This window comes from Rhodoferax sp. (genome assembly GCF_028715765.1).
In the GTDB taxonomy this organism is placed as follows: domain Bacteria; phylum Pseudomonadota; class Gammaproteobacteria; order Burkholderiales; family Burkholderiaceae_C; genus Rhodoferax.
In genome coordinates, this window is the sequence record NZ_JAQURE010000010.1 from 1 (window position 1) to 57,671 (window position 57,671).

A 57,671-nucleotide genomic window follows, 5' to 3' on the forward strand; every position below is an offset into this window, starting at 1 on the left:
CACATGGATGTCTGCGAAATGCCGCGACAGTAAAACCTTGGAGGCGGATGTAGATGAAATACTTGACAACTTCGGCTCAAAATATAAATTCGCGTTTTAACGTATCTAACTTATGCTTAATGGCTTATTCTATAAGCGCTAGAGGGGTATTTTTCTAACAAAGAATGGCATTTCACCAGATGCTAAAACCATTGAATCAAGGTATTTTTTAACTTCACAAAGGCAGCATCTGTGCAGGTTTTTGTTGTCACTTTCATTGCAATATTTTTATACAGTGCAGATGAACGTGGGATTCTATTTTTCTTCAAAACATACTCAACAGCTTCTTTGGGCTGATTTGGTTTTGATTGTTCACTCAACCAAAATTTATGCGTTACAAGTTCGGCTTTCAGTATTTCATAAGAATCCATTGAACCTAATTCTTTGCACACATTGATATTATTTTGCCAAATCCAGTTCTCCAATTCCGGGTCAATCACAATGACACAATGGTTATCATCATTCCAACCCGCGTTACGGCAATGGTTTTCAACCTGATTATTTATTTTTATTGCACCTGGTGAACCATTCCAAGCGGCATCCAATATAACAATCACTCGTCGATGTGTTTTGCAATAAGGCTTTAGCAATTCATTGGCCATGGTGTAGATGCCAGGATCATTTTTACCATGCGCCACTCGCAAATCATGTTTTTGTTCAAAGTTGAAATGATTGCAACCCAGTTTCAAATGAAAACTATCGGTTGATAGAAAACCGACAACCATTGCCTCGATATTTTTATCCGCAACCAGAAATAAGCAGTCTCTCATTTTTTACCCCAAAATTCCGGCTGCAAACAAATCACCCAAATTCAACGCTGATTTCCAGTCCCTCAGCTGCGGATGTTCATTTCCTCGCACAATATCTATGGCACCATCATCGTTCTTGCCAAAACACATGATTTGATTGGATTCGAGCTGACTCAATACGATGGGGGAATGTGTGGCACAAAGTATCTGGGAATCATAAACCGAGCTCAAAGACTGCATGACTGTTTCCATGGCTTTGGGGTGAATGCCATTTTCTGGTTCTTCAATCAGCATCAAGGCTGGCGGTTTGGGTGCGTAGGCAAGCAGGGTCAAAGCCAATAGCCGTAAAGTGCCATCTGATAATACCCATGACGGGGCACGCAAACCACTGCTGTAATGCAGTTCAATATACATTGAACGGTTTTCTGGTTTTTCAACAGTAGTCACATCGACTAAATCGGTTAATGAAGTGGCAATATGCTCAACCCAGCGCCGCTTTAATTCAGGTGTGCTTTCAAGTGCGTGTACCACCCACGGTAAATTTGAACCATCAGCCAAAAAATCAATGGGTGAGCCCGCAGGGGAGGGTAGTCGCATTTTCTCGGCATTCAGTGACAAACGATGAATACCTTCAAGCAATATCCGTTTGACCCATGTGGAGGCCGGAAAACGTTCCTCGTCTTCTGGCAGATTTGATAATGCACTTTTGCTCGGGCCAAGTCTGAAAGTATTGTTCCAATCAGTGGTTTCTGATCTGAAATAATCATTACTGGCTTCTGCCTTGCCTACGACCTTACTGACCACCTTGCGCCATTTTTTATTATTATTTCTGAGGGTAATAATTTGCCCGGGCTCCTGCATTGAATCGGGGAATACCAATCGTAATTGTGGGTCTTGGGGTTTCCCGTCTCCAGCTTCTGTATCTTTGCAAAGCCACAGGGTCTCGTGTGCAAAACCCAGCCGGTCTTTGGCTTCAAGTGCCAATTCGTAGCGGGCAAAGTGGTACCTGTCATCAAGCTTGCGCACAATCGCATCAGGCAATTTCAGGGTAACGGCAATTTCAATATCGCCGCCTTGGCGCATCCAGGTCAGATCCAGTGCATCTGGCGCGCGCGGCGCAATACTCATGCGTGTATTGCCGTAAACAGCCGCATCCAGGCCACTGGTCAACACATCACGCACCATCAGCAAAGCATCAAACAGTGTGCTTTTACCGCTGGCGTTCGGCCCGACCATGACCAGAAAGGGGTCAAGAACGACGGACACGTAGCGCAAGGCGCGCAGGCCTTTGACTTCAATTTTGTGAATCATGGATTAACTTTCTTTACCGCATGGGAAATTGTAGACATGCGATACGGACGATTGCGGTTAAATAAGGTATTCATCACTATGTATTAAATAGCTGCTAACACTTGTTATTAAAGGGCTAGAGGCTTATTTGGCTTATAAATAATGGCCACATGGCGATCAGGCAGCGACTTCAATCAGGCGCACTGCAGGCGGTGTTTGCAGGCAGTTTTGCCCGCGTTGGGCGCTTGGGTTTGGCGTTCTGCACTGGCGATGTTGATTGTGGTTCGCCAAGCAAATCCGGTGTGGCTGGCGTAGCCAGGTAGTTGGATTTGCTCACTACGCTCTTGCCCGTTTTGGCTTCTAGCGCTTTGCGGGCATTGCCGGCAATCTTTCCGCCCTGTTTGGCTGATGTGCGGTTGTCAGCAAAGCCCTGGGCATCGGCACGCCGGGCAATCTCGGTGGTGCTGGCTTCGCCCAGCATGGTGAAGATCAGCTCCAGGTCGGTCATGTGGTCGCGCAGGTTGTTGCCAGTTTTGACCTGATCAAGACTTTTGAGCTGGCTATGCTCGCTGGGTGTTACGCCAAAGGTGGCCTTGGCTATTTCGGCGGTCAAGATGGAATACTCTTTGCCCTCAGCCACGCCGCGCGCTTTCCATTCATCGGTCAACTCACCACGCACGCTGATGGAGCGCAGCCGCTTTTCAATCCACGCTGGCGGGTAGCCCTTGGCCTGGTACAGCTCGCGGGCACGGGCGCTGGCAAGTTCGGGGTTTTCGATTTCTTTGACCCGCTCGTAGCCCACCTGGGCCAGCCAGCGTTTGAACGGCTCGGCTTTGGGGGATGGGATGGATTGGATGATGCGGAACAGGCCTTCGGTGTTGGCGCAGTTCACCCGCTGCGCACCGCCCGCCGTTTCGACCCGAAGGGGGGTGGCAATTTGCCCCCACCCTTTGGCCAGCTCTGGGTCACGACGGCGCAAGTCCTTGACATAGCCGTCTGGTTGAACCGAGTCGGTGAGCACCCCCACCACATCAACGATGGCAAACCACCATTCTTCGTTATGCCAGGTGCGCCGGATGGTGGTTTCCTGAAATACGGCGATGTGGTTGGCGGGCTCGGTGGCCGTTTTGGCTTTCTTGTTCATGATGCTCCCTATTCAATTACTATGCAATCGATAGCTGTTTACGCCTATTCCACTTGGGCTAAAGGCTTATTTAGTATGAAATATTTTCCCTCGACGGCGCTACGCAAGACATTTCTCCAGCTTCTTGACGAGCTCAAGCGCCCGGCGAACTTCCTCTTTGTAGAGCGGCACTTCTCCGCCATGGGAGCCCGGATTGAGGACGCGCTCAGTCGTCGCGAGCACGTCGTCAATCACTTCGGCGTTTTCAATCATCACCCAATGTTCACTGGTGACCAGCGTACGCAACTGCTTTCGCAATCGGCTGAGAGCGGTAAGTTCATCTGGGGTGATTGCAGGTATGGCCGAAAGGTCGACATCCGAAGCTGGGACAAGGTACTGCCGATGCTTTTCCGGCACGCCCTTCAACACTTTCTCGTAGAGCTTTGTAGGAAGCTTCTCCAACAGCTTGTTTCGTGCCCAACGCAACTGTTCGGTCAAAGTCAAAAAATCCTTGGTGGGTACAACTGTGAGCTCACGAAAACGTCGGGCAGTATCTTCGGCTGCCTTTCGGATGCAATTGGCCGCTTCGTCCAGACTCTCGCCGTGCAGATATTCTTCTGCTTTTTGAAGTTGGCTTTTGTCCACTTGCAACCGGATTTCTGTATCGGCGCTTCCAACGAAGCGCTGAAATGACCACTCGGTGTGTCGGCCACCAATGCGTCGCCTGAACTCATTAAAGAACCCCAGGTCGTGCGTCAGGATGATTTTCTGGTGCTCGGCAAACGTTTCGCTCAAGATGATGTTCACCACCTTCATGCGATTGTTCATGTCCAGGCTGATCAATAAATCATCCAGCACCAGCAGCTTCAGGGGCGAGTCATGCAGGTGAGCCAGCGTTGCGCCAAAGCGCACAGACAGAGCCAATTGGGTCAGCTTGGCCTCATTCAAGAATGATTGAGGTTTAGGGATGCGATCGTTGTTGAGTTTGACTTCAAAGCCAATGCGTGGCATGGCAATACGGTGTTCATGGCGGTCATAGCTGCATGCGGAAGATACGCTAACAGCTAACTCGACTTGGGTGCCCGGATCGGAAAAGTGCTCACCGTAAAACTGTTGCGCCTCGGTCGTTATTTTTGCAAGAACCTCTTTCAGCGCCTGATTGAACCGGGCAATGTCAGCTTCATAGCGCTCATAGCGCGCCTTGCGATACCAGGTTGCTTCTCCGCTGGCCTTCGACTGGATAAATGGATCAGCGGTCTTCAGTTTGTGCCAGAGGGTGGCAATGTTCTTGGTGGACGTGCCCTGCGCAAACGGCAAAATTTCCTGCTCAAACACCGGCCAGAGATCAATGGCCTGCGAGTTGCGAAACTGGTAGAAGCTGGACAACACCCGGTAGGTAATGAAGTCACTGGCCAGACTGGCTTTCAGTACATCGGGGTTCGCCTTAGTGTCATGCTGCTCGTTTGACAGCGAGTACACGCTGGCCGTCGTGTGGCTGTCGTCTTTGATCGACACGACCACGGCTGCGGTTGCGCGCTCCGCCGGTGTGGCGTGGACGTTCAGCAGGCTTTGCGGCCCGGAATCATCAAAATACTTAGCAACGTTGGGCGTGTCTTTGGCGGCACTTTGCAGAAACGTGTACAGCGTCCAGTACAGCGAAGACTTGCCTGCCCCATTGCCACCATAGGCCAGCAAGTGGCGACCATCCAGCTTGAAATCGAGGTGTTTGAACGCCTTGAAGGCGCGAACCTCAATGCGTTCAACGCGCTGCGTACTCATACCGCGCCTTCACGCTGAATCACCGCCAGCAAATCCGGGCTGTCCACGGGGATGCGGATGAGGATGTTGCGAATGGGGTGCTTGCTGTCGTTGGCCTGGGCGTAGAACTGCTGGGCTGCCGCCACCTGTTTTGCCGGCGGCGCAGCAGCATCGACGTCTTGCAGCAGTGGCGTGACGTGCGCCATGATGCCAAGGTGGTGCTCGGCCATGTGGTCTGCGAAATAGACCTCCATCACGCAGGCATCAATCACCTCCTCCAGAAACACCGCGACGCTTTTCAGGTCGGATCCATCGGATTTTTGTGATTCAAGCTTGGAGGCTTGCACCATGGGGATCAAGGCCTCGAACAAGGAGGCTTGCTGCGCGGATGGCTTCTTGATGGGGATTTTGTCCATGAAGATTTTGCGCAATTCCCGGCGGTCCTCGCCGAGATTGGGGAAGTTGTCCATGAAGCAGCAGCGGAACACTGTTGAGTTCAATGCCGCTGTCAAATAGGTCAACGATTCGGCTTCGCTCGTCAGGATGAATGCCTTGTCGTTGATGAAAAAATGCTCTGTCGTATCAAGGTAGAACGGCAGATACTTCGTCATGTTCGGATAAACAATCTTCGGCTTTTGAAAGTCATGGATATATGCGCAATTGCGTAGATTCGACCAGTGATCACCCTTGTCAAGCCTGACCGCTAGCTTCTCTTCATGCGCAACCAGGTGATTCCACAGCACAGGGTATTCAGCCTCCAATTTCACTGGCGGAATTCCCAATTCCTTGACACCGTTGTGCGAGTTGATCATCCATTGCTCATCTTCTGCCATTGCCCACTGCGTCGCGTACCGTTCCACGTACCGCCCACGCAGCAAGGGCACAATCAAATCAGCGCAACGCGGGTCTTCAGCAATGAATGCATCCCGCTGCGCCGTACTGATGTAAAACGCCTCGTTGTAGCCGGTCTTGATACCGTAGTTAATTTGAATCTGCCACTTCTCAAGCGGTACGCCTTGCGCCTCCACCGCGCACTTAATGCGGAAGCGCTCAGGCGACATGATGACCCAGGACGCTGCACCGTCGGCCGGGCATACAAACGGTACTGCGTTGTCTTGCACGTAGTCAGGTAGTGAATCCTGAATCGAAAAATTTCGCGTCAGCACGCTGGACGGAAAGCTCTTTTTGGGCGCGGATTTGGCCAATCGGACGATGGCCGTATCTACCATGGCTGCGTTGAAGACGGGTACGCCACCAAAATCTATGACTTCTTCCACTGCCACGTCTTTGCAGAAAAAGCCGCGCAACTTCTCCCCATAACCAGCGCGCATCCATTTGTTGGACGTGATGTAGCTCAATTGGCCGCCATCTTTCAAGAGTCGGACGCCGCGCTCATAGAACAGGCAATAGATGTCAGCCGTGGCCGCATAGGTTTTGAACTTTTGTTCTACCCAGGCAGCCTTGTGTGCCGCGCTGAACTTTTGAATCTGCACATAAGGCGGGTTGCCAATGACGACATCAAAACCATCGTCCAATGCGGGGCCAAACATCTTGCCGGGATCAAAGAAGTCGGCCACGCTGTGGTGGTCGTAGGGGTTCCAGGCAATGCGGCGGTACACGTCTTCGTTGCCAAAAGAGTCATGTTTCAGTTCGTCAATGATCTTCTTGGTGAGGTCACGATCTTTCTTTTGCAGTGCTAGCTTGGCTTTGCGCGTTTGGGCTGAAAAGTAACTGTGGCGGACTTTCTCAAGCTCTTTTTCTAGCCGGATGGCGGTTTCGTTTTCAAACAGACTGCGGTTTTTGGGCAGGTTCAGACCCAGCAGCGTGTTGGCAGCGACAAACTTGGTTTCAAGATTGGGAAGAGGACGCACGCCCAGATTGCGCGCCTTGTCGTTGTGGGTGCGCTGGTCACAGATCAGCGAGATAAAAAAACGCAGCTTTGAAATCTGAATGGCAATGGGCTGGATGTCTGCACCGTAAATGCAGTTTTCTATCAGGTAAAGCTTGCGGCCATAGTCCAGCGCGTTGTTGGCAAAGTCATTGTTGATGGCTTGTACCGAAGTCTCGCGTGCTTGCACGTCTTCAATTTCTTCAGCCTTGGCCACCTGGCGCTGGTGCCACTTTTCATTGTGCGGGTCCAGCTTGCCCAAGATGAACACCAGTTTGTGCAAGATACCCATGGGGTAGGCACCAGACCCACAGGCGGGGTCGAGGATGTTGCAGGCGTTGATGGCAGTGATGAGTGCGTCAATCTCGGCCTCTGAAAAAGCGTGCTCTTTCTCGGTGTAGGCAAACAAAATATCTAACCCAGCTTTGGCATCCGCCCTGGTGGTGGCGGGCAAGGCTTTGACCAGGGCATCTGTAAGGTAGGCTTTGAGGGACTCGTCGACCATGTAATCCACAATGGGGCGCGGGGTGTAAAACGAGCCGGTCTGGCGGCGTGCGTTGGTGCCGGTTTCAGGGTTGTAGCTGGCCAGCAGGTTTTCAAACACATTGCCCAGCAGTTCGGGGTCAAGGGCGATTTCTTGCTCTACTGGTGTGCTCTCGGCAATGGTGAACTTGTAGCCGTGCAGGATGTGCAGCAAGCCGCGCACGCTGGCCTTTTTCTTTTTGGCATCGCCAAAGTCATCGCTCAGGTCAACGACGTGGGGCGCAGAAAAAAACAGGCGGTTGGGGACGATAGGCTGCTTTTTGGGGTTGCGTGAGAAGCCGTCGGCATATTGCACCTTGCCGGTGTCATCCTCCGTGTCAAGGCAGGCGAACAAGCCGCCGTTCAGGAAAGGAATGTCCTCGAACAAGCTAAGCGCGTTATCTGGCACACGGAAAGACTTCTTGTACCTGTACAGCGTTTTCACACCATGCTGGTTGCGATTTTCCTGAAAATCGCCATCCGCTGCAAACTGCCTAATGGGCTCACCATCGGCATTCATAGGCTGGTTGAGCGTGGCAAAAAACAGGTTTTGCAAAATGGCGTGGTAGTAGGTGCTTTCATCATCTCCGACAGAAATCAATGCCTCGCTGATAGCATCTGGCTCAAACAAATGGTTGGGAATGAGGTCTTTTTCTTTCAGGAACCAGCAAAAGATCAACCGCGTGAGCAACCGAATAACGCTGGTGGCGTTGCGGGTGTCTTCGTCGGGCTCCAGATCGGACGGAAAGCTGACTTGCTTTCGTGCCCAGAAATACCAATTGGACAGTTCTTCGTAAAAACGCTTGTTGAGCAGTTCAACGTTGAATACGTCTTCCCACGCGGCGTGAAGTTGGTCGAAGTTGCCGATGGGCTTTTTGCGGGCAAGCAGTTCCGTGGTCGAGAACGAAGCCAGAATGTCCAGGTGGCCCGGATGCGGCTTGACCGTTGAGATGTTTTGGATCAGCGTGACCTTGCCCAAAACGTCTTTGCTTTCATCCCGCTTGTTTTGCCTGCGATTGATGACTGCAATGGACAAATTACCCGCCACCTTGAACAGCACCATGACCGGCATGGGAAAGATACGGTTGATCTGGCGGGTGATGGCGGCCAGTTTGCCCCGTGCGTAATCACCCGGCTGGAGCTCCACTGCGAAGAACACATAGGACTGGAGCAGGGATGCCCTAATGGTGGTGTCTTTGAACAGGGTGGCGTTGTGCGACAGTTCTTCGTCGGTGAGCTGGAACAGCAGGTGGATGGATTTCCAATTTGATTTTTGCGCGCGGGGATGCGCAAGCACGCCGCTGGGATCAAACTGCTGGCAAAAAACTTCTACTGAATCAAGGGCAATGGTGCGGTCTGACTTGTAGCCAAGGCAGGCAAAAAACGCTGTAGCGGCATCTTGCAGGGGGCTGAATGAAAAGGATTGAATGGCGTTTTGAATCGCTATTTTTTGATAGATGTCAGCCATCTTCAAACCATCCAGTCTTCAAGTTTCAAGTGCGGCACATTTTCAAAATGGCGGGTGTTGTGGGTGACCAGAATCAGCTTTTCGGCCAGGGCGTGGGCGGCGATCAGCGTGTCCATGTCGCCGATGGGTTTGCCCTGGGTCTTGAGAGCGTGTTTGAGCACACCATATTGGTCTGCCGCTTCATTACTCCAGTCCACGCTCGGCAGTCGCAAGAAAAATCCATCAATCAGAGGGCGGCGGCGGTCTTCAGGTGTCATACCCATTTGCCCGTAGCGCAGTTCAGCGCGGGTGATGACCGAAATAACAATGGTGCGATGTTTGAGTGCGTCGTTAACGCGTTCTTCCAACGCAGGCAACGATCGTCGCAAGTAATAGCTGACGATATTGGTATCGAGCATGTAGCGCATCACGCATCCCACCCTTCAAAAGGACTGGGTCGGGGTGCATCATCACGGGGTTGTAAAAACTCTTCCGAGGGTGGCAGTGCCCGCAATTCAGCCAAAAAAGCTTCCAATTCGTCTTTTTGGGGCTTAGGCTGAATGGTGATGATGCCGTCTCTAGATTTGCTGATCCAGACTTCTTCGCTGTTCAGCCGAAACGCCTTGGGCAAGCGAATGGCTTGGCTATTGCCTGTGGTAAAAACTTTGGCGGTGGCAATCATGGTGTATATCCTTGAAAGTAGATATGAAAACGTATCTACTTTATCACCAACCAAGTGACCAGCTCAAAGTCTTGCTGCCCTTGCACCGCCTGCGCAGCATCCATCAATTTGCCGCCGCGCCCACTGAACAGGTTGGCAGCGTTTTTCTGGCCGAATTGCGCCACGATGGCTTTGACAGCTTTGTCCAGCAGGGCGGAATAGGCGTGCATGTCTTGGCCGTGTTGCGTCTCGGTGTCAAACAGTTGGCACAGTTCGGCATAGGGCGTGGTTTGGCCCTGGCACAGGGCGCGAAAGATGTCGAGCACTTGTTTGGGCGCGGTGAAGTTGTAGCGCAGCGTGCCGTCGGCCTGGATGTAGACCAGAAAGAAGGGGCTCAAGGGGTTGACGGTTTCAAGGGGTTTACCGGATTGTGGTTCACTGGCCACACGGGTTTGCCGCAGGCAGTAAATCACTCCTGATTGAATAGCTGCTTGCGCTTTATTTATAAGCTCTACAGCCGTTTTTGGCACAGGAACCACAGCATACAAGCCAAGTGGTGCGTCGTGCAGCAGGCGTTGGTTGGCGGTGATAAAGTTGCTCAGGTCTAGCCGAAAATCGTCCAGCGTGAATTGGTTCAAAGCCACGGATTCGTTAAAGTCTTCCAGGTCCAGCACTTCGTCACGCAGGCGCATGAGCTGGATGTCGCGGTATTTCAGGTCTTGGGTGATCAGGTCTTCAATCTCTGAGCTGGTCAGGATGTTGTCTTCGTTGGTGGCGGCAATGTCTACCAGCGCCATGCGGGCTTCAACCCGGTTTTTCAGGTTGATGTACTTGTTGAGGTCAGGTGTCGGCCAGAAGTTGATGAGCTGGATGCTGGCGTTGGGGCTGCCAATGCGGTCAATGCGGCCAAAGCGCTGGATGATGCGCACCGGGTTCCAGTGGATGTCGTAGTTGACCAGCAGGTCGCAGTCTTGCAGGTTTTGGCCTTCGCTGATGCAGTCAGTGGCAATCAGGATGTCAATTTCAGCGTTTTGTGCCAAGGCAGACATTTTGTGGCGCTGCTTGGCGCGTGGGGCAAAGTGGGTCAGGATGTGGTTGTACTCTGGCTTGCCAAAAGTGCAGCGGTTGGGGCGCGCACCGCCTGACACCAGACCGATATGAACTTTGAGGGTGTCAGTGGCCCAGCCCTCAAGCTGTTCATACAGGTAGGCGGCCGTGTCAGCAAAGGCGCAAAACACGATGACCTTGCGGTTGGGCTCACCGTGCGTGTTGGTGGTGGGCTGGGTGGTTTTGCTGTGAATGATTTTTTTCAGCTCGGCCAACTTGGCATCGCGCTCAGGGGTCACGCCTCCGGCGCTCTCGGCCAGCATGGCGAGCTGGCGCTTGTCGGCGGCCAGGTCGGCCAGCCAGCGGTCAATGTCCATGTGTTGCATGGCGTATTTCAGGCTACCCACTTCAAAGGCTTCACGCAGTTCGTCGTCTTCTTCGGCATCCAATATGAACAAATTGGCCTGTAAATTTTGTGGCTGGCTGTCACGCAGGTTTTTAAAGGCTTGCAGGCGCTCTTCAAGGGCTTCAATCTTGTCCACCGTGCGGTTCATTGTGATGGCAAACGATTTGACAGAGCTTTCCAGCCGCTTCAAAAAGTTCACCTTCATCATGCCAATCAAAAACTCTTCACGTTTTTGCTGGCTGAAGTTGCGCACATCGGCATCGCTTTTGTAGTGGTCTTTGAACTGGGGCAGCACGTAGATGGAGGGCTTGAAGAGTGAGAGCTGGTATTTTTCAATCTCATCGTTGAGCTTGTCGTAGGTGGGAAAGCGGTGTTTGCTGTCAATGTCTGCATACACTGACACCGGCTTGGCGCGTGTGGGGAACTGGCCAATGCGCGCCATGCTGGCTTTGTAATATTTTTGAATGTGGCGGCGCGAGCGGGCAATGGTCAGCTCGTCGAGCAGGGTGAAAAAGCCCGCAGGCAGCTTGTCCATCAGGTCTTTGGTGCTGCGCTCGCCGGTGACTGGGCGTTTAGCCCACTGTCCAAAGGTTTTTTGCGCGGCGTCAAGGGTTTGCTTGATGCTGGCAATGCCGGTGCTGGGCTGCAGTGCGTGGTCTTGCCCCTCAGATACCAAATAAAGCTGGTTGCGCAGGTCTTTCAGGTCGTTGTTGACCGGGGTGGCCGAGAGCAGCATCACCTTGGTTTTGACACCAGCTTGGATGATGTCTTGCATCAGCCGCTCATAGCGGCTGAGCCGCACTACGTTGCCATCAGCATCAGTTCGGCCTTTGACGTTGTTGCGAAAGTTGTGCGACTCGTCAATCACCACCAGGTCAAAGTGGCCCCAGTTCAGGGTGCTCAAGTTCACATCACCGGCTTGGCCACTGTCACGCGACAGGTCGGTGTGTGAGAGCACGGTGTAGGCAAATTTGTCGTTTACAAACGGGTTGAGCGCACTGGCGTTTTGCGCCAGATACACGGTCCAGTTGTCACGCAGTTTTTTGGGGCACAGCACCAATACGCGGCGGTCGCGCTGCTCAAAGTATTTGATGACCGCCAACGCGGTGTAGGTTTTGCCCAGGCCCACACTGTCGGCCAGGATACAGCCGTTGTGCCGGTTGATTTTTTGAATGGCGGCTTTGGCTCCGTCTTTTTGAAATTCAAACAGGGTTTGCCAGATGTCGGTGGCGGTGATGGCGGTGTTGTCAAAAAATTGGGCTTGCTCTTTTTGCCCGGCCAAATACGCCTCAAACACATGAAACAGAGTTTTGAAGTAAATGAACTCGGGTGAGTGGTCTACATAGAGCTGCGCCAGGTAGTCAAGCACCTGTGTTTTAACGTCTTGTACCAGTGTGGTGTCTTGCCAAAGTTCGTCAAACCAGGCTTTGAGATCGGTGCGGTCGCGGTCGCTGTCAATCACCATGTTGAGCTCAATGTTGGGCACATCAGACAGGCCCAACCCACGCTGGGTAAAGTTGGAACTGCCCATGAGGGCGTATTCACGGTGGCCATCAAAGATGTGGTACAGCTTGCCGTGCAGCAGGTTGGACTCGACCACAGAGCGAATCTCGACCTTGGTTTCAATCCACTGGGCGCAGCGCCGGGCAACGTTTTTTTGCTGCAGGCGGTTTGCAAGCGTCAGCCCTTCGTCTTCCATCTTGAACGCTTTTTTATCGGTTTTCTCGGGATCCAAGGATTGGATGAAGCGGGGTTCGCCAAAAAGAAATTGCAAAGAATCTATGCCGTCAAGCTGCTTGCTTAACGCTTCATAGGCGTAAATGGTGAAGTAGGCTGAGACGATGGACAGGGCGCTGCCCGAGCTGACCCTGGCGTTTAAAAAATCGACCACGCGGCCACGTTGGCGGTTGTCTTTGATGCCTTGTGGCAAGGTTTGGGATGCTGGTGTCATGTTTGCCTCTCTGTAAGGCACATGATAAAGCGCCAGTCGCTCAGCTATTTGGGTAGCATGGCGCTTGCCGGGCAGGTGCCGCTGCACCTTCGGCTAATTTTTGGCCAACCGGGTTGGCTTTTTGCCTTTTGCCAGCTGCTGGCGCGCTACAGGGTTGCGCCGGGCCTTGGCTTTTCTGACGGTGGCGCGAGCTGGCAAGTACAGCACCACGGCTTGACCTGTTTTGAACGATGCACTGGTGCTGACCTTGTTCCACTGGGCGACCGAGGCTGCACTCACCGCAAAGCGCTTGGCCAGGCTGGCCACGGTGTCTTTGCGTCCGGCTTTCACCGTGGTTCTACGCAGCACCACCTCAGGCGCCAGCGACAACTGGCCGTTGTCGGCAATGTGTTCTGCCACATCCACGTTCAACCCCGCCGCACGTCGCACCAATAGGGTAGAACCAGCTTTGATCAACATGCGCGGCGGGATGTTGTTGACGGCGCGCAATTCGGCTTCGGTCATGCCAACCCGCTTGGCTGCCGCTGCCAGGTTCAGGGTGGCGGGTGCGACCCAAGCCGTCCAGCTGGCCAGTTGGCCACCGGTATAAGCTTCCAAGTTAGCTTGATAGCGCTCAGCGTTGTCCCACGGCAGCAGCATCTGCGCTGTGCCCGAGGCCAGCAACACCGGCTTGTTGAATGACGGGTTGAGCGCTTTGAAATCTTCTAGCGGGACTTCGGCCAATTGGGCGGCCAAGGCCACATCAATGTCACGATCCACCTCAACGCTTTGAAAGTAGGGGTGGTTGTTGATGACGGGCAGCGTGACACGAAAAGCTTCGGGATTGGCCACCAAATTTTTCACCGCTTGCAGCTTGGGCACATACATGCGGGTTTCCATCGGCATGGGCAAGTCTGTGTAGGCGGTGCTTTGCCCGCTGCGGGCAGCTTTGTCCATGGCGCGTTTGACGCTGCCTTCGCCCCAGTTGTAAGCGGCCAGCGCCAAATGCCAGTCGCCAAACATGCCGTAGAGTTTTTGCATGTAGTCCAGCGCCGCCCGGGTGGACTCGATCACGTCGCGGCGGTCGTCTCGAAACAGGTTTTGCTTCAACTCAAATTGCCGCCCTGTGGCTGGCATGAATTGCCACATGCCGGCCGCCTTGGCAGTGGACACCGCTTGCGGGTTAAAGGCGCTTTCAATAAAAGGCAACAACGCCAACTCTGAGGGCATGCCGCGCCGCTCCAACTCTTCAACAATGTAAAACAGGTATTTGTTGCCACGCTCGGTCATGCGCGCCACGTAATCTGGGCGGCTGCTGTACCACAGCTCGCGCTCGCGCACCAAGTTGTTGTCCAAGTCAGGCATGGCAAAGCCGCGGCGAATGCGCTCCCACAAATCCACCGGGGGCTGCAGCGCTTGCACGTATTGAGAGCCCAGTTGGGTGTTGGCCAAGGGTTTCAAACCACCTGAGGGGTAAATCAAATCACCAGCTTGGACATTGGGCGTGGCATCTGCTTGGGCAGCAGGGTCTATCGCACCCTCAAGCGGCGATGGGGTCAAGCCAGGCGCAGCGCAGCCCACCAGCCAGACGCAGGCTGCCAGAGCGGCAGCACGAAAAAAGGTTTTCAAAATTGATCTTTCCAGGCACGCAAAGCCGCAAACACATCGACAGGGCTGTGTGCGTGGTTGTTGCGCTGTTGCACCGCATGCGCCACGGCGGGCAGATGGGTGCGTAAAAAAGGGTTCACCAGCCGCTCAAGCGCCAAGGTGGACGGCAAGGTGGGCTGGTGGGCTTGGCGCAGTGCCTGTGCGCGCTGTTGGTAGGCCGCGGTGTCGGCATTGTCAGGCTCCACTGCCAAAGCAAATTGCAAGCTGCCCAAGGTGTACTCATGGGCGCAGCACACTCGGGTGGCAGCGGGCAGGGCGGCCAGCCGCGTCAATGACTGAAGCATCTGCGCGGGCGTGCCTTCAAACAAGCGACCGCAGCCCGCGCTAAACAGCGTGTCGCCACAAAACAGCACCGGGCTCTGGTTGGGTACATGGGCAAAGTAAGCCACATGGCCAGCGGTGTGACCTGGCACATGCAGCACCTCAAACGTCAGCCCAAGCGCGCACAGGGTTTGCCCGTCGGCCATGCGTTGCAGCGGCTCGGGCATGCGCTCCATGCTAGGGCCAAACACCTGCGCACCAGTGGCCTGGCGCAACGCAGCCACGCCGCCAGTGTGATCTTGGTGATGGTGCGTGACTAGAATCGCCTCCAGCGTCAAGCCCAGTGACTGCAAAGCCTTGAAAACTGGCTGGGCATCACCCGGGTCGACCACCACCGCCCGCTGGTAGTGATGCAACATCCAGATGTAGTTGTCGTTGAAAGCAGGGATTGGAATTAACTTCATGGGCAATCAAATTATAGGTTTGCATGACTGGCTGGCGACCCCACCCGGGGCTTACCTGCTGGACTGGGAGCGCCGTCAAATGGCCGCTTCGGTGGCCGATGTGTTTGGTTTTCACGCCCTGCAACTGGGCTTGCCAGAGCTAGATGCGCTGGCCGCCAACCGCATGCCGCACCGCTGGCTGGCCACCGAAACTGCACATGACAATGCGGTGTTTCTGACCGAGTTTTCGGCACTGCCGTTCCCCGCCAACAGCCTGGATTTGGTGGTGCTGCCACACACCCTGGAGCTTACTGCCGACCCCCACGCCGCTTTGCGTGAGGTCTACCGGGTGCTGGTACCAGAAGGGCGGGTAGTCATCACCGGCTTTAACCCCATGAGCTTGTGGGGGTTTCGCCAGTACCGTGCCCACCTGTACAAACGGCTTGGTTGGCAGCATCTGTTTTTGCCCGACACGGGTGAATTTTTGGGCTATTTACGCATTCGCGACTGGTTGCGTTTGCTGGGTTTTGAACTTGATTCCGGGCATTTTGGTTGCTACCGGCCCGCACTGGCCAACCCCCAGTGGCTGGAGCGGTTTGCCTGGATGGACAGCTTTGGCGCGCGCTGGTGGCCGATACTCGGCGCGGTTTACGCTGTGGTGGCGGTCAAGCGGGTGCGCGGCATGACGCTGCTCAACCCCACTTGGAAGCCCGCTTTGCGGCTAGCAAATGCTCCTGTTTCAGTAGCTGGTCGCGCAGGTAAATCAAGCGCTACAGGCCAATAATGCATATCAACATTGATTTGAGGTGATTTTTTGAATCCGATTGACATTTACACCGATGGCGCCTGCAAGGGCAACCCCGGCCCAGGTGGCTGGGGCGCCTGGCTGAAGTCTGCAGACGCCCAAAAAGAACTTTTTGGTGGCGAGCTGGGCACCACCAACAACCGCATGGAAATGACGGCGGTGATTGAGGCGCTGGCGGCTTTGAAGCGCCCATGCAAGGTCACGCTGCATGTGGACAGCCAATACGTGCTCAAAGGCATGACCGAATGGTTGCCCGGCTGGAAAGCCCGGGGTTGGAAAACCGCCACCAAAGCCCCGGTGAAAAATGTCGACCTGTGGCAGCGGCTGGATGCGCTGGTCAATAGCGGCACACACCAGATTGAATGGCGCTGGGTGCGTGGCCACAACGGCAACCCAGGCAACGAACGTGCCGACCAGTTGGCCAACCAAGGCGTCGAGCTGGCTTTGGGTAAGCGCTGAGTGCAAAGTTAACCTCATCATCGAAAAATTTCATGGCAAGCAAATTCAAATTTTGGTCAGTGGCGGTGGTGGGCATGGGCTTGGCGACTGGCGGTGCCTGGTGGCTGCAAGCCCAGCCGATGACGGCCAAAGAAATCACATCAAAGGCTGGCAAGTCGGCCAAAACGGTGGCAGCACCCAGGGTCGCCGGGGTGGAGGTGACCCAGGTGGTGGCCATGCCATTGCGTGACGACGCGCAAGCCGTGGGCAGCTTGCGCGCACGGCAAAGCGTGATGTTGCGCCCGGAGCTGGTGGGGCGCATCACCGCGCTGCATTTCAAAGACGGTGGCACGGTGCGCAAAGGGCAAGTGCTGGTGCAGTTTGACGACTTGCTGCAACAAGCCGATGTGCAGCAAATGCAAGCCCAGCTGGCCATTGCGCAGGCCAATTACAACCGCACCCAAGAGCTGGTGGCCGCCAACTTTATGGCCAAACAAACCCTTGACACCAGTGCCGCCGCACTGCAAGTGGCGCAAGCCCAATTGGTCTTGGCGCAGGCGCGGCTGAGCCGCATGGCGGTGCGCTCACCATTGGATGGCACCGCCGGGATTCGGCTGGTGAATGTGGGCGACTATGTGAAAGATGGCACAGACTTGGTGGCGCTGGAAGACACCCGCCAGATGATGGTGGACTTTCGTCTGCCGGAGCGACTGGGCGGCAAACTGCGTACCGGTCAAACAGTCGAGGTGGTGCTGGATGCCGTGCCTGGGCGCACGTTCAGCGCGGTGGTGGAGGCCATCGACCCGCTGCTGGATGCCAACGGCCGCTCGATTGGGGTGCGCGCGGTGTTGCCCCAAGCCGCCCAAGCCAGTGACAAGCAGCCACTGCGTTCAGGCATGTTTGCCCGTGTGACCACGGTGTTTTCAGTCAATGACGCGGCGCTGGTGGTGCCTGAAGAAGCCATCGTGCCGCAAGGCAACCGCCAGCTGGTCTACAAGTTGGTCAAACCTGAGCCAGGGGCGCAACTGCCGCCCGACACGCTTTGGGTGTCGCAACGCCAAGAGGTCACGCTGGGGGTACGAAGCCAAGGCAAGGTCGAAATTGTGCAAGGCTTGCGCTTGGGTGACACGGTGGTGGTGGCGGGTCAGCAGCGCTTGCAAAAAGACGGCACACCGGTGAAAGTGGTGCAGCTGGGTAAGCCGTCAAGCCCCAAGAATGCCGCAAAAAAAGAAGCATCTGGTGCAGGTGCAGCAAGCCCTGCAAGCCCTTCAAGTTCTGAAATCAAAGCAAGCGCTCATTGAGCATTGGCCAGGGAAAATTTCATGCAGCTGGCTGAAACCTCTATCCGTCGCCCGGTCTTTGCCACCGTGCTGTCGTTGTTGATTGTGCTGATTGGCGCCGTCTCATTCAACCGCTTGTCGGTGCGCGAGTACCCCAAAATTGACGAGCCGGTGGTCTCGGTCACCACCACTTTTGCTGGCGCCTCAAGCGAGGTCATGGAAAGCCAGGTGAGCAAGGTGCTGGAAGACTCGCTCTCGGGCATAGAAGGGGTGGACGTGATCACCTCCACCAGCCGCCAGGAGCGCAGCCAGATCAGTGTGCGCTTTGTGCTCAGTCGCGACGCCGATGCCGCCGCTGCCGACGTGCGCGACAAGGTCACCCGGGTGCGCCAGCGCTTGCCACAAGGCATAGACGAGCCGGTGATTGCCAAGGTGGAGGCCGAGTCGTTCCCTGTGATTTTTTTGGCGCTCAGCTCTGACACACATACCGCGCTGCAACTCTCTGAAATTGCCAACACGCTGGTCAAGCCAGTGCTGCAAACCGCCCCAGGTGCGGCCGAGGTCAACATTTATGGCGAGCGCAAGTTTGCCATGCGCATCTCAGTTGACCCCGACAAACTGGCGGCTTACAAGCTCACCGTGCAAGACCTGGAAGACGCCTTGCGCCGTGCCAACCTGGAAGTGCCGGCGGGTCGCATTGAGAGCGCCCAGCGCGAATTCAACGTGACCACCGCCACCGACTTGCAAACTGCGCCGGAGTTTGCCCAGGTGGTGATTCGCAGTGTGGCGGGGCAGCCCATTCGAATTGCTGACGTGGCGCAGGTGCAGGAAGCGCCGGTGGATGAGCGCTCTTTTGTGCGCCTGAACGGGCGCGACTCGGTCGGTGTGGGGGTGGTCAAGCAGTCCACCGCCAACCCGCTGGAGCTATCCAAGGGTGTCACGGGATTGCTAGACAAGCTGCGCCGCGATTTGCCGCCGGGGGTGACGATTGCGGTGGCCAATGACAACTCGGTGTTCATTAATGAGTCGATCAAAGCGGTGTTCAAAACCATTGTGGAGGCCGCCGTGTTGGTGGCACTGGTGATTTTTGTGTTTTTGCGCACGCTGCGCGCCTCGTTGATTCCGCTAGTGACGATTCCGGTGGCGTTGATTGGCACGTTTGCCATGATGTCGCTGGCCGGTTTCAGCATCAACACCCTGACGCTGCTGGCGCTGGTGCTGGCCATTGGCCTGGTGGTGGACGATGCCATCGTGATGTTGGAGAACATTTACCGCCACATTGAAGAAGGTTTGCCGCCATTTCAGGCTGCCCTCAAAGGTGCGCGGGAGGTTGGCTTTGCCATTGTGGCCATGACCATGACACTGGTGGCGGTGTACGCGCCGCTGGCGTTTTCGCCCGGGCGCACTGGGCGGCTGTTCACCGAATTTGCCCTGGCGCTGGCCGGGGCGGTGGTGATCTCGGGGCTGGTGGCGCTGACGCTGTCGCCCATGATGAGTTCGCTGCTGCTGCGCCACAACCCGCATCCCACCTGGTTTGACGCGCACATGGAAAACCTGCTGACACGCGCGACCCGCACCTACAGCTTGGGACTGGGCTGGGTGTTGCGCAGGCGCGTTTTGGTGTTGCTGGTGATGCTGGCCAGCGGTGGGGTGACCTGGTGGACTTTGGGTGACTTGAAGCGCGAGCTCTCGCCGCTGGAAGACCGCGGTGTGGTGTTGGCGCGGGTCAATGCCCCAGACGGCGCCACCTTGGCTTACACCGACCGTTATGCCCGTGGCATTGAACGCATTGCCGAGGATTACCCTGAGTTTGACCGGATATTTGCCACGGTGGGCAACCCCACGGTGTCGCAGGGCAACATCTTTTTCAGAGCCAAACCGTGGCAAGAACGCCAGCGCAGCACGCTGGAGATGGCTCGCGCCATGACGCCGCGGTTTTCAGGGCTGGCGGGGGTGAGCGCCACGCCTATCACGCCGCCTTCGCTCGGGCAGGGCTTTCGCAGCCAGCCCATTGAGTTTGTCATCATCACCTCTGAGAGTTACCAGGAGCTGGCCAAAACGGTGCGGGCTTTTCAGGACGAAATGGCCAAGAACCCCGGCTTTGTGCAGGTCGATACCGACCTGCGTTTGAACAAGCCTGAGATCAAGCTAGAAGTTGACCGTGAACGCGCTGCAGACTTGGGGGTGAGCGTGGATCTGATTGCCCGTGCCATTGAATCCATGCTGGGCGGACGCAAGGTCACGAGGTACAAGCGCGGTGGCGAGCAATACGACGTGATTGTGCAAACCGCTCCCTCGGGGCGAGACACGCCTGACGACATTGAAAAAATCTTTGTCCGTGGCAAAGGGGTCGAGCTGATTCCGCTGTCCGCACTGGTCAAGATTCGCGAGGTGGTGGTGCCACGTGAGCTGATTCACTTTGGCCAGCGCCGCTCGGCCACCATCACTTCCAACCTGAGTGCCACTTATTCGGTGGGCGAGGCGCTCAATTTCATGGATGCCACGGCGCAAAAAGTGCTCAAACCCGGTTATGCCACTGACTTGAACGGCATCAGCCGCGAGTTCAAAAAATCGTCTGACGCTTTGACCTTGGTGTTTGCGTTGGCGCTGCTGTTCATCTTTTTGGTGCTGGCGGCGCAGTTTGAGAGTTTCATTGACCCGCTGGTCATCATGTTGAGCGTGCCTTTGTCGATGGCGGGTGCGCTGCTGGCGCTGAAATGGTCGGGCGGCACGTTCAATGTGTTCAGCCAAATTGGCTTGATCACGCTGGTCGGGCTGATCACCAAGCACGGCATTTTGATTGTGGAGTTTGCCAACCAGCTGCGCGAGCAGGGCATGGACATGATGTCGGCGGTGCAGCAGTCAGCCGCCCAGCGCCTGCGCCCGATCATGATGACCACCGGCGCCATGGTGCTGGGCGCGGTGCCGCTGGCGCTGGCCACCGGCGCAGGGGCTGAAAGTCGCCATCAAATTGGCTGGGTGATTGTGGGCGGCATGAGCTTGGGCACACTGCTGACGGTGTTTGTGGTGCCAACCATGTACACCTTGCTGGCACGCCAGCATGCGCCCGGCCCCCGCAAAGAGCAGGTTTCATTGGGGTAATATCAGATCAATTCAAACGGTGTCACAGTGTTGCATAAATGATACGAATTGAAAAATGATGGTGTCTTTGATGATTGTTGTTTTTTGAGAATATTTTTTTATTGAATTAAATCAAACACTTAGAGGCTAGATTCGGTTCTGGCCTCAGCACCAAAATCAACACACAACATGCCTCGATACAACGCTCCTTTAGAAATTCATGTGCACGGCCAAGTTGCCCTGCAGGAAAACGTCACTTTTCAGCAGCTACAAGACGTTTTAAAGCCCTTATGGAAATACGTGGGCGCTCGTTCACTCAACGATGCCAAGGGTAGTTTTTATGAAGATGAGCCAGGCATCAAATTTGATGCCCAAGAACACCTTCTGCAAATGTGCTGGACAGTGGAGGGCGATGATGACTTTCGTCAAACACTCGATGAAATGTGCATGAACCTCAACGATGTGGCTCAAACCGGCGCCGCCATTGAGGTCACTTTTTACGATGCTGAATTTGATGATGAAGACGAAGATGACAACCCAGACGCTGAATCGCGTGATGACTTTGTGATTCTTTTCGTTGGGCCTGATCCGGCGTCCATCATGCAGGTGCAGCGCGACCTTCTTGTACAAGACGTGGTGAGTCTGATGGAGCGGCATTTTGATGGCGCTGAACTCGGCGGTGTGGTTGCAGCTGTGGACAGCCTGTTTAGCCAGCGCTTTGATGACTTGGTGAATTCTTTGCAGTTGGGTAAACCGCCGCGCGGAACCGGGGGTGGCAGTCTTGGCCATGGGGGCGGGCGCAAACCACGCCATTTGCACTGACTGACTGTTGAAGTCTTGATTCATCAACTCGTCTGGGTTCATTTCAAGGTCAGCGGCTCTGTTTCAGACCTGAAGACGGTACAAATTTCAGACATCACCCACCTTTATGCTGAAAAAAATAACAGTTGAGCAGTTGCAACTGGGCATGCATCTGAAAGAGTTTTGCGGCTCTTGGATGGATCATCCCTTTTGGCGAACGGGGTTTGTGCTGAAAGAGGCCAACGATTTGGCTTTGATTTTGAACAGCCCGATCAAAGAAGTTTGGATTGATGTCAGTTTGGGCGCAGACGTGCCTTCCGGTGAAGCGGTTGAAAGCGTTGCTGAAATCATCGTTGCCCCGGTCGTGTCGCTCAACTTGCCCGTGACACCGCATTTGCTGCGAGACAAGACGCCGGTCAGTGCATCTCAAGAAATTGAACGCGCCGCACGCATTTGTCTGGAGTCGAAAGCGGCGGTGGTTTCCATGTTTGAAGAAGTGCGCATGGGCAACGCTGTGGACGTGGGGGGCGCGCGGCAATTGGTTGAAGACATTTCAGACTCTATCGCCCGCAACCCGGGTGCCATCATCAGCCTGGCACGCCTGAAAACCGCCGATGACTACACCTACATGCATTCTGTCGCGGTGTGCGCCATGATGGTGGCCTTGGCCAAACAGCTGGGTCTGGATGAAGCCATCACGCGTTCATGCGGCATGGCTGGGCTGTTGCATGACTTGGGCAAAGTGGCCATGCCCACAGAGGTGCTCAACAAGCCCGGTAAATTGACTGAAGCTGAATTCGCCATCATGCGGACACATCCTGAAGAGGGTTTTCGCATGCTCAAAGCCAGCCCCGATGTAGATCCGATTGCGCTGGATGTGGTCTTGCATCACCACGAAAAGACCGATGGCACCGGCTACCCAGAGCGTTTGAAAAGCGACCAAATCAGTCTGTATTCCAAAATGGGGGCGGTGTGCGATGTTTACGATGCCATCACCTCTAACCGCCCCTACAAGGCGGGCTGGGATCCAGCTGAATCTTTGCGTCAAATGGCCGACTGGGCCAAGGGGCATTTCGACCCCAAAGTGTTTCAGGCCTTTGTGAAAAGCATGGGTATCTACCCGGTGGGTTCATTGGTGCGGCTCAGTTCTGGCCGGATTGGGGTGGTCACAGAGCAGTCCACGGGCTCGCTCACCACGCCCATTGTGAAAGTGTTTTTTTCAGCCAAATCCAACTTGCGCATCTCGCCCTACGTGGTGGATTTGTCAGCCAAGGGATGCACCGAGAAAATTTTTCAACGTGAAGACCCTGACAAATGGCAGTTTCCAGACTTGAATGAAATGTGGTCTGGTCTGCCGCTGAAAACTTGATTCTGCCCCCTACGGCTGCACGCCTCAGTTGTCAGTTTTCTGCTGGTTTGGGCTTGTTAAATCGTTCCTTTTTAAGGGAAAACCCGCATGTCCGTTCAAGTTGAATATGCCCAAAAACTCAGATCCGCTGCCGATGCCATGGCACTGGTGCAAGATGGTGATTTGATCGTGGTGCCCACTGGGGTGGGCGAGCCGCCTGCGCTGCTGACTGCGTTGTCAGAGCAGCGCAGACGCTGGCACGATGTCAAAGTGGCGCAAATTCTGGCCATTCGCAAGTTTGGCTACATCGACCCTGAGACCGTGGCACATGTGCGCCATGTGGCTTTGTTTTATGGCGCGGCCACCCGTGCCGGTGGGCAAGCGGGCTGGATTGACTTCATTCCCAACTATTTTTCTGAAATCCCAAGTTTGATTAAGCGTGGCCAGATGGCGTCAGACGTGGTATTTAGCATGGCCTCGCCGATGGACGCCCACGGCTATTTTTCGCTCAGTCTGGGGGCGGACTACACCATGGCCGCTGTGGCCAAAGCGCGCTCGGTGGTGCTAGAGGTCAACCCCAACGTGCCGTTTGCTTATGGCAACTGTCATGTGCACATCTCTCAAGTGGCGGCCTTGGTGGAAAGCACTGAGCCGGTGCTGGAGGTGGGGCTGCCCAAAATTGGCCCAGTGCAAGAAGCCATAGGCAAATATGTGGCCGATTTGATTGACGACGGCTCAACGCTGCAAATTGGCTACGGCGGCATTCCAGACGCCGTGGTCATGCAACTCACCGGCAAGCACGACCTGGGCATCCATACCGAAATGATTGGCGACGGCATTTTGACCCTGTTGGAAGCGGGTGCCGTGACCAACCGCCGTAAAAACTACTTGCCGGGCAAGATGGTGGCCACTTTTGCCTTGGGCTCGGGTAAGTTGTACAAGTTCATGGACCGCAACCCGGCGCTTGAAATTCATCCCGTTGATTTCACCAACAGCCCGAGCCTGGCAGGCATGAACGACAAGCTGGTCGCCATCAATGCCACGTTGCAAATTGATCTGTTGGGGCAATGCGGTTCCGAGAGTTTGGCGCACTTGCCTTACTCTGGTACCGGTGGGCAAGCGGATTTTGTGCGTGCAGCCAATCAGTCCAATGGTGGCAAAGCGTTTATCGTGCTGCCATCCACGGCCAAAAACGACAGCATTTCGCGCATCGTGCCGGTGTTGTCTCCCGGCACCCACGTAAGCACCAGCAAGAACGACATCAATTACGTGGTCACTGAATTTGGTGTGGCGCAATTGCGTGGCAAGTCAGCCGGCCAGCGCGCCCATGAACTCATTGGCATTGCCCACCCGAATTTCCGCACCGAGCTGACCGAGCAAGCCAAGCGCATGGGAGTTATATGAGAAATAGGGCTCTAGCCCTTATAATATAAGCTTAATAAGCTATCAAATAAATAGCTTAAGCGGTAAAAGAGGGGGAGGGTGACGAGCCTTGACCCCGGCACTGGCTCCACAGTTAGGGCTGCTTGGTTCCCCACCTGACCCGGTTGGCCGCTTCACCATGCGGGAAGGCTCGTCGAGCGAGATTGTAATGGCTCAGCACAGCGCAACCCTCATCAGCGCTTGCTGCTTGCCTTGAAAAATACGGGGTGAATTGACTGCACCGCTGCAGTGGTGAAATTTGAGAATGTCTTCAGGCCACGAAACTGGCGTAGCTGGCTTCGTCCATCAGCGCATCGAGTTCAGCGGGGTTAACAAGTTTGATTTTAAAAAACCAGCCTGCACCTTGTGGGTCTGAGTTTGCCAACGAAGGGTCTGCGAGCAAGGCCTCGTTCACTTCAATCACTTCGCCATGGGCGGGCATGTACACATCGGCCGCAGCTTTGACTGACTCCACTACGGCGGCAGCGTCTTTGGCGGCATAGGTGTTGCCGACTTTGGGCAATTCCACAAACACCACATCGCCGAGCGCCTCTTGTGCGTGGTGGGTTATGCCTACCGTGCCAACCTGGCCGTTGAGTTCAATCCATTGGTGGTCTGGGCTGTATTTGATCGTCATGCAGGGGCTCCGAATAAAAAGTGAGGGGCGCAAAAAGTGCGTCAACCGTCAGATTTTCACTCATTGGCCACGCGCTGCAAACCGGTGGCGTTCCATCTTCAGCTGGCACAATCTCAGCTCTTCTAAAACTGCAGTTCGGATATGCCAAATGAAAAATAGCCAGCTCAACCAACGTCTGCTGGGCTTGTCACGCCCGGCCAAGCGCGCCGTGGTGCTGGGTGTTGACATTGTGCTGGCCTTGTTGGCTACCTGGGCGGCTTATTCGCTGCGAGAGGAGTCTTTGCACTGGCCGCAAGGTCACCAGTGGTGGGTGTATTTGTCTGGCCCGCTCATGGCCGTTCCCATCTTTGTCCGCATGGGCTTGTACCGTGCCATTTTTCGTTACACCGGGCTGGATGCGCTGGTGACCACTGCGCTGGCGGTGGGGTTGTATGCCGTCATTCACCTGGTGTTTTTGCAGTGGCTGCTGTGGCCGGTGTTTCCGGTCACGCTGGGGGTGCTGCAACCCATTCTGTTTTTGCTGTTGATTGGCATCAGTCGCGCCACCGCACGGTTTTGGCTGGCTGGGGTGGGCTTTGGGCGCGGTTTTGAGCAGGGGCGCATGCTGATTTACGGCGCCGGCACGGTGGGGGTGCAAACCGCATCGGCCTTGGGCATTGCCGGTGGCCTGAAACCCTATGGGTTCATTGATGAAGACCCCGGCAAAATTGGCCAAACCATCAATGGTTTGCCGGTGTTTTCACCCGCCATGCTGTCTGAGGTGGTGCAGAAATATGACATCACCGATGTGCTGCTGGCCATTCCCAATGTGTCGCGAGGGCAGCGCAACCAAATCATCCACACCCTGCGTACGCTGCATGTGCACACCCGCACCTTGCCCGCGCTGTCTGACCTGGCCAGCGGCAAAGTGTCGGTGCAAGACGTGCACGAACTTGACCTTGACGACTTGCTTGGCCGCGATGCGGTGGTTTTGCAAGCAGACCTGTTGACCAGTTGCATAGAAAGCAAAACGGTGCTGGTGACCGGGGCGGGCGGCAGCATTGGCAGCGAATTGTGTCGACAAATTTTGCAGCAGCATCCGCGCCAGCTGTTGCTGCTGGAGCACAGCGAATTCGCCCTCTACACCCTGCACCGCGAGCTTGACGGCTGGTGCAAAGACACCGACGCTAAGACCCAACTGGTGCCGCTGTTGGCCACGGTGGTTGACCGGCGTCGGCTGGACTGGATTTGCACCACTTACCGGCCACACACCGTGTACCACGCTGCAGCCTACAAGCATGTGCCCATGGTGGAGTGCAACCCGTCGCAAGGCCTTATCAACAATGTGTTTGGAACGCTCAACATGGCGCAGGCGGCCGCAGCGGTGGGGGCAAGCCGCTTTGTGCTGGTGTCTACCGACAAAGCCGTGCGCCCCACCAATCTGATGGGTGCCAGCAAGCGCATGGCTGAGCTGGTGTTGCAAGCGTTGGCCTCTGAGCCGGGCAACCAAAGCACATGCTTTAGCATGGTGCGCTTTGGCAATGTGCTGGGCAGCAGTGGCAGCGTGGTGCCGCTGTTTCGGGAGCAATTGGCCAATGGTGGCCCCATCACCGTGACGCACCCGGAGGTCACCCGTTATTTCATGAGCATTCCAGAGGCTGTGCAGTTGGTCTTGCAAGCCGCAGTGATGGCACAAGGTGGTGAGGTGTTTGTGCTGGAAATGGGGCACTCGGTCAAGATTCTTGACCTGGCTTACCGGCTGGTGGAGCTCTCAGGCCTGCAAGTGCGCAACGAGCAGCAGCCCGATGGCGACATTGACATCAGTTTCATTGGCTTGCGGCCCGGCGAAAAGCTTTATGAAGAGCTGCTGATTGGCGACAACCCCATGTCTACGGCACACCCGCGCATCATGAAAGCGTTAGAGTCTTTCATGCCTTGGCCAGCGCTGCAAACCCAGCTGGGTATGCTGATGCAAGCGGCATTGGCAGAAGACGAGGCGGGCATTCGAGTGGTGTTGCACTGTTGTGTGCAAGGGTTTCATGATCAACCGGATGCCTAGCACCCCAAGCCGGCACATGCCTCCATGGGTTGCCCTTGAGACTTCATATTGCCGTTTGTCACAGCCGGTAGAAGCTTTGAATGACTGACCATGCATCTGCCGGGCTGTCGACAAAGTGAAACAGGTCCAGGTCTGTGGGTGAAATCACACCTTCTTCCACCATGGCCTCAAAGTTGATCAAGCGCCGCCAGTAGACACTGCCAAACAACACAATCGGCACGGGCTGCGCCTTTTTAGTTTGCACCAACGTGATGACTTCAAAAAGTTCATCCAGCGTACCAAAGCCACCAGGAAAAGCCACCAATGCTTTGGCGCGAATCATGAAGTGCATTTTGCGCAGTGCAAAGTAATGAAACTTAAAGCTCAAACTGGGTGTGACGTAAGGGTTGGCATGTTGCTCATGGGGCAGTGCAATGTTCAGCCCCACGGTGGGCGCGCCCATCTCTTGTGCGCCACGGTTGGCGGCTTCCATGATGCCCGGGCCGCCGCCCGTGCACACAAACAACTGGTGTTCTTCTGGCTGCGTGGCGCTGTATTTCGCCACCAATTGGCCAAACAGTCGGGCTTGTTCGTAGTGCTGAGCATTGCGCACTTGTTTTTGAGCCATCGCAATAGACTGTGGATCGCCTGATTTTTCTGCCTCAAGCAGCTGGGTTTGTGCCGACGCCGGATCCAAAAAGCGGGCGCTACCGAACACCACCACCGTGTTGTGTATGCCTTGTTCAGATTGCCCCAGGTCAGGCTTGAGCATTTCGAGTTGCATGCGCACCCCCCGGCTTTCGCGGCGCAATAGAAATTCAGGGTCGGCAAAAGCCAGGCGATGGGCGTTGGGGCGAAGCACAGTAGCATCTGCCGGAAAGTTGAGCACATCAGCCCAGGCATCGGCCAGGCGCTGTTCGGTGAGCAGGTTGGGGAGGGATTTGGTGTTTTCCATGAGGTTTGATTTTTTTGGGCACAAAAAAGGCTTCTCAAGGAAGCCTTTTAAAACGCGATGAGCACAACAGCTCTCAGGTTTAAACCCGTTTGCGGTATTCGCCAGTGCGGGTGTCGATTTCAACCTTGTCACCTTGGGCAACAAAAATTGGCACACCAATCTCGAACCCAGTGGCAATTTTGGCGGGTTTCAGCACCTTGCCAGAGGTATCGCCTTTCACGGCTGGCTCGGTCCAGGTGATTTCACGCACCACGCTGGTGGGCAGTTCAACCGAGATCGCTTTGCCGTCGTAAAACACCACTTCAAGCGGCATGCCGTCTTCAAGGTAGTTGAGCGAGTCGCCCATGTTTTCTGCTTCGACTTCGTATTGGTTGTATTCCTCATCCATGCAGATGTACATGGGGTCAGCAAAGTAAGAATAGGTGCAGTCTTTTTTGTCCAAAATGACTTGGTCAAGTTTGTCGTCAGCCTTGAACACCACTTCGGTGTTGAAGTTGGCAATCAGGCTTTTCATTTTCATGCGAACAGTGGCTGAGTTGCGGCCACCGCGGCTGTATTCGGTTTTCAGGACAACCATGGGGTCTTTGCCGTGCATGATGACGTTGCCGGCGCGGATTTCTTGAGCGATTTTCATAAGAGACAGTGCAGAGAAGTGCAAAAAATAGGCCGCGCATCAGGCGGCGAGGGTGGTTCAAGCCGTGGTCAATTCTCAGAACAACCCAGGCAGACACCACAAAACCGCAGATTTTAGTGGCTTTTTGTACAAAAACCGATCAACTGGTCTGCCAGTGTGGGCTGCGCCAGCAACTTGGCCCGGGCTTGGCGCACGCAGGTTTGCCAGTCTTCAGGGTAAAAACCGGGGCAGCCCGCAGGGAAACTTGCCACTGCATCTGATGTGCAGGCTAAACCATTCCAATGCAGATGAAATTGGCGCAGTGTGGGGGGGGCTTGTAGCCAGTCCAGCAAAGCGTTGAGCTTGGTGGCATGTGCCCCATCGTCTTGCGGGTAGATGTGCCACACCAGCGGCTTGCCGGCCCACAAGGCACGCACCAGCGAATCTTCACCACGCACAAAATTCACATCGCAAGCCCACAGCAGATGGTCAAAATCGTCTTGAGAGAGTGCGGGGAGGTATAAAAATGAGAGCTTATTGCGCTTATTCCACAAGGGTTCAAGGCTATTTTTGCTTGAAACGATGGCTTGCACCGCGGCGCTGGCTCGCCCGTGGGTGACCAGCAGACACGTGGCTGTGTCATCGCTTGCCAAGCGCTCCAGCAGGTTGGCAAGCCCGGCAGGCTCGTAGCAAAACAGGCTCAGCAAGCGCTCGCCCTGCCAGTGCAACCCCTGTTGGGCCAGCCAGGCGCGCCGGTCAAACTGCGTCTGGCGTTGCAGCAAGTCAGCCTCTCGCAGCAGTCCGCCGGTGTGCGTGGTGAAGCCTGGGTAGAAAAAATGCTTGCTCAACCCACGGCCAGGGCCAGTCATCACGGGTGAGGGCAGGCCATGGCAGCGCTCCACAAAGGGCTCGGCGCTCAGGTATTCCAGATTGACCCAGGTGCATTTTTGATTTGACCCATCTTTTAGGCCTCTAGCCTTTATTTGATAAGCGTAAGCAGCTACAAATTCAGGATTTATCTCACAACCAAATGCTTCCACCAACACATTGCCTGGGGTGATGTCTGAGAGGTTCAGGGGCGTGCTCCAGTGCGTCACCGTGACTCCCGGCGCGCCAAGTGGTGCCATCCAGGTCAGTGCCGTGGCATCGTCCAGCCACAGGCGCACGGTCTGGCCACGCTGCGCCAAGTTACAGGCCAGCCGCCAACACACGCCAACATCGCCAAAGTTGTCGATCACTTGGCAAAAAATGTCCCAGTTCAGCTGGGGGTAGGGGGATTCCATGTGCATGGCTGAATTGTCCACAATACGCCTCTATGTCTGAATCAGAAATCATTTCACCCGCACCCACAGAACCTGAAGCAGCTTCTGGATCTGTTCAGGACAAACATCCCGCACAAGTGCTCAGCGACGTGGCCAGTTTGCCCGCGCTGCCCGGCGTCTACCGCTACTTTGATGCCCTGGGCAATGTGCTTTACGTGGGCAAAGCCATCAATTTGAAACGCCGGGTGTCGAGTTATTTCACCAAAAACCATGGCGGCACGCGCATTGGCCACATGGTCAGCAAAATTGCCCGACTGGAAACCACGGTGGTGCGCTCAGAGGCCGAAGCACTGCTGCTTGAAAACAACCTGATCAAAACCCTCAACCCCAAGTACAACATCTTGTTTCGGGACGATAAAAGCTATCCGTACCTCAAGATCAGCGCCCCCGCGCCGCTGCCAGATGATATAAAAAACAGAGCTGCTCACGCTGTAATATCAAGTGCTACAGTCCAAAAAGACTTAAAAATTACAGGCGTCAAAGTGAACCCAGACTGGTTCCCGCGCGTCTCGTATTACCGAGGTGCAGTGGAGAAAAAACACCACTACTTTGGCCCCTACCCGAGTGCCTGGGCGGTGAAAGAGGCGATTTTGCTGATGCAAAAAGTGTTCAGGCTGCGCACCTGTGAAGACTCGGTGTTTGCCAACCGCACGCGCCCGTGTTTGCTGTACCAGATCAAACGTTGCTCGGGGCCTTGCGTGGGTCACATCACGGCGGCTGACTATGCGCAAGACCAGGTCGACGCCGAGCGCTTTTTGAATGGCGACACCCATGAAATCATGCGTGAACTGGAAACCCGCATGATGGCGCACGCCGACAAGCTGGAGTTTGAGCAAGCTGCCGAGTTGCGCAACCAGGTGGCTGCACTGTCCAATGTGCTGCACCAGCAGTCGGTCGACAACGTGTCTGACCGTGATGTGGATATTTTGGCGGTCAAAGTGCAAGGCGGTCGTGCCTGCGTCAACCTGGCCATGGTGCGTGGTGGGCGGCATCTGGGTGACCGGCCTTATTTTCCGGTGCATGTGGAAGATGCGGCCGATTGGCAAGACGGGGACGAGGCTGATGTGCCTGTCATTTTGCGCAGCGTTGAAATGCAGGTGTTGGATGCCTTCATTGCCCAGCATTATTTGAATGTGCCCGCGCCACCGTCGCTGGTGGTCAGCGTGCCGGTGGACAAGGGGCTGCTGCAAGCCTTGTCCGAGCAAACCGGGGTCAAGGTCAGTGCGGTACACAATCCGCGTGAGCAGCGCCGTGTCTGGCTGGAGATGGCGCAAACCAATGCCGGGCTGCAGCTGGCGCGGCTGTTGGCCGAAGAAGGCTCGCAGCAGGCGCGCACCCGTGCCTTGGTGGAGGCACTGGACATGGCGCTGGACAACCTGGAAGACCTGCGGGTGGAGTGTTTTGACATCTCGCACACGGCAGGCGAATGCACCCAAGCCTCGTGCGTGGTGTTTCACCACCACAAAATGCAAAACGCCGAGTACCGCCGGTTCAAGATCAATGACATCACCCCGGGTGACGATTACGCCGCCATGCGCCAGGTGCTGTTGCGCCGCTACGGCAAGCTGGCCGAAGCGCTGACCCTAGCCAAGCAATCTGGCGAAACACCTGCTGGCACCGGTCGCTTGCCAGACTTGGTGCTGGTTGACGGTGGCAAGGGGCAGGTAAGCATGGCGCGCGAGGTGTTTGAGCAGCTCGGGTTGGATTTGTCGTTGATCGTCGGCGTGGAAAAAGGGGAGGGGCGGCGCATTGGCCTGGAAGAACTGGTGTTTGCCGATGGCCGCGACAAGGTTTACCTGGGCAAAGATTCCGCCGCCTTGATGCTGGTGGCGCAAATTCGTGACGAGGCGCACCGCTTTGCCATCACCGGCATGCGGGCGGCGCGCGCCAAGGTGCGCATGGACGGCGGTAAGCTGGAGGAAATTCCCGGCATCGGACCCAAGCGCCGGGCGCGGCTGTTGCAGCGTTTTGGCGGCGTGCGTGGCGTGGCGTTGGCATCGACTGACGACATTGCCTCCGTTGAGGGGATTTCTCATGAGCTGGCTGAAGAAATCTACCGGGCGTTGCATTAGCCAATGCGGTTTAAAACTCATGCATCAGATTTGAATCTGCACTTGACTTGTCATGCCACAATTCAACCATGTTCTGGACCATTCCCACCCTCATGACTTGGGCTCGCATTGTGGCGATTCCATTGATTGTGGGGGTGTTTTATTTGCCCATTGATGTCGGCACCCGCAACCTGATCGCTACCGTGATGTTTGTGGTGTTTGCTGCCACTGACTGGCTTGACGGTTACCTGGCACGCAAGCTCAATCAGGTGTCGGCTTTCGGTGCTTTTTTGGACCCGGTGGCCGACAAATTTTTGGTCTGTGCGTGCGTGTTGGTGCTGGTGCATTTGGGTCGTGCCGATGTGTTTGTGGGGCTCATCATCATTGGCCGAGAGATTGCCATTTCAGCTTTGCGCGAATGGATGGCGCAAATTGGCGCCTCCAGAAGTGTGGCGGTGCACATGATCGGCAAGCTCAAAACCACCGCACAAATGGTGGCTATTCCGTTTTTGTTGTTTGACGGCATGCTGTTTGGCCAGATCAATACCCATGCGTGGGGCGTCTGGCTGATCTGGATCGCCGCCATCATGACGGTGTGGTCGATGGTTTACTACCTGCAAAAAGCCTTGCCAGAAATCAGGTCGCGGGTGAAATGACGGTAGCAGTCGAGCGGCCTTTGATTCGGGCCATGCCGGCTGTGTTTGTGCTGATCTGGGCAACTGGCTTTATTGTGGCGCGCTACGGTATGCCGCACGCGCCGCCACTGAAATTCCTGGTGCTGCGTTACACCTTTTCCATTGTTTGTTTTTTGGCCTGGATCACGCTTGCAAAAGTGAAGTGGCCCACGCAACCCCGCCAATGGCTACACCTGTCTTTGACTGGCATGTTGATGCACGCGGGTTATTTGGGTGGGGTGTGGTCGGCGGTCAAACTGGGCATGGGGTCTGGGTTGTCGTCGTTGATTGTTGGACTTCAACCGGTGTTGACTGCGCTCTGGCTGGCCTCCACAGGTTATCGCATTGTGCCGCGCCAATGGGCAGGGTTGGTGCTGGGCTTCATCGGACTGGTGCTGGTGGTGTCGCGTAAATTTGGCAGCGGCGGCGAAGCCAATGTGTTGAACCTGGCGCTGATCATGGGGGCGCTGCTGAGCATCACTGCGGGTACGTTGTATCAAAAGCGCTTTGTCACCGCCTGTGATGTGCGCAGTGCCAACACCGTGCAGTTGTTGGCGGCGCTGCTGGTGAGCTTGCCGTTTGCTTTGTCTGAAACAGAGGCCATCGACTGGCATCCAGAGCTGGTGGGTGCGTTGGCCTGGTCGGTGCTGGGGCTCACGCTGGGCGGCAGTTCATTGCTTTACCTTTTGATTCAAAAGGGTGCCGCTGCTTCAGTTACCAGCCTGATGTACCTGGTGCCGCCGGTGACAGCGCTGATGGCCTGGGTGCTGTTTGCGGAACCCATCACGGCCATCACCTTGGGTGGCACGCTACTGACTGCTGTCGGTGTAGCTTTGGTGGTGCGCCAGACTGTTCGCCCCTGATTTTTGAAAGAAAGTTTTGAAAGAAAGCCATGAGTCAAAAACGTATCGCCGTCATTGCTGGTGATGGCATTGGCAAAGAAGTCATGCCCGAAGGTTTGCGTGCGGTGCAGGCAGCCGCTGACAAATTTGACATTGACTTGCAGTTTGACCACTTCGATTTTTCAAGCTGGGACTATTTTGAAAAACACGGCCAGATGCTGCCAGACAACTGGAAAGACCTGATTGGCGGCCACGATGCCATTTACTTTGGTGCCGTGGGTTGGCCGGAAAAAATTCCAGACCATGTGTCGTTGTGGGGTTCATTGCTTCAATTTCGTCGTGAGTTTGACCAATACGTGAATCTGCGCCCGGCGCGGCTGATGCCCGGCATCATTGCCCCAGTGGTGCGGCGTGATGGCAGTCCACGTCAGCCGGGCGAAATTGACATGGTGATCGTGCGTGAAAACACCGAGGGTGAATACTCCAGCATCGGCGGGCACATGTACGCAGGCACCGAGCGCGAGATCGTGTTGCAAGAAACCGTGATGTCACGCATGGGGGTGGATCGGGTGTTGAAATATGCGTTTGAGCTGGCGCAGTCGCGCCCCAAAAAACACCTGACCAGCGCCACCAAAAGCAACGGCATTGCCATCACCATGCCGTTTTGGGATGAACGCGTGCTGGAAATGGCCAAACGTTATCCAGATGTGAAGGTGGATAAATTTCACATCGATATCTTGACGGCACATTTTGTCCAGCGGCCTGATTTCTTTGATGTGGTGGTGGGCAGCAATTTGTTTGGCGACATCCTTAGCGACTTGGGACCCGCTTGCACCGGCACCATTGCCATTGCGCCCAGCGCCAACCTGAACCCAGAGCGCAAGTTTCCATCGCTGTTTGAACCGGTGCATGGTTCAGCCCCTGACATTGCAGGCAAGGGCATTGCTAACCCCATAGGTCAAATTTGGAGTGGTGCCTTGATGCTAGATTTTCTCGGTTTCAAGGCCGCCCATGATGCGGTTTTGGCAGCGATTGAGCAGGTCTTGACCCCGCAGAGTCATGCGCCTCGTACACCTGATTTAGGTGGGAACGCATTGACGAGTGATCTTGGAAAAGCCATTGCCAGTGAAATTGAGCGGGCATAGGTCTTGTTCACAAATAGCCTTTGAATGAGAAATGTCTAAAGATGCACAGGCTTTTAAGAACAACGCTTGAGCTTTCTCGAATTTTTTTTAAGATGGTTATTGGCTTTGCAAACCAGTCTAGAATCAGCGTCCGCAAGAGGCCTCCATGTTTAAACATGAAGCACTCTCACTTGTCAGTCACCAGTCCTGCCAAGTTGTCAAAAAACAAATTGTTTGAGACATTTCAAGAATAATTTTTAACCCCATGTGAGGTTTGTAGTGAATAAAAGTGAGTTAGTTGATTACATTGCAGCCAATGCTGACATGTCCAAGGCATCTGCCGCACGTGCTCTTGAATCCACCATTGAGGCCGTTAAAACAACCCTCAAAAATGGTGGTTCGGTGTCTTTGGTTGGTTTTGGCACGTTCGCTGCTGGCAAACGTGCGGCGCGTGTGGGGCGTAATCCCCGCACTGGAACTTCGATTAAAATCAAAGCAGCTAAGGTTCCTAAGTTCCGTCCGGGTAAAGCGTTGAAAGATGCTTTGAATTAAGTTAAAGGTTTTCGGTGGGGTGATTAGCTCAGTTGGTAGAGCGGCGCCCTTACAAGGCGTAGGTCGGCGGTTCGAGCCCGTCATCACCCACCACAATCACAAAGGCGAACATTCTGTTCGCCTTTTTTGTTGCTTCACAGGAGAGTTTGCGCATGTTTGATATCTTCCGAAAACACACCAAGATCATGATGATCTTGTTGTTTTTGCTGATCATTCCATCCTTCGTGTTGTTTGGTATTGATGGCTATAACCGGATGAAAGAAGAATCAGTGGCCGTGGCTCGCGTAGCTGGCACAGATATCACCCAAACTGAATGGGATGCAGCTCACAAAATCGAGTCTGATCGCCTGCGCTCTTCCATGCCCAATGTAGACGCCAAGTTGCTAGATAGCCCTGAAGCTCGCTATGCCACGCTTGAACGCATGGTGAAAGACCGGGTGGTTTCTCAAGCTGCCAGCCAGGCCAAACTGATGACCAGTGATGCACGTTTGGCCAGATATCTCCAAGAAGACCCCACCATTGCCTCGTTGCGTTTGGCCAATGGCAAGCTGGATATGGAGCGCTATCGTCAATTGGCTGCAGGTCAAGGGCTCACACCCGAGGGTTTTGAAAACCGGGTGCGGCAAGATTTGTCCAGACAGCAAGTTGAAGTGGGTGTGCGTGGCACCAGTTTTGCCACGCCAGCCGTTGCGGATGTCACTTTGAATGCTTTTTTTGAAAAGCGTGAAATTCAGTTGCATCACTTCGCAGGTGCTGATTACACCTCGCGAGTCAAGCCGACAGATGCCGACCTTGACACCTATTACCAAGCCAACACCTCGCTGTTCAAAACGAATGAGCATGCGCAGGTTGAATACGTTGTGCTCGATATGGATGCTGTCAAAAAAGGGATTCAAATCTCTGAGGCTGATTTGAAAGCCTACTACGACCAAAACGCAGCTCGTTTAAGCGGCGCTGAAGAGCGCAGAGCCAGCCATATTTTGATCAATGCAGCCAAAGATGCGCCTGCTGCAGACAAAGAAAAAGCCAAGTTAAAAGCCCAGGAGTTGTTGAAACAGGTGCGTGAAACACCGGCAAAATTTGCCGACATTGCGCGGAAAAATTCTCAAGACCCAGGTTCTGCAGCCAAGGGGGGAGATTTGGACTTTTTTGGCCGTGGTGCCATGGTCAAACCGTTTGAAGATGCCGTGTTTGCCATGCAAAAAGGGGATATCAGTGATGTGATCGAGTCCGATTTTGGTTACCACATCATCACCTTGACCGACATCAAATCACCCAAGCAGCGTAGTTTTGAAGAATTGAAACCTGGCATTGAAGCGGATTTGAAAGCCCAGCAAGCGCAACGCAAATTTGCAGAAGTGGCTGAAATTTTCACCAATACCGTCTATGAGCAGTCTGACAGCCTCAAACCTGTGGCCGAAAAGCTCAAGCTTGAAATCAAAACGGTAGACCGTTTGACGCGTCAACCCGCGGTGGGTGTCAAGGGTGTGCTCGCCAGCAGCAAATTTATTTCGACCATTTTCTCACCCGAATCTTTAGATCAAAAACGCAATACCGAGGCCTTGGAAGTGGGTGTGAATCAGCTTGCGGCTGGGCGTGTGTTGTCTTACCAACCGGCGCGGGTGCAATCGTTGGACGAAGTACGTTCACAAGTGCGAGATCAATTCGTCGCAGCCCAAGCTGCCAAGTTGGCTCAAGCGGATGGGGCAGAAAAATTAAAGCAATGGAAGCAAGGTGCAAATCCTGCGACGCCACTCTCACCTGCCATGCTCGTTGCGCGTGATTTGCCACAAACTGTCTCGGTGCAAGTGCTCAATGCAGCATTGCGTGCAGATGCCAGCGTACTGCCTGCCTGGGTGGGTGTGGATCAGGGTGCAGGTGGCTACACCGTAGTTCGGGTCAACAAAATTGTGCCCCGCAATGAAGCCAGTCAAGCCTCGGCCAAGCAAGATCGAGAACAATACAGCCAATGGTGGAGCGCGGCTGAGGCTCAAGCCTTTTTGGCCATGCTCAAAGCCCAATTGAAAGCCGAAATATTGGTACCGGCACCGTCCGCCAAACCTTAAACAGGCTTATCAAATTTCGGTTAGAGCACGAATTTCAAAGACTAAAACTTTCGAAGTGGAACCTGTTTGATCGTATAATTTAGCTCTACGGTGGCTGTAGCTCAGTTGGTAGAGTCCAGGATTGTGATTCCTGTTGTCGTGGGTTCGAGCCCCATCAGCCACCCCAAAAATTCAGCAGAACCGCACTATCGTAAAAGTAGTGCGGTTTTTTTTATTTGTGGAGCCAAAGGCTTGTTCACAGCAAGTCTGAGTCATCTGCAAATCAACGTCAACGCTTCTGCAGCGCATGAGGTCATCGACCAAGAAAGGGATGTATGGCAATTGGTTGGCTCACTGTTTTGAAAATGGTACCTTGGGGCGATGTGATTGAAAACGCGCCCAAAGTGGCACAAGGTGCCAAAAAACTCTGGCATTCAGTGGGTAAAAAAACTGCGCCTGAAACCATGCCTGACAACGCCACTGCGGCGTCCGAGTTGGCTGATCCACGCTCACATGACGCAACCCTGGCAGCGCTCCACGCGCAGGTTGCTGCCCTTCAACAAAGCACTGCCGAGCTGCATCAGCAAATGCTTGAATCAAGCGCCTTGATTCAGTCGCTGGCCGAGCAAAACACCCAACTGATCCAGCGCATAGAACTCAACCGCAAGCGCACCGTGCTGCTGGCGGTGCTCATGGTCGTGCTGGCTGTGCTTGGATTTGCCACCGCTTTCAAATATTTTTGATAGCTATCTACGCATATAGATAAAGGGCTAGAGGTCGATTTTGCTTAAAAATATCGAGCCTAGCTACGAATCAGCCTCCACGTTGCCCAGCGGCTTCATGGTGCTGCACGGCAACCGCCTGGAAGACCTGCGCGACCTGCTGGTGCACATGCTCAAAGCGCAGCCCCTGGCCGTGCTTGAACCTGAAGTGATTTTGCTGCAAAGCAACGGCATGAAGCATTGGCTGGAAAGGGCGCTTTGTGCAGAAGAGGCCTTGGGCATTTGCGCCGCCACCCGCATGGCGCTGCCCAGCGCATTTCTGTGGCAGGTCTACCGAGCCGTATTGGGCGCCGCTGATGTGCCCGCCGCCATGCCGTTTGACAAGTCCAGCCTGGTCTGGCGGTTGGTGCGCCTGCTGCCTGTGCTGTGTGAGCAAAACCCGGTGTACGCGCCGCTCAAGCGCTATTTGGGCGAGCCGCTGCAGCCGCGCAAGCTGTACCAACTGGCTTTGCAACTGGCCGACGTGCTTGACGGCTACCAAAGCTACCGCGCCGATTGGCTGGCCGACTGGGCGGCAGGCCGCAACCTGCTCGCTGGGTCTGATCAAAGAGAGATTCCGACCAAGCAAACCTGGCAAGCCCAGTTGTGGCGCGATCTGCGTGCCGACGTGGGCAGCGCGTTGCAAGACAGTTCTCGTGCCGTGGTGCACGAGCGTTTTTTGATGGCCATGACCGCGGTGGCGCAGCGCCATGCGGCCACCGGCCAGCTTCCGCGGGGTTTGCCTGCGCGGCTGGTGGTGTTTGGCGTGTCGTCCTTGCCCATGCAGTTGGTGCAAGCGCTGGCTGCCTTGGGGCAGGTGTGCCAGGTGCTGATGCTGGTGCAAAACCCCTGTCAGTATTTTTGGGGCGATCTGGTGGAAGGCCACGCCGCCCTGCGCGCCCAGGTGCGCCGCCGCCAAAGTGCCAAGCCCCAAAGCCACCAAGCCCAAGCGGCAGGGGAGGCCGCTGCCAACTCAGCAAGCAAGGTTTGGCAAGCTGCGACACATGCTGCACCCGCAGGCCACCCGCTGTTGGCATCTTGGGGCAAACAAGGGCGCGACTATTTGCACTTGCTCGACGGCTTTGACGCCCCAGAGCAATACCGCCGCCACTGGTCAAAAGTCGATGTGTTTGTGGACCCCGCCAGCACAGACCCGGCGCAACCCGCCAGCCAGCTGGCGCTGCTGCAGTCCAACATCTTGCACCTGAACCCCGAGCCAGAAGCACCGCAAACCATGGCCTGGGATGAATCGATTGAATTTGTCAGCGCCCACAGCGCCCAGCGCGAGCTTGAGGTGCTGCACGACCGCTTGCTGGGCTGGTTCGATGCCGACCCCGAGCTGACCCCCAGCGCTGTGATGGTGATGGTGCCCGACATGGCCGCCTTTGCCCCCCACATTGATGCCGTGTTTGGCCAGTTTGAGCCAGGCCAAGCGGGCTACATCCCTTACGCAGTGGCAGACGCCAGCGCCCGCAGCACACCGCTGGTGCAAGCACTTGAGCAACTGCTGAACCTGCCGCAAACCCGCCTCACGCTGCAAGATTGGTCTGGTTTGTTTGAGGTGGCGGCGGTGCGCAAACGCTTTGACTTGTCGGAACCTGACGCGTTGGTGCTGCAAGACTGGCTGTCGCTTGCCGGGGTGCGGTGGGGCTTGGATGGCGCGCATCGGCACAGCTGGGGCTTGCCAGCTCAGACACCGGGGCTGGCGCAAAACACCTGGCTGTTTGGCTTGCGCCGCTTGCTGCTGGGCTACGCCCTGGGCGCTGGCCAAGACGTTCACCCGGACGGGGCAGGGCAGCCAGCCAACGACTGCACCAGCGCGCTGTGGCAAGCCACCCTGGCGCAGCCGGCCTTGAGCGGCCTGAGTGCCGCGGTGATGACCTCGCTGCTGGCTTGGTTGCAAGCCACCACCGACACCCTTCAAGACCTCAGCCTTGACCACACCCCGCTGGAGTGGGGTCGCATCTTGACGCAGCTGGTGACGCGCTTTTTTGCGCCGGCTGACGATGCCGACGAGCGTGCCTTGGCGCGCCTGGTCGCGCCGCTGCAAAGCTGGCTGGATGCCTGCGAAGCTGCCAGCCTGGTCACCCCACTGCCGCTGGAGGTGGTGCGCGAGCACTGGCTTGGCAACATCGACAGCGACAGCTTGCAACAGCGGTTTTTTGGCGGCGGCGTGCAGTTTGGCACTTTGATGCCGATGCGCTCCATCCCTTTTGAGGTGATTGCCCTGCTGGGCATGAACGACGGCGCTTACCCCCGCGTACAAGCCGCGCGCGACTTTGACCTGATGGCCAGCAGTTGGCGCGCCGGCGACCGCTCGCGCCGTGAAGATGACCGCTACCTGTTTCTGGAAGCCCTCTTGTCAGCGCGCCAAAAGCTTTATGTCAGCTGGCAAGGCCGCAGCGCCACAGACAACTCGCCTCGACCGCCTTCGGTGCTGGTGGCGCAGTTGCTCGACCACGTGAATGCCCTGTGGCAACCTGCGCACACGCCGCAAGCACAGCCCCTGCAGCCGTTTTCGCGGGTTTATTTTGAGGCTGGGTCTGGGTTTCAAACTTATGCATCAAATTGGGCTCTAGCCCATATGAATCAAGCGCAAGTAGCTACTGAAAATAAAGCGTTGGAGGCGGGAGAATGCCCCCACCATTTAACGCTGGAAGACCTGCAGCGCCTGCTGCGTGCTCCGGTGGAAGTGTTTTTCCGGAACCGACTGCAAACCACGCTCGATCAACTCACCGACCTGGCCGAACCCGACGAGCCTTTTGCCCTGAACGCCTTGCAACAATACCAGCTGGGCACCGAGCTGCTGCGCCAGGCCGACGCTGCCCAAGCCCTGGGGCAGCTGCAAGGCTCAGGTCAGCTGCCGCTGGCGGGCTTTGGCGAGCGCAGTGCTCGTGCCTTGCAAGACGTGGCCGAGCAGGTGCGCGCGCGCCGCACACCATGGCTAATGCTTTATCCACAGCCGTTGCCAGCGCAGTTGATCGACTTGACTTTTAACGATGACTTTGGTCTGAGCGGTGTGCTGGACGGCTTGCTGCATCAGCCAGGCACCAGCGCCCAGCACAACGCGCTAAGTGTCGTTGAGCCCAGCACCGCTGTGCCCATGGCTTGCCTGCAACTGTGCGAACGCCCTGGTGCCTTATGGCAAGGCAAGCCCGGTGCTGAGCAAGTGCGCGGCCATGTGCTCACGACCCTTTGGGTGCGCCACCTGGCTGGTTGTGCCAGCGGCTTGCAGCTGACCAGCGTGCTGGTGGGGGTAGATGGCGACGTGCTGCTGCGCCCCATGCCGGCACCCCAAGCTCAAGCGCTGCTCAAGCGCCTGGTGCAGGCCTACGCCCAGGCTTGGGCGGAACCGCTGCCGGTGGCGGTGAAAACTGCGTGGGCTTTTTTGCAATGTCTAGCCGCCAACGCCCAGTTACCGCCTGACAAGTCCCCCAAAGACCCGCACGAGGCCGCCCGTACCACCTTTGAGACCCAGCCTGGCGGCCGTTTCCCAGGAGAATGGGCGCAGTCCGCCTATTTGCAGCGCGCCTTTGAGGGCTATGCCGACTTGGCAGACGGCTTGCCACACTGGGCGCCGCTGCTCTATGGCGATTTGTCGGCCTGGGTGGGCAATGAGCCAGCGGCGTGCAGGCATGATCTGCTTTCAACCTAGCCGCTGATACCTGCACACGTCACCCCACCGGAGGAAATTTTGTTGCCCACCCCGCTCAACCCCCTGACACTGCCACTGACGGGCTTGCAACTGATTGAGGCCTCGGCGGGTACCGGCAAAACCTGGACGCTGGCCGCGCTCTATGTGCGCTTGGTGCTGGGGCACACGCCTGGCGCCAGCCAGCCCGGTGCAGCGTTGTACCCGCCCCAAATTTTGGTGATGACCTTCACCGAAGCCGCCACCGCCGAACTGCGCGAGCGCATTCGGGCTCGGCTGGCACAGGCGGCCAAGTTTTTTCAAAAAGGCCAGGCCTCAGGTGCTGATGACTTTTTAAAAACCCTGCGTCAGCAGCTTGACCCCACCAGTTGGCCGGAATGCGCCGCCCGGTTGGATTTGGCCGCGCAGTGGATGGACGAAGCCGCCATCTTCACCATCCACGGCTGGAGCAGCCGCATGCTCAAAACCCATGCCTTTGACAGTGCCAGCCTGTTCACTCAAACCCGTGTCGAAGACCCAGAGCAGCTCAAGCTGACCGCCGTGCAAGACTACTGGCGCCAATGGTTTTACGGGTTTGACGAAACCACTTTGGCCGCGCTAGACGGTCTGGCCGACACGCCACAAGCGCTGCTGGCTAAACTCAAAGACCGCTGGCGCGATGCCGAGCGTGCCCCGGCCACTGACACACCCAGCTTGACCGCGCCTGATGAGGTGTTGGCGGCATGGGCGGCTTGGCAGCAACAGCGCACCCCCCTTGAAGCCAAGGCGCGCGCAGCCTGGACCGATGACATTGCCCGCGCGGTGAACCAAGCCAAAGACCAAAAACAACTCAAAGGCTATGCCTCCAACCACCTGCCTGGCTGGCTGGTGCACATGGCCGAGTGGGCGCAAGGGGCAGACATTGCGATCAACACCCTGGAGCGTTTCACCAGCAGCACGCTGCAAGCCAAAGGTTGGGTCGGGGCACAGCACATACCTGCCTTTGACCTGCTGCAAACCCTGCATGATCACTTGGCGCAAGAACCCGCGGTGGCTGAAACTCTGCTGGCACACGCCGCGTTTGAAGTTCATGCCGCATACCAGCGCGCCAAGCAGCAAGCCGCCCAATTTGATTTTTCAGACCTGCTGCAAAACCTGTACCACGCGCTGCACCAGCCAGACGACCGGCTGGCCAGCGCCATTGCGGCCCAGTACCCGGTGGCTCTGGTCGATGAATTTCAAGACACCGACCCCTGGCAGTTTGGCAGCTTGAATAAAATCTATAGCACTTTACGCTTGCTAGACGGGCGCTCTGGCCTGATGATGATTGGCGACCCCAAGCAAGCCATTTACAGCTTTCGGGGCGCAGACCTGGCCACCTACCTGCGCGCCCGGTCTTTGGCACAGGGCATTTACAGCCTGAGTGGCAACTACCGCGCCACCAGCGGCTTGGTGCAAGCGGTCAACCATATTTTTCAACACGCCAGCCAGCCGTTTGGTGACGTGCCTTTTGAGCCGGTGAGCGCCTGCAACCCCCAGGTGTTGCCACTGCTGGTTAACGGTCAGCCCCAAGTGGCCATGACGGTGTGGCACCTGCCGTTTGACAGCACCCCGCGCAAGGGCGACGCGTTGGCCGACATGGCCGCCGTCTTTGCCAGCCAGATGGTGAGCTTGTTGCACACCGGTGCGGCTGTGCCGGGCGAGATGGCTGTGCTGGTGCGCAACCGCTATGAAGCCGCCGCCATGCGCACAGCCTTGGCAGCGCGCGGTGTGCGCAGTGTGTATGTGTCAGAGCGCGACAGTGTGTTTGGCAGCGATCAAGCGCTTGACCTGTGGCGCATTTTGCGAGCCGTGGCCGCCCCCACCAACACCCGGCTGCTACGCGCTGCGCTGCTGACCCGCTTGATGGGCTTGAGCTGGCAGCAGCTCGATGCCTTGCTGACCGATGAGGTGGCGTGGGACGCGCAAGTCGAGCGCTTTCTGGGTTGGCAACAGCTCTGGCGCAACCAGGGCGTGCTGCCCATGCTGCACCGCTTGCTGCACGAGCAAGCCTTGGCGCCACAGCTGCTGGGGCAAGGTGCCGCCGGTGAGCGCGCCCTGACCAATGTGCTCCACCTGGGTGAGCTGCTGCAGGCGGCCAGCACCCAGCTGCAAGGCGAGGGCGCTTTGCTGCGGCATTTGGAGGCGCAATTGCGCCGCCCCGAGGTGAATGCCGATACCGCCCAACTGCGCCTGGAGAGCGATGCCGAACTGGTGCAAGTGGTGACCCTGCACAAGTCCAAGGGCTTGGAGTACCCCCTGGTGTTTTTGCCCTTCATGTCGCACTTCACCGCAGAGAAATCTACCAGCACCCGCCCTGATGAAGAGCGTCTGAGCGAAGACGTTCGCCTGTTTTATGTGGCGCTGACCCGTGCCCAGCGCGCGCTGTGGCTGGGCGTGACACCGGTGGCGGGCGATGTGCATGGCAAAACCCTGCGCCCCCAAAGCGCGCTGTCACTGCTTTTGGGGCGCAAAACGTCAGACGACTTGGCTGACAGGTTGAACCATTGGAAAAGCGCGCACATCAGCGTGCTGCCCGCACCCGCCGCCAGCGACGGTATCTACCAGCCCAGCACCCCCGCAAAGCCGTGGCAAGCCGCACGGGTGGCGCAGCGCGTGCTGCGACGCGCTGGCTGGAGCGCCAGCTTCAGTGCCCTCACGCGTGAGCTTGATGCCCGCGCTGCAGGCAGCGTGCAAGACGACCGGTTGCAAGACGCCCAACTTGACAGCGCCGCCGTTGACCTGCCAGCGCCGCAGCCACCAGACCAGTCGCCAGAGCTGTTTGCGCCAGTGCTGGCTTTCAATGCCTTTCCAGCCGGTGCGCACTACGGCACGCTGTTGCATGAACTGATGCAATGGCAAGCCGAGCATGGCTGGCCGGTTGCCGCATCGCCGCACGCAAGGGCTGGGCACGCCAGCCACAGCGATGCTGGGCACAACCCCACTGCTGTTGAGGCTGCGGCTGCACTTGAGGGTGCTGGCGAAGGTGAAACGAGTGCCATGCAGGCCGCCTGGCTCAAGCAGCTTGAACGCGCCAGCCAGCGTGCCGCCTTGGACGAGGCACAAACCTGCTTGCTGACCGAATGGGTGTGCCAAATTTGTAAGCAAAATTGGCCTCTAGCGCTTATGAATAAAGCACAAGCAGCTATTAATTTAATATCAATCAAGCCTTCAGATTGTTGGCCTGAAATGGGCTTTACCCTACCAGTGCAACGGCTTGAGACTGTCTGGCTGGATCACCACATCTGCCAAGCCGTGTGGCCGGGTTGGCCGCGTGAGGCCTTGAAACCGCGCACCCTGCAGGGGCTGCTGACCGGGGTGATGGACCTGGTGTGTGTCATTCAAGGCAAATATTACGTGCTGGACTACAAGTCCAACCTGCTGCCCGACTACCTGCCCAGCACCTTGAACCAGGCCATGCGGCAGCACCGCTACGACGTGCAAGCCGTGCTGTATGTGCTGGCGCTGCACCGTTTGCTGAAGGCCCGCATGCCTCACAGCTACGACTTTGACCAGCACATGGGCGGGGCGCTGTATTGGTTTGTGCGCGGCGTTGACCAGCCTGGTGTGGGCATGCTGAGCGTGCCCACGCCGCAGGCGTTGATAGCGGCGCTGGATGCTCAACTCAGTTTTCATGGGGCAGGAGAAGGATGATGACTTTATTGGCTTTGCTTGAACCCATCGAACCGGCGGCCAGCGGCTTGCCCTTGACTGCGCTGGACATGGCTTTTGCGCAGTTTTTGCACCAGGCGCAGCCCAGCGCTGACCCGCGCCATGTGCTGTTGGCCGCGCTCACCAGCCACCAATATGGCCGTGGTCATGCTTGTCTGGATGTGTCCCTATTGGCTGAACGCGGTGTGGCTGTGCTCGGCTGGGCATCAAGTTTGCAAGCCTTTTTGCCCGAAGACCTGGCCGCTGGGGCAGCCAGTTTGCCCTGGATTCACGGCACTGCCAGCCCGCTGGTGCTGGCGGCTGGGCGGCTGTATTTACGGCGCAATTGGCAGGCCGAGCAAACCATTCGTGCCGCCATCCTAGCCAGGTTGACCCAACCCATGGCGGTGCCAGGCGGGTTGGCCGAGTCACTGAACAGCTTGTTTGACGCGTCAACTGCTACCCAGCCCGACTGGCAAAAGGTGGCTTGTGCCCTGGCTGCCCACGGGCGCTTCACGCTCATCACCGGCGGCCCCGGCACGGGCAAAACCACCACGGTGGTGCGACTGTTGGGCTTGTTGCAGTCGCAGGCGGTGGCTGCGGGCAAGCCGTTGCGCATTGCCTTGGCCGCACCCACGGGCAAGGCTGCCGCCCGGTTGGGGGAGTCGATCGCGCAAGCAGTGCAACACCTGCCCCCACAGATGCAGGCGCACATTCCCGCGCAGGCGCAAACCCTGCACAAATTGCTGCACCAGCGCTCTAGCACCCAAACCGGTGCCCCGCCCGCGCTGGCCTTTGATCTGGTGGTGGTGGACGAAGCCTCGATGATTGACCTGGCCTTGATGGCGCGCCTGCTGGTGGCCGTGCCACCGCAAGCCAGCCTGATTTTGCTGGGCGACAAAGACCAGTTGGCCTCAGTCGAGGCGGGTGCGGTGCTGGGGCAACTCTGTGCCGGGGCAGAGCAGGGGGCTTATTTACCCGAGACGGTGCAGTGGGTCAGCACGCACAGCGGGCAAGACCTCAGTGCCTGGGCGGGGCAAGGCTCACGGCTGGCGCAGCACACCGTCATGCTGCGACAAAGCCGTCGCTTTGCTGCTGAGAGTTTGATTGGCCAGTGGGCGCGCGCAGTCAATACCGGACAGCGTGCAGAGTTAGAGCGGTTATGGCAAGCCACGCCTGTGGCTTGTCAACCCGCAGCGACGGTCGATGAATTCCAGGCTGATCTGCACCTTCAGCCCATCCCAGCCGTCACCCGGCTGCAGCCAGCGTCTGCGCGCGCGGCTGATGTGGCGGGCTTGGCACAGCGCGGTTGGCAGCAGTGGCTGACGCAGTTAAAGGCTTTAGGCACGGGTGGACAAGCGGCCAAGCAGGCAAAACAGGCCAATTGCAGCGATGTGCAAGCGCTGGCTTTGCTGGCGGCTTTTGCCCAATTTCAGGTGCTGTGCGCGTTGCGCGAAGGTGCCTGGGGCGTGACTGCCATGAACCGCACCTTGAGTCACGCCCTGGGGTTTGCGCCCGAGGGCTGGTTTGCGGGTCGCCCGGTGATGGTCACCCGCAACGACTACCACCTGAACCTGATGAATGGTGATGTGGGACTGTGCCTGCCACGCGCCAAGGGGCTGCGTGTGGCCTTTGCGCTGGGCGACACCGTGCGTTGGGTGCTGCCCAGTCGGCTGGATGCGGTAGAAACCGTGTTTGCCATGACAGTGCACAAATCCCAGGGGTCTGAGTTTGAACATGTGGCCTTGGTGCTGCCCGACGTGGCCAGCCCAGTGCTGACCCGTGAACTGCTCTACACCGGCATCACCCGCGCCAAACAACGCCTTACGCTGGTGGTGCCTCAAGCCGGGGTGCTGAGACAGGCCGCCCAGACACAAATTTTGCGCAGTGGTGGGTTGTTTTTTGAGAGCTTGGCGATTTGAGACTTTTCAGTCTCTACGTCATGGATGAGTTGGATAGGTTGAACTGATTGCTGCTCATGTGATATTGATCACCACATAACTTAACATAATATACATCGTATAAAGTCAAATAAAGGTCACAGATCAACGGATTCGCTTTGAAATCAGCATTCTCACCAAGTCCCTTTAGGCTGCCTGCCACGAATGAACGCAGCAATCAATTCCGCAGACTGTTGACGCTGGCCGAGCCGTGCAAAGTCTATGGCCGTCAAACCTAAATCGTTCTTCAAGGTTGGGTCGGCGCCAGCTTCCAGCAGCAACTTCACGGCCGACTCGGTGCCGTAGCGTGCCGCCATCATCAGCGGCGTGCTGCCGTTGGGCGACGCAGCGTCGATGTAAGCGTTTTCTTCCAGCAGCAGATTCATCACCGCCACATGGCCGCTGGTGGCGGCATAGTGCAAAGGCGCCCAGCCGGTTTTGTTGACATCAGCGCCTTTTTTGATCAGCAACTGGCACAGCGCCAGCTCGCCCTTGAGTGCAGCGAACATCAGCGGACTTTCATCCGCAGCGCTGCGCACTTCCACCTTGGCGCCGGTTGCGTTGGCCAGCAAGGTGGCCACTTTGAAAGACGACGCTTTCACGGCCAGCAGCAAGCCCGGGGTGCCTTTAGGGTCAACCGTGTTGGGGTCAAAACCGCGCAACAAGAGCGTCACCATGCGGGCTTCGTCGTCTTGGGCAATGGCGGTAAAAAAGTCGTCGTAAGAGCCCGCATGCGCAACAGAATAACCAATGAAAACAAATAGGTATAAAAGTTTTTTAAAGTGATGAGTGATCATTTTTAACTCAGCTTTCAAACCGTCACGCCTGTGAACAAGGCCTCAAAATTGCGGCTGGTGTGCTGCGCCATGGTCTCTAGAGACACCTGTTTGACTTGCGCCAACTGCGCTGCAACCAGCGGCACATAAGACGGGTTGTTGGTTTTACCGCGGTGCGGCACCGGTGCCAAATACGGGCTGTCGGTCTCAATCAGCAAGCGATCGAGCGGCACAGTGGCAGCCACATCCCGCAGGTTTTGCGCACTCTTGAAGGTCAAAATGCCAGAAAAAGAGATGTAAAACCCCATCTCAAGGGCTTGGCGCGCTACATCGGCATCTTCGCTAAAGCAGTGAAACACGCCCCCGGCACTGCCAACCGAGCCATCTTCGCCCTCTTCTCTCAATATCTGCAAAGTGTCTGCAGCGGCTTGGCGAGTGTGGATGACCAGCGGTTTTTGCAATTGCCGCGCAGCGCGAATATGGATGCGAAAGCGCTCCCGCTGCCAGTGCATGTCTGCCACCGTGCGGCCATTGAGTCTGAAATAGTCCAGGCCGGTTTCACCCACGCCCACCACGCGCGGCAACGCACCCAGCGTCAAAAGTTCTTGCAAGCTGGCCTCTCGAACCCCTTCGTTGTCAGGATGAACGCCCACTGTGGCCCAAAAATTGTCATAGGTCAGCGCCAAGTGATGCACCGCAGGAAACTCCTCCAAGGTGGTGCTGATGCACAGCGCACGGCTCACCTGGGCTTGCGCCATGGCTTGCCGAATCGCTGGCAGCTCGGCCATGAGCTCGGGAAAATTCAAATGGCAATGGGAATCTGTGAACATGGCAGTCAACCTTACAGCGTTTGGGTGGGGCGCTCTGAACCCAGTTGTGGGCCCAAAATCTCTTCAATGCGCAGTTTCAATGCCGCACACTTGTCGTCGGTCGGAAACACAATGCCAATACCCTGGGTGCGGTTGCCCGCAGCCTTGGCCGGGGTGACCCAGCCCACCTTGCCGGCCACCGGATAGCGCTGAGGGTCGTCTGGCAAAGACACCAGCACATACACCGCATCGCCCAAATGGTAGTCGCGGGCATTGGGAATGAACAAGCCGCCAGTGGCAAAAATGGGCATGTAAGCGGCATACAAGGCCGCTTTTTCCTTGATGTTGAGCTGAATGACGCTGGGGCGCGGTGCAGCAGGTGCGGGGTGATGGGCTTTGTTCATGGTGCTATCAAAATCAGGGTTTCAGTGCCAACTGCGCTTGGCTGACAAAGGCTTCTTGCATCAAACCCGCGTTAAAAGGGTGCTCTACGGTGCGCATGGCTTGCGACAAGGCTTGGCTCCAGTCGGTCAACTTGCGCCAACTCTGCGCCTTGGGTAAATCTGCGGCTTCAAAAAAACGTGGGCTGGCACCGCTGCGTACGGCCAGCAGGTCGTGACATATTTTGTGCAAGGCATCCAGCGTTTGCGCCGGTGTCCAGTCCTTGAAGACGGCCACGTCGCCGCCCTGCACGGCACGTGGCAGGCGTGGCCACCGGTCGGCAATGGGTGCAAATTGCAATGCATCTTGCGGCCTGCCGCCGGCAGCGCGCAGCATCACCCGAGCTTGCGCCGCAGGCACGCCCTGCCCTTGCAGCCACGCCAAGGCAGTGGGCGCATCTGGCCACAGCAGGGTGTGACCCAGGCAGCGGCTGCGAATGGTGGGCAGCAGCTGGTGGGCGGCATCGGTGGCCAGCACAAATTTCACATCGCCCGGCGGCTCCTCCAGGGTTTTGAGCAAGGCGTTGGCGGTGTACACATTCATGCGCTCAGCTGGAAACACCAGCACTGCTTTGCCATGGCCACGGGCGCTGGTGCGCTGTGCAAACTCCACCGTATCGCGCATGGCTTCCACGCGGATTTCCTTGCTGGGTTTGCGCTTCTTGCTCTCAATTTCATCATTGGCTTTTTCGCCCAAGGGCCAGCCCAGCGCCAGCAGCGTGGTCTCTGGCATCAGCACACACAGGTCGGCGTGGGCATGCACGGCAATGGCGTGACAACTGCCACACTGGCCGCACGCACCGTGTGCACTCGGGCGCTCACACAGCCAAGCGCTGGCCAATGCCATGGCCAGCTCAAATTGCCCCAGCCCCGAAGGCCCAGCCAGCAGCCAAGCATGGCCACGCTGCGCCAGCAGTTGCTGCGTTTGGCTGGTGATCCAGGGGGCGGTGGTGGCTGTCATGGGGCTGGTGTTGTCAAAGATGCCGAAGTCAAAGTCTCTTCAGCTGCTGATAGAGCCAGCTGCAACCCGGTTTTGCCAGCCACCGCCGCCAGCACATCGCGCCACACGGCTGAGCGGCTTTGGTTGGCTTCAATGCGGGCAAAGCGCATGGGGTCAGCCGCAAAACGCGCCTGATAGCCCTGTTGCACTTGGGTGAAGAAGTGGCAGCTTTCGGCTTCAAATTTGTCGGGGGTGCGGGTGCCAGCCAGCCGCTGTGCGGCCAAGTGCGGCGCCAGGTCAAACCACAGGGTCACATCGGGTTGTCTGATGAAATTGGCCTCTAGCCCTTGTTTGGTCTGCACAAGCTGCTCTAAAAAAGTAAGCGTTTTCAGATCAAAGCCACGCCCGCCGCCTTGGTAGGCAAAAGTGGCATCGGTAAAGCGGTCGCACAGCACCACCTCGCCACGCGCCAAGGCGGGCTCAATGACTTGCTGCAAATGGTCGCGCCGTGCGGCAAACACCAGCAAGGCCTCGGTCATGGCGTCCATGGCGTCGTTCAGCACCAGAGCACGCAGTTTTTCAGCCAAAGGGGTGCCGCCGGGTTCCCGGGTCAGGGTGACCACCCTGCCCTGCGCTCGAATGGCCTGTGCCAGAGCGGCAATGTGGGTGGATTTGCCGGCACCGTCAATGCCTTCAAAACTGATAAAGAGTCCGCTGGGGGTCATGGTCAAAGGCCTTATCGGCCGCGCTGGTAGGTGTTGACTGCCCGATTGTGCGCGTCAAGCGTGTCGCTGAACTGGCTGCTGCCGTCGCCACGCGCCACAAAATACAACGCACGGCTGGTGGCGGGTTGTGCGGCGGCCAGCAACGCGGCCTTGCCGGGCATGGCAATTGGGGTGGGCGGCAAACCGGTGCGGGTGTAGGTGTTCCAGGGGGTGTCGGCCAGCAGGTCACGGCGGCGCAGGTTGCCGTCAAACTTGTCGCCCAGGCCGTAAATCACGGTCGGGTCGGTTTGCAGCGGCATGCCCAAGCGCAGCCGGTTGGCAAACACTGCGGCCACCATGGGGCGGTCGCTGGCGCGGCCAGTTTCTTTTTCCACAATGCTGGCCAGAGTCAGCAACTCAGCGGGTGACTTCAGTGGCAAGGTGCCCACGCGCTGCGCCCAGGCATCTTGCAAGTGGTGATCCATGGCGCGCAGGGCACGCGCCAACACTTTGAGGTCGCTGCTGCCTTTGGCAAAAGTGTAGGTATCGGGGTAAAAACGGCCTTCCGGGTGGTGGCCTGCTTGACCCAATTTTTCCATGATCAAACTGGCCTCTAGCGCTTGTGAATCATGCGTGAGGTGCTCTTCTTTTAAAAGTGCTGCGCGCACCTGCTTGAAGCTCCAGCCCTCCACCAAGGTGACGGATTTCAAGGCCTCTTCGCCGCGTGTGAGCATGCCCAGCAAGCTGCGCGGCGTGGTGCCAGCGGCCAGCTCGTAGCTGCCCGCCTTGATTTGGCGGGCTTGGCCAGACAGGCGAAACCACCAGTAAAGCAAGGCGGGCGAAGTGTTGACACCGCTGTTGACCACCTCTTGCGCCACGCCGCGTGGGCTGGTGCCGGGTTCAATGGACACGTCCACGGTGGCGGTGCGCAGATCCAAGTCTTGGTGCAGCCACAGCCCGCCCCAGCCTGCTATGACCAACATCACGACCAAAACCACCGCCATCAGTGCACGAAACATCTTCACCACAACCCTGTTGCCTTCTCGAATTTGAAGCGCGCATGATAATTCACCCCATGCAAAACACACTTGAAGGCGTAGCCCCGCTGACCACTTTTGGGCTGATTCGTGCGCAAGGCCCAGATGCCGCCAAATTTCTGCACGGCCAATTCACCAACGACTTCTCTCTGCTGGGCTTGTCTGAGGCACGCTTGGCAGGCTTTTGCAACGCCAAAGGCCGCTTGCAAGCCAGCTTTGTGGGCTTCAAACGCAGCCCGACCGACATTCTGCTGCTGTGCAGTGCCGACCTGCTGGCCGCCACCTTGAAGCGCTTGAGTATGTTTGTGATGCGTGCCCAGGTCAAGCTCTCAGACGCCACGGCCGACTTCTCGGTCTACGGTCTAGCTGGTGCAGTCGCTTTGGAAGCTACCAAAAGCAGAGCTATTGACGCAAGCAATGCCTGGGCTAAAGCCGATTTTGATGACCAACATCTGATCACGCTTTACCCTGCAGAAGGCACGCCCCGCGCGTTGTTGATTGCCCCAGCACCAACCCCAGCCCCCGCAGGCCAGCCCCTCAGTGCGCAGCTGTGGGCTTGGGGCGAAGTGCGCAGCGGCATTGCCACCGTGAGCCAGCCTATTTTTGAAGCACTGGTGCCGCAAATGCTCAATTACGAGTCGGTGGGCGGGGTCAATTTCAAAAAAGGGTGCTATCCCGGTCAAGAGGTGGTGGCACGCAGTCAGTTCAGAGGCACGCTCAAACGCCGCGCTTACCTGGCGCACGCCGATGTGGCGTTGCACGCTGGCCAAGCGCTGTTTGCGCCAGACGATGCCAGCCAACCCTGTGGCCTGGTGGTGCAAGCAGCAGCCGCACCCAATGGGGGTTTTGATGCCATTGTGTCGATGCAGATCAGCGCCTTTGAAGCCGGTGGCGTGCGTGCTCAGTCTGCCCAGGGGGCTGTGCTGGCCTTGTCTCCCGCGCCCTACCCGTTGCTGGCCGATATTTGAGCCCCGTGAACATCACGCCACGGCCTAATTTTCACCCCCCCATCAGCGCTTGAATGCCTCACGCAATGCACGCGCTGCGTCTTGATGTGCTTGGCGCGCGGCGGCAATCACCCGCCCCATTTTGATGAACTCGTGGGTCACCCCGCGGTAGATTTCCAGGTCAACCGCCACCCCGGCGGCGCGTAATTTGTCGGCATACAGCACACCTTCATCCACCAGCGGGTCGCACTCGGCCAGCCCCAACCAGGCCGGTGCCACGCCCTCAGCGTCTTCGGCCAGCAAGGGAGCAAAACGCCAGTCTTCACGCTGGGTGTGGTTTGGAATGTAGAGGTCAAAAAAGTAAGCAATGTGTGCCGCCTCCAGCACAAAGCCTTGGCCAAAGGTTTTGTGCGAGGGCGTGTCGGCGTGTGCGGTGGTGCCGGGGTAAAACAGCAGTTGCAATGCCAGTGGCACACCCACGTCACGCGCTTGCAGCGCACACGCTGCAGCCAGCGTGCCACCGGCGCTGTCACCCCCCACGGCCAGGCGAGTGGCGTCTAGCCCCAGCGTTTGGCCATGTTGCGCCAGCCACTGCAGCACGTCCCAGGCGTCTTCAAACGCGGTGGGAAAACGCTGCTCTGGTGCCAGCCGGTAACCCACTGAGAGCACCGCACACTGAGCCAGGTGGCTCAACTGCCGACACAACGACTCATGCGTGGCCGTGCTGCCAAGGGTAAAGCCGCCGCCATGCAAATAAACCAACACCGGTAACGCCTCTTGCGATGGCGCCACCAGGCGCACCGGCACCTCAAAGCCGTCACGCGCCTTGACGGTGAAACTCTCCACCCGCGCCATCGGCACCAGCGGCAAGTCAAGCACCCCGGCGTTGGCCTCGTAGTGCGCGCGTGCCTGCTGGGGCGTCAGCGCATGCAGCGGAACCTGCCCGGCACGCGCCATGCGCTCCAGCACGCCATGCATGGCGGGGGTGAGTTTGGCGCGCGGGTTACGGTGGGGCATGGGTGTTTTGAAAAATTGATGCGCCTTGCTACGGCGCTGGGTTCTGGGCTTGGGCGAGAAGACAGCGGCTTTACAGTGCTTGCCACCTTAGCGATAACCAACAAACAAAATGGCCACATTCATGGCCAAGGCCAACCCCCACACCATGCTGCGCAGATTGGCCAAATTAGCCACGTACATCAAGATGTACACCAGCCTGAGCACCACGTAAACAAAAGCCAAGAGGTCTAAGCGGGTTTGGTAGGCACCCAATTGGTGCGCAATGACCACTGCGCCGATGAAAAACGGCAGGGCTTCAAAACTGTTGGCTTGTGCGGCATTGGCGCGCGCACGCCAGTCGGTTTGCTGCGCCAACCAGGCGCGAGGATTGTGGTTGTCAAAACCGCCGTCTCGCCGGGGTTTGCTGAAGGTGCCCCATTTGGCCAAACCGGCACAAAAGATGGGTAGCAAGGCAGCCACCAGCACACACCAATAGGCCAAAGTAAAGCGGGCAACGGTCATGGCATCCTCTCTCAGTTTCAGCGCCGATCAACTAGCGCATGGGCAATGGTGCCCAAATCGACATATTCAAGTTCGCTGCCCACAGGCACACCACGTGCCAAGCGTGTCAGGTGCAAACCACGCGCCTTCAGCCCTTCACTGATGGCGTGCGCCGTAGCCTCGCCCTCGGCTGTGAAGTTGGTGGCCAAAATCACTTCTTCAACGGTGCCATCAGTGGCACGGTCAAACAGCTTTTTCAGACCAATGTCATGCGGGCCAATGCCATCGAGGGGGCTGAGTTTGCCCATCAATACAAAGTAAAGGCCTTTGAAGGCGCCGGTGCGCTCAATGGCCGACTGGTCAGCCGGCGTTTCCACCACACACAGCTTGGTGACATCGCGGCGCTCATCCAGGCAAGTGGCACAGACTGTGAATTCGGTGAATGTGTGGCAGCGCTCGCAGTGTTGCACCGCTTGTGCTGCATGCGCCAGTGCGTTGGAGAGCTGTTGCGCACCTGGGCGGTCATGCTGAAGCAAGTGAAAGGCCATGCGCTGCGCAGACTTCACCCCCACGCCTGGCAGCCGCTTCAAGGCTTGCACCAAAACCTCAAGCGCGCTGGTGTCAGACATCAGAACGGAAATTTCATGCCACCTGGCAGGCCTGGCATGCCAGCGGTGATCTTGCCCATTTTTTCAGCAGAAGTTTCTTCAGCTTTGCGCACCGCAGCGTTAAAGGCTGCGGCCACCAGGTCTTCCAACATGTCTTTGTCGTCTGCTAGCAAGCTGGGGTCGATGGTGATGCGTTTGACATCGTGCTTGCAGGTCATGGTGACTTTGACCAAGCCCGCGCCAGACTCGCCGGTGACTTCAATGCTGCCCAGCTCATCTTGGGCTTTTTTCATGTTGTCTTGCATGGCCTGCGCTTGTTTCATGAGGCCGGCGAGTTGTCCTTTGTTGAACATGGAAGTTTCCTTATTAAAAAATCAAGTGAAGGGAGTTTGTGCGCAACCATCAACGCGGTGGGTGCAAAAAGATCAATTCAAACCGCAACGGCAACAGATTTGATACTACCGGGGACAATTTTCGCCCCAAAATCCCGCATCAAGGTTTGCACCAGGGGGTCATCAAAAACGATTTTTTCTGCCACCAGTTGAGCCGCTTCGGCGGCAGCTGCCTGCCGCTTGGCGGGGCTGTCGGTGATGCGCCCGACCTCGATAACCAGCTTGACGGGAAAACCCGCCGTTGCCAGTGCCGCTGCCAAGCGCTCCCGGCTACCTGGCTGATTGAGCGACTCGCGCTCCACGCGCAGCAGCCATTGATCAGCGTCACGCGCCACCAATTGGGCTTGCAAGGCCAGTTCACGCACCATGGCGGTGATGGCCTCGCTGTCAATGAGCGACTTCACGGTGTCTGACCAAAAATCGCCCTCTGGGCTCACAGCCAAGGTGTTGGGTACCCGCACCGGCGGCACATCACGACTTGACACTGGCCTCTCATGCACCTGAATTGCTTCAATATTTGTAGCTGTTAGCGCATTATCTACATGGTCTAGAGGCTGATTTTTTATATATTTCTCAACCACCTGAGCTGGCTCGGTTGAAGCACTTGACGGTGCCCGATCAGCAGGCGATACGCCTGGATGCATCTCATGCACAGGCAAGCGCTGACCGGCTGGCATGGCTCTAGGTGCGGGTGCCGTGGAAGCCATTGCCTGCGGTTGGGGATGAACCCGCTCTGCTTGACCTGACTGGGTTGGGCTGGCTAACTGAGCTGACTGGGGCTGCGCTGGCTGAGGCGGAGCTTGGTGTTCGGCCGGTGGCAGCCTATGAGCTGCTTCAGGCGCTGCGCTAGCACCCAATTTCAGTGTTTTTTTTTCCTGTAGGTCTGACTGCGCGTTGGGCTTGAAGGCCAGCAAACGCAGCAGCACCATGGTCAGCGCGGCATATTCGTCTGGTGCCAAGCCCAGCTCGGAGCGCCCGTGCAGGCAAATGCTGTAGAGCAACTGGGTTTCATCAGCGGGCATCAGCGCGGCCAACTGGGCTATGTCTGCGGCTTCGGGGTCGTCATCATCCACCGCCAAGCCCGGCACAGCTTGCAACACGGCCATGCGTTGCAGCACGGCACTCATTTCTTCAAGGGTAGATGCCGCGCTCAAGCCATGCGTGCGCAGGGCTTCAGAGGTTTCAACCACGGTTTTGCCATCCCCATGCGCCAGCGCCTGCAGCAGCCGAAAAACATAACTGCGATCCACACTGCCCAGCATCTGGCGCACCAGTTGTTCAGCCAACACCCCCGAGCCAAACGCAATGGCTTGGTCGGTCAAGCTCAAGGCATCGCGCATGGAGCCGCGTGCGGCACGCGCGAGCAAGCGCAGCGAGGGCACATCAGCGCTGACATTTTCAATGGCCAGCACTTTGTGCAAATGCTCGCGGATGGTGTCGGGTGCCATGGGGCGCAAATTGAACTGTAAACAGCGCGACAGCACGGTCACCGGGACTTTTTGCGGGTCGGTGGTGGCCAGGACAAATTTCAGATACTCAGGCGGTTCCTCCAGCGTTTTGAGCATGGCGTTGAAAGCGGTGTTGGTGAGCATGTGCACTTCGTCAATCATGAACACCTTGAAGCGCCCTTGCACCGGCTTATAAACAGCCTGCTCCAGCAAGGCTTGCACTTCGTCGACACCACGGTTTGAGGCAGCATCGAGCTCGGTGTAATCAACAAACCGGCCGCTATCAATGTCGGTGCAGGCCTGGCACACACCGCAAGGGGTGGCGGTGATGCCACCTGTGCCATCGAGACCCTGGCAGTTGAGCGATTTGGCCAAAATACGCGAGACAGTGGTTTTGCCCACACCCCGCGTGCCGGTGAACAGGTAGGCGTGATGCAAGCGCTGGGTGGTGAGCGCATTCGTCAGGGCTTGCACCACGTGGTCTTGCCCCACCATTTCGGTGAAATTGCGGGGACGGTATTTGCGGGCAAGCACTAGGTAAGACATAGGCTGGCATTCTAGTGGTGGAGACACCCTTATAATGCACGGTTTTTAGCGAAAAGTACGAGCAGCTTTGAATTGCGCAATGGGTTGTGCAAGGGCTGGCGCGGCTAACGCAACTGATGGAGAACACATGAAAGAAGGCATTCACCCCAATTACCGCGAAGTTTGTTTCCTGGACTCGTCCAATGGTTTCAAATTCGTGACCCGTTCTTGTGCCAACGCCAAGGAAATGATCAAAATGGAAGATGGCCGTGAACTGCCCCTCTTCA

45 protein-coding genes, 2 tRNA genes and 1 other RNA gene (1 of these 48 running past the window's edge) are annotated in these 57,671 nt (G+C 56.8%); 22 read left to right on the forward strand and 26 right to left on the reverse strand.

The genetic code is table 11. The features are described 5' to 3' along the window. Positions 1-182: 182 nt before the first annotated feature. The 10 genes from PHT20_RS05455 to gloB all read right to left on the reverse strand — a co-directional run bounded on the left by PHT20_RS05455 (position 183) and on the right by gloB (position 15,253). A complete protein-coding gene (locus tag PHT20_RS05455) occupies positions 183-809 on the reverse strand; it encodes a hypothetical protein (RefSeq protein WP_300084524.1) in 627 nt (208 codons plus the stop codon). A gap of 3 nt (positions 810-812) precedes the next feature. Next, positions 813-2,099, reverse strand: a complete 1,287-nt coding sequence (locus tag PHT20_RS05460; protein WP_301019753.1) for an ATP-binding protein — start codon at positions 2,097-2,099, stop codon at positions 813-815. A gap of 169 nt (positions 2,100-2,268) precedes the next feature. Beyond that, positions 2,269-3,222, reverse strand: coding sequence for a Bro-N domain-containing protein (locus PHT20_RS05465; protein ID WP_301019754.1), 954 nt, complete (start codon positions 3,220-3,222; stop codon positions 2,269-2,271). Between the two features lie 99 nt (positions 3,223-3,321). Then, entirely contained in the window at positions 3,322-4,980 is a 1,659-nt protein-coding gene (locus PHT20_RS05470) for a hypothetical protein (RefSeq protein ID WP_301019755.1), read from the reverse strand. Next, a complete protein-coding gene (locus PHT20_RS05475; RefSeq protein ID WP_301019756.1) occupies positions 4,977-8,837 on the reverse strand; it encodes an Eco57I restriction-modification methylase domain-containing protein in 3,861 nt (1,286 codons plus the stop codon). The genes PHT20_RS05470 and PHT20_RS05475 overlap by 4 nt, the downstream gene beginning before the upstream one ends. Before the next feature lie 2 nt (positions 8,838-8,839). Continuing rightward, positions 8,840-9,235, reverse strand: coding sequence for a type II toxin-antitoxin system VapC family toxin (locus PHT20_RS05480; protein WP_301019757.1), 396 nt, complete (start codon positions 9,233-9,235; stop codon positions 8,840-8,842). Between the two features lie 8 nt (positions 9,236-9,243). Further along, the gene (locus PHT20_RS05485) at positions 9,244-9,498 is read right to left on the reverse strand and encodes a hypothetical protein (RefSeq protein WP_301019758.1); all 255 of its coding nucleotides are present in this window, start codon (positions 9,496-9,498) and stop codon (positions 9,244-9,246) included. Positions 9,499-9,533: 35 nt separating this feature from the next. Continuing rightward, positions 9,534-12,881 carry a helicase-related protein gene (locus PHT20_RS05490; RefSeq protein WP_301019759.1) on the reverse strand — a complete coding sequence of 1,116 codons (3,348 nt, stop codon included), beginning with the start codon at positions 12,879-12,881 and terminating at the stop codon, positions 9,534-9,536. 93 nt (positions 12,882-12,974) lie between these two features. After that, positions 12,975-14,489, reverse strand: coding sequence for a transglycosylase SLT domain-containing protein (locus tag PHT20_RS05495; protein WP_301019760.1), 1,515 nt, complete (start codon positions 14,487-14,489; stop codon positions 12,975-12,977). Then, positions 14,486-15,253: a hydroxyacylglutathione hydrolase gene (gene gloB, locus PHT20_RS05500; RefSeq protein ID WP_301019761.1), complete on the reverse strand. Its 768-nt coding sequence runs from the start codon at positions 15,251-15,253 to the stop codon at positions 14,486-14,488. The genes PHT20_RS05495 and gloB overlap by 4 nt, the downstream gene beginning before the upstream one ends. Here gloB and PHT20_RS05505 point away from each other — a divergent pair. From PHT20_RS05505 to PHT20_RS05535, 7 genes are all read left to right on the forward strand, one after another. Continuing rightward, the gene (locus PHT20_RS05505; protein WP_301019762.1) at positions 15,252-16,016 is read left to right on the forward strand and encodes a methyltransferase domain-containing protein; all 765 of its coding nucleotides are present in this window, start codon (positions 15,252-15,254) and stop codon (positions 16,014-16,016) included. The genes gloB and PHT20_RS05505 overlap by 2 nt on opposite strands. Positions 16,017-16,046: 30 nt before the next feature. After that, positions 16,047-16,496 carry a ribonuclease HI gene (rnhA, locus tag PHT20_RS05510; protein ID WP_300084536.1) on the forward strand — a complete coding sequence of 150 codons (450 nt, stop codon included), beginning with the start codon at positions 16,047-16,049 and terminating at the stop codon, positions 16,494-16,496. Positions 16,497-16,528: 32 nt separating this feature from the next. Continuing rightward, the gene (locus PHT20_RS05515) at positions 16,529-17,776 is read left to right on the forward strand and encodes an efflux RND transporter periplasmic adaptor subunit (protein WP_301019763.1); all 1,248 of its coding nucleotides are present in this window, start codon (positions 16,529-16,531) and stop codon (positions 17,774-17,776) included. Between the two features lie 21 nt (positions 17,777-17,797). Further along, positions 17,798-20,857 (forward strand): efflux RND transporter permease subunit, encoded by a 3,060-nt coding sequence (locus PHT20_RS05520; protein WP_301019764.1) that lies wholly within the window; start codon positions 17,798-17,800, stop codon positions 20,855-20,857. Positions 20,858-21,025: 168 nt separating this feature from the next. Next, positions 21,026-21,658 (forward strand): DUF6806 family protein, encoded by a 633-nt coding sequence (locus PHT20_RS05525; protein WP_300086989.1) that lies wholly within the window; start codon positions 21,026-21,028, stop codon positions 21,656-21,658. 106 nt (positions 21,659-21,764) lie between these two features. Continuing rightward, entirely contained in the window at positions 21,765-23,006 is a 1,242-nt protein-coding gene (locus PHT20_RS05530; protein ID WP_301019765.1) for an HD-GYP domain-containing protein, read from the forward strand. 87 nt (positions 23,007-23,093) lie between these two features. Beyond that, positions 23,094-24,389 carry an acetyl-CoA hydrolase/transferase C-terminal domain-containing protein gene (locus PHT20_RS05535; RefSeq protein WP_301019766.1) on the forward strand — a complete coding sequence of 432 codons (1,296 nt, stop codon included), beginning with the start codon at positions 23,094-23,096 and terminating at the stop codon, positions 24,387-24,389. Positions 24,390-24,466: 77 nt separating this feature from the next. Here PHT20_RS05535 and ffs read toward each other — a convergent pair. Beyond that, positions 24,467-24,563: signal recognition particle sRNA small type (gene ffs, locus PHT20_RS05540), an RNA gene on the reverse strand. A 115-nt stretch (positions 24,564-24,678) separates the two neighbouring features. Beyond that, on the reverse strand, positions 24,679-25,044 hold the full coding sequence (gcvH, locus tag PHT20_RS05545; protein WP_301019767.1) for a glycine cleavage system protein GcvH: 366 nt from the start codon (positions 25,042-25,044) through the stop codon (positions 24,679-24,681). Between the two features lie 148 nt (positions 25,045-25,192). On the opposite strand from gcvH, the gene PHT20_RS05550 reads away from it, so the two are divergent. Continuing rightward, positions 25,193-27,082: a nucleoside-diphosphate sugar epimerase/dehydratase gene (locus tag PHT20_RS05550; RefSeq protein ID WP_301019768.1), complete on the forward strand. Its 1,890-nt coding sequence runs from the start codon at positions 25,193-25,195 to the stop codon at positions 27,080-27,082. A gap of 58 nt (positions 27,083-27,140) precedes the next feature. On the opposite strand, the gene PHT20_RS05555 is transcribed toward PHT20_RS05550, so the two are convergent. From PHT20_RS05555 to earP, 3 genes are all read right to left on the reverse strand, one after another. Further along, positions 27,141-28,016: a TIGR00730 family Rossman fold protein gene (locus tag PHT20_RS05555; protein ID WP_301019769.1), complete on the reverse strand. Its 876-nt coding sequence runs from the start codon at positions 28,014-28,016 to the stop codon at positions 27,141-27,143. Between the two features lie 79 nt (positions 28,017-28,095). Continuing rightward, a complete protein-coding gene (gene efp, locus PHT20_RS05560) occupies positions 28,096-28,650 on the reverse strand; it encodes an elongation factor P (protein WP_300087007.1) in 555 nt (184 codons plus the stop codon). Positions 28,651-28,763: 113 nt separating this feature from the next. Then, positions 28,764-29,912 (reverse strand): elongation factor P maturation arginine rhamnosyltransferase EarP, encoded by a 1,149-nt coding sequence (gene earP, locus PHT20_RS05565; protein WP_301019800.1) that lies wholly within the window; start codon positions 29,910-29,912, stop codon positions 28,764-28,766. A 32-nt stretch (positions 29,913-29,944) separates the two neighbouring features. On the opposite strand from earP, the gene uvrC reads away from it, so the two are divergent. From uvrC to recD, 12 genes are all read left to right on the forward strand, one after another. Then, positions 29,945-32,023: an excinuclease ABC subunit UvrC gene (gene uvrC, locus PHT20_RS05570; RefSeq protein ID WP_301019770.1), complete on the forward strand. Its 2,079-nt coding sequence runs from the start codon at positions 29,945-29,947 to the stop codon at positions 32,021-32,023. 68 nt (positions 32,024-32,091) lie between these two features. Continuing rightward, positions 32,092-32,658, forward strand: a complete 567-nt coding sequence (gene pgsA, locus PHT20_RS05575) for a CDP-diacylglycerol--glycerol-3-phosphate 3-phosphatidyltransferase (RefSeq protein ID WP_301019771.1) — start codon at positions 32,092-32,094, stop codon at positions 32,656-32,658. Further along, positions 32,655-33,539, forward strand: coding sequence for a DMT family transporter (locus PHT20_RS05580; RefSeq protein WP_301019772.1), 885 nt, complete (start codon positions 32,655-32,657; stop codon positions 33,537-33,539). Before pgsA ends, PHT20_RS05580 begins: the two co-directional genes overlap by 4 nt. A 29-nt stretch (positions 33,540-33,568) precedes the next feature. After that, positions 33,569-34,663 (forward strand): tartrate dehydrogenase, encoded by a 1,095-nt coding sequence (locus PHT20_RS05585; RefSeq protein ID WP_301019773.1) that lies wholly within the window; start codon positions 33,569-33,571, stop codon positions 34,661-34,663. 258 nt (positions 34,664-34,921) lie between these two features. Further along, positions 34,922-35,194 carry an HU family DNA-binding protein gene (locus tag PHT20_RS05590; RefSeq protein WP_301019774.1) on the forward strand — a complete coding sequence of 91 codons (273 nt, stop codon included), beginning with the start codon at positions 34,922-34,924 and terminating at the stop codon, positions 35,192-35,194. Positions 35,195-35,211: 17 nt separating this feature from the next. Continuing rightward, positions 35,212-35,287: transfer RNA gene (locus tag PHT20_RS05595), tRNA-Val, on the forward strand. Between the two features lie 59 nt (positions 35,288-35,346). Further along, entirely contained in the window at positions 35,347-37,260 is a 1,914-nt protein-coding gene (locus tag PHT20_RS05600) for a SurA N-terminal domain-containing protein (RefSeq protein ID WP_301019775.1), read from the forward strand. A 90-nt stretch (positions 37,261-37,350) separates the two neighbouring features. Continuing rightward, positions 37,351-37,426 (forward strand) — tRNA-His (locus tag PHT20_RS05605). Between the two features lie 172 nt (positions 37,427-37,598). After that, positions 37,599-37,982, forward strand: a complete 384-nt coding sequence (locus tag PHT20_RS05610; protein WP_301019776.1) for a hypothetical protein — start codon at positions 37,599-37,601, stop codon at positions 37,980-37,982. A gap of 40 nt (positions 37,983-38,022) precedes the next feature. Further along, a complete protein-coding gene (gene recC / locus PHT20_RS05615; RefSeq protein WP_301019777.1) occupies positions 38,023-41,655 on the forward strand; it encodes an exodeoxyribonuclease V subunit gamma in 3,633 nt (1,210 codons plus the stop codon). A 42-nt stretch (positions 41,656-41,697) separates the two neighbouring features. Then, the gene (locus tag PHT20_RS05620) at positions 41,698-45,324 is read left to right on the forward strand and encodes a UvrD-helicase domain-containing protein (RefSeq protein WP_301019778.1); all 3,627 of its coding nucleotides are present in this window, start codon (positions 41,698-41,700) and stop codon (positions 45,322-45,324) included. Beyond that, the gene (recD, locus tag PHT20_RS05625) at positions 45,324-47,243 is read left to right on the forward strand and encodes an exodeoxyribonuclease V subunit alpha (RefSeq protein ID WP_301019779.1); all 1,920 of its coding nucleotides are present in this window, start codon (positions 45,324-45,326) and stop codon (positions 47,241-47,243) included. Before PHT20_RS05620 ends, recD begins: the two co-directional genes overlap by 1 nt. 152 nt (positions 47,244-47,395) lie before the next feature. On the opposite strand, the gene PHT20_RS05630 is transcribed toward recD, so the two are convergent. From PHT20_RS05630 to mltG, 6 genes are read right to left on the reverse strand one after another with little or no spacing between them, the layout of a single operon-like run. Further along, entirely contained in the window at positions 47,396-48,058 is a 663-nt protein-coding gene (locus PHT20_RS05630) for an ankyrin repeat domain-containing protein (RefSeq protein ID WP_301019780.1), read from the reverse strand. Between the two features lie 14 nt (positions 48,059-48,072). Beyond that, a complete protein-coding gene (locus PHT20_RS05635) occupies positions 48,073-48,867 on the reverse strand; it encodes a TatD family hydrolase (RefSeq protein WP_301019781.1) in 795 nt (264 codons plus the stop codon). An 11-nt stretch (positions 48,868-48,878) separates the two neighbouring features. Further along, complete coding sequence (locus PHT20_RS05640; RefSeq protein WP_301019782.1) at positions 48,879-49,250, reverse strand: PilZ domain-containing protein; 372 nt, start codon at positions 49,248-49,250, stop codon at positions 48,879-48,881. A 13-nt stretch (positions 49,251-49,263) separates the two neighbouring features. Next, positions 49,264-50,247: a DNA polymerase III subunit delta' gene (locus tag PHT20_RS05645; RefSeq protein ID WP_301019783.1), complete on the reverse strand. Its 984-nt coding sequence runs from the start codon at positions 50,245-50,247 to the stop codon at positions 49,264-49,266. Beyond that, on the reverse strand, positions 50,244-50,951 hold the full coding sequence (tmk, locus tag PHT20_RS05650) for a dTMP kinase (RefSeq protein WP_301019784.1): 708 nt from the start codon (positions 50,949-50,951) through the stop codon (positions 50,244-50,246). Before tmk ends, PHT20_RS05645 begins: the two co-directional genes overlap by 4 nt. A gap of 11 nt (positions 50,952-50,962) precedes the next feature. Continuing rightward, on the reverse strand, positions 50,963-51,949 hold the full coding sequence (gene mltG, locus PHT20_RS05655) for an endolytic transglycosylase MltG (protein ID WP_301019801.1): 987 nt from the start codon (positions 51,947-51,949) through the stop codon (positions 50,963-50,965). 56 nt (positions 51,950-52,005) lie between these two features. Between mltG and PHT20_RS05660 the strand changes: the two genes are divergently transcribed. Next, on the forward strand, positions 52,006-52,935 hold the full coding sequence (locus PHT20_RS05660; protein WP_301019785.1) for a folate-binding protein: 930 nt from the start codon (positions 52,006-52,008) through the stop codon (positions 52,933-52,935). A gap of 42 nt (positions 52,936-52,977) precedes the next feature. Here PHT20_RS05660 and PHT20_RS05665 read toward each other — a convergent pair whose 3' ends face one another. The 5 genes from PHT20_RS05665 to dnaX all read right to left on the reverse strand — a co-directional run bounded on the left by PHT20_RS05665 (position 52,978) and on the right by dnaX (position 57,405). After that, on the reverse strand, positions 52,978-53,931 hold the full coding sequence (locus PHT20_RS05665) for an alpha/beta hydrolase (RefSeq protein WP_301019786.1): 954 nt from the start codon (positions 53,929-53,931) through the stop codon (positions 52,978-52,980). Positions 53,932-54,018: 87 nt separating this feature from the next. After that, positions 54,019-54,432: an MAPEG family protein gene (locus PHT20_RS05670; RefSeq protein WP_301019787.1), complete on the reverse strand. Its 414-nt coding sequence runs from the start codon at positions 54,430-54,432 to the stop codon at positions 54,019-54,021. Positions 54,433-54,449: 17 nt separating this feature from the next. Further along, on the reverse strand, positions 54,450-55,040 hold the full coding sequence (recR, locus tag PHT20_RS05675) for a recombination mediator RecR (protein ID WP_300086763.1): 591 nt from the start codon (positions 55,038-55,040) through the stop codon (positions 54,450-54,452). Further along, positions 55,040-55,372: a YbaB/EbfC family nucleoid-associated protein gene (locus PHT20_RS05680; RefSeq protein WP_300086760.1), complete on the reverse strand. Its 333-nt coding sequence runs from the start codon at positions 55,370-55,372 to the stop codon at positions 55,040-55,042. Before PHT20_RS05680 ends, recR begins: the two co-directional genes overlap by 1 nt. Positions 55,373-55,449: 77 nt before the next feature. After that, positions 55,450-57,405, reverse strand: coding sequence for a DNA polymerase III subunit gamma/tau (dnaX, locus tag PHT20_RS05685; protein ID WP_301019788.1), 1,956 nt, complete (start codon positions 57,403-57,405; stop codon positions 55,450-55,452). A 127-nt stretch (positions 57,406-57,532) separates the two neighbouring features. On the opposite strand from dnaX, the gene PHT20_RS05690 reads away from it, so the two are divergent. Then, a protein-coding gene (locus PHT20_RS05690) for a type B 50S ribosomal protein L31 (protein ID WP_300088519.1) crosses the window boundary here: on the forward strand, positions 57,533-57,671 show its 5' portion. It continues 119 nt past the right edge of the window; the window shows 139 of its 258 coding nt (coding positions 1-139); it begins with the start codon at positions 57,533-57,535; the stop codon falls past the right edge of the window.

Coding starts and splice junctions, on each gene's coding strand:
- PHT20_RS05455 (WP_300084524.1), bottom strand. CDS start 809: ATGAGAGACTGCTTATTTCTGGTTGCGGATAAAAATATCGAGGCAATG.
- PHT20_RS05460 (WP_301019753.1), bottom strand. CDS start 2,099: ATGATTCACAAAATTGAAGTCAAAGGCCTGCGCGCCTTGCGCTACGTG.
- PHT20_RS05465 (WP_301019754.1), bottom strand. CDS start 3,222: ATGAACAAGAAAGCCAAAACGGCCACCGAGCCCGCCAACCACATCGCC.
- PHT20_RS05470 (WP_301019755.1), bottom strand. CDS start 4,980: ATGAGTACGCAGCGCGTTGAACGCATTGAGGTTCGCGCCTTCAAGGCG.
- PHT20_RS05475 (WP_301019756.1), bottom strand. CDS start 8,837: ATGGCTGACATCTATCAAAAAATAGCGATTCAAAACGCCATTCAATCC.
- PHT20_RS05480 (WP_301019757.1), bottom strand. CDS start 9,235: ATGCTCGATACCAATATCGTCAGCTATTACTTGCGACGATCGTTGCCT.
- PHT20_RS05485 (WP_301019758.1), bottom strand. CDS start 9,498: ATGATTGCCACCGCCAAAGTTTTTACCACAGGCAATAGCCAAGCCATT.
- PHT20_RS05490 (WP_301019759.1), bottom strand. CDS start 12,881: ATGACACCAGCATCCCAAACCTTGCCACAAGGCATCAAAGACAACCGC.
- PHT20_RS05505 (WP_301019762.1), top strand. CDS start 15,252: ATGGGCAATCAAATTATAGGTTTGCATGACTGGCTGGCGACCCCACCC.
- gloB (WP_301019761.1), bottom strand. CDS start 15,253: ATGAAGTTAATTCCAATCCCTGCTTTCAACGACAACTACATCTGGATG.
- PHT20_RS05515 (WP_301019763.1), top strand. CDS start 16,529: ATGGCAAGCAAATTCAAATTTTGGTCAGTGGCGGTGGTGGGCATGGGC.
- PHT20_RS05520 (WP_301019764.1), top strand. CDS start 17,798: ATGCAGCTGGCTGAAACCTCTATCCGTCGCCCGGTCTTTGCCACCGTG.
- PHT20_RS05525 (WP_300086989.1), top strand. CDS start 21,026: ATGCCTCGATACAACGCTCCTTTAGAAATTCATGTGCACGGCCAAGTT.
- PHT20_RS05530 (WP_301019765.1), top strand. CDS start 21,765: ATGCTGAAAAAAATAACAGTTGAGCAGTTGCAACTGGGCATGCATCTG.
- PHT20_RS05535 (WP_301019766.1), top strand. CDS start 23,094: ATGTCCGTTCAAGTTGAATATGCCCAAAAACTCAGATCCGCTGCCGAT.
- gcvH (WP_301019767.1), bottom strand. CDS start 25,044: ATGACGATCAAATACAGCCCAGACCACCAATGGATTGAACTCAACGGC.
- PHT20_RS05550 (WP_301019768.1), top strand. CDS start 25,193: ATGAAAAATAGCCAGCTCAACCAACGTCTGCTGGGCTTGTCACGCCCG.
- PHT20_RS05555 (WP_301019769.1), bottom strand. CDS start 28,016: ATGGAAAACACCAAATCCCTCCCCAACCTGCTCACCGAACAGCGCCTG.
- efp (WP_300087007.1), bottom strand. CDS start 28,650: ATGAAAATCGCTCAAGAAATCCGCGCCGGCAACGTCATCATGCACGGC.
- earP (WP_301019800.1), bottom strand. CDS start 29,912: ATGGAATCCCCCTACCCCCAGCTGAACTGGGACATTTTTTGCCAAGTG.
- uvrC (WP_301019770.1), top strand. CDS start 29,945: ATGTCTGAATCAGAAATCATTTCACCCGCACCCACAGAACCTGAAGCA.
- pgsA (WP_301019771.1), top strand. CDS start 32,092: ATGTTCTGGACCATTCCCACCCTCATGACTTGGGCTCGCATTGTGGCG.
- PHT20_RS05580 (WP_301019772.1), top strand. CDS start 32,655: ATGACGGTAGCAGTCGAGCGGCCTTTGATTCGGGCCATGCCGGCTGTG.
- PHT20_RS05585 (WP_301019773.1), top strand. CDS start 33,569: ATGAGTCAAAAACGTATCGCCGTCATTGCTGGTGATGGCATTGGCAAA.
- PHT20_RS05600 (WP_301019775.1), top strand. CDS start 35,347: ATGTTTGATATCTTCCGAAAACACACCAAGATCATGATGATCTTGTTG.
- recD (WP_301019779.1), top strand. CDS start 45,324: ATGACTTTATTGGCTTTGCTTGAACCCATCGAACCGGCGGCCAGCGGC.
- PHT20_RS05630 (WP_301019780.1), bottom strand. CDS start 48,058: ATGATCACTCATCACTTTAAAAAACTTTTATACCTATTTGTTTTCATT.
- PHT20_RS05635 (WP_301019781.1), bottom strand. CDS start 48,867: ATGTTCACAGATTCCCATTGCCATTTGAATTTTCCCGAGCTCATGGCC.
- PHT20_RS05640 (WP_301019782.1), bottom strand. CDS start 49,250: ATGAACAAAGCCCATCACCCCGCACCTGCTGCACCGCGCCCCAGCGTC.
- PHT20_RS05645 (WP_301019783.1), bottom strand. CDS start 50,247: ATGACAGCCACCACCGCCCCCTGGATCACCAGCCAAACGCAGCAACTG.
- tmk (WP_301019784.1), bottom strand. CDS start 50,951: ATGACCCCCAGCGGACTCTTTATCAGTTTTGAAGGCATTGACGGTGCC.
- mltG (WP_301019801.1), bottom strand. CDS start 51,949: ATGTTTCGTGCACTGATGGCGGTGGTTTTGGTCGTGATGTTGGTCATA.
- PHT20_RS05660 (WP_301019785.1), top strand. CDS start 52,006: ATGCAAAACACACTTGAAGGCGTAGCCCCGCTGACCACTTTTGGGCTG.
- PHT20_RS05665 (WP_301019786.1), bottom strand. CDS start 53,931: ATGCCCCACCGTAACCCGCGCGCCAAACTCACCCCCGCCATGCATGGC.
- PHT20_RS05670 (WP_301019787.1), bottom strand. CDS start 54,432: ATGACCGTTGCCCGCTTTACTTTGGCCTATTGGTGTGTGCTGGTGGCT.
- recR (WP_300086763.1), bottom strand. CDS start 55,040: ATGTCTGACACCAGCGCGCTTGAGGTTTTGGTGCAAGCCTTGAAGCGG.
- PHT20_RS05680 (WP_300086760.1), bottom strand. CDS start 55,372: ATGTTCAACAAAGGACAACTCGCCGGCCTCATGAAACAAGCGCAGGCC.
- dnaX (WP_301019788.1), bottom strand. CDS start 57,405: ATGTCTTACCTAGTGCTTGCCCGCAAATACCGTCCCCGCAATTTCACC.